The sequence below is a fragment of the Kosakonia sp. WA-90 genome (assembly GCF_039871955.1).
GTDB classification, from domain to species: Bacteria; Pseudomonadota; Gammaproteobacteria; order Enterobacterales; family Enterobacteriaceae; genus Kosakonia; species Kosakonia oryzendophytica.
The window spans coordinates 230,094-287,764 of the sequence record NZ_JBDPLJ010000005.1; the positions used below are offsets into that span (position 1 = coordinate 230,094).

Annotated in this window: 52 protein-coding genes and 1 riboswitch (1 of these 53 only partly in view); of the genes, 16 read left to right on the plus strand and 36 right to left on the minus strand. The window is 54.5% G+C overall.

Translation table 11 applies throughout. The features are described from left to right. From tssI to ABGA49_RS11480, 6 genes are all read right to left on the minus strand, one after another. On the minus strand, window positions 1-1,754 hold the 5' portion of the coding sequence (gene tssI, locus ABGA49_RS11455; RefSeq protein ID WP_347665573.1) for a type VI secretion system tip protein TssI/VgrG. The gene continues 463 nt to the left of window position 1, outside the view; 1,754 of the gene's 2,217 nt are visible here — the first part of the coding sequence; it begins with the start codon at window positions 1,752-1,754; its stop codon lies off the left edge, out of view. Between the two features lie 599 nt (window positions 1,755-2,353). Continuing rightward, a complete protein-coding gene (gene pepE, locus ABGA49_RS11460) occupies window positions 2,354-3,046 on the minus strand; it encodes a dipeptidase PepE (RefSeq protein WP_061498774.1) in 693 nt (230 codons plus the stop codon). An 18-nt stretch (window positions 3,047-3,064) separates the two neighbouring features. Beyond that, window positions 3,065-3,745, minus strand: a complete 681-nt coding sequence (locus tag ABGA49_RS11465; RefSeq protein ID WP_082794193.1) for an AroM family protein — start codon at window positions 3,743-3,745, stop codon at window positions 3,065-3,067. Between the two features lies 1 nt (window position 3,746). After that, the gene (locus ABGA49_RS11470; RefSeq protein WP_347665574.1) at window positions 3,747-4,685 is read right to left on the minus strand and encodes a DUF1177 domain-containing protein; all 939 of its coding nucleotides are present in this window, start codon (window positions 4,683-4,685) and stop codon (window positions 3,747-3,749) included. Between the two features lie 24 nt (window positions 4,686-4,709). Continuing rightward, window positions 4,710-6,302 (minus strand): OPT/YSL family transporter, encoded by a 1,593-nt coding sequence (locus ABGA49_RS11475; RefSeq protein WP_088237422.1) that lies wholly within the window; start codon window positions 6,300-6,302, stop codon window positions 4,710-4,712. A 61-nt stretch (window positions 6,303-6,363) separates the two neighbouring features. Beyond that, window positions 6,364-7,128, minus strand: a complete 765-nt coding sequence (locus ABGA49_RS11480) for an IclR family transcriptional regulator (protein ID WP_347665575.1) — start codon at window positions 7,126-7,128, stop codon at window positions 6,364-6,366. Window positions 7,129-7,518: 390 nt separating this feature from the next. On the opposite strand from ABGA49_RS11480, the gene ABGA49_RS11485 reads away from it, so the two are divergent. The 3 genes from ABGA49_RS11485 to ABGA49_RS11495 are packed head-to-tail and all read left to right on the plus strand — an operon-like array spanning window position 7,519 to window position 9,758. Further along, window positions 7,519-8,214 (plus strand): amino acid ABC transporter permease, encoded by a 696-nt coding sequence (locus ABGA49_RS11485; RefSeq protein ID WP_071890636.1) that lies wholly within the window; start codon window positions 7,519-7,521, stop codon window positions 8,212-8,214. Then, window positions 8,192-8,962 (plus strand): amino acid ABC transporter ATP-binding protein, encoded by a 771-nt coding sequence (locus ABGA49_RS11490; RefSeq protein WP_061498788.1) that lies wholly within the window; start codon window positions 8,192-8,194, stop codon window positions 8,960-8,962. The genes ABGA49_RS11485 and ABGA49_RS11490 overlap by 23 nt, the downstream gene beginning before the upstream one ends. Window positions 8,963-8,984: 22 nt before the next feature. Beyond that, the gene (locus ABGA49_RS11495; protein WP_061498791.1) at window positions 8,985-9,758 is read left to right on the plus strand and encodes an amino acid ABC transporter substrate-binding protein; all 774 of its coding nucleotides are present in this window, start codon (window positions 8,985-8,987) and stop codon (window positions 9,756-9,758) included. Between the two features lie 64 nt (window positions 9,759-9,822). Here ABGA49_RS11495 and ssb1 read toward each other — a convergent pair whose 3' ends face one another. Continuing rightward, entirely contained in the window at window positions 9,823-10,347 is a 525-nt protein-coding gene (ssb1, locus tag ABGA49_RS11500) for a single-stranded DNA-binding protein SSB1 (protein WP_061498794.1), read from the minus strand. Between the two features lie 257 nt (window positions 10,348-10,604). On the opposite strand from ssb1, the gene uvrA reads away from it, so the two are divergent. After that, entirely contained in the window at window positions 10,605-13,439 is a 2,835-nt protein-coding gene (uvrA, locus tag ABGA49_RS11505) for an excinuclease ABC subunit UvrA (RefSeq protein ID WP_061498797.1), read from the plus strand. Here the strand turns inward: uvrA and ABGA49_RS11510 are convergent. The 8 genes from ABGA49_RS11510 to dnaB form a co-directional block, all read right to left on the minus strand. Then, a complete protein-coding gene (locus tag ABGA49_RS11510; protein WP_088237231.1) occupies window positions 13,431-13,784 on the minus strand; it encodes an MmcQ/YjbR family DNA-binding protein in 354 nt (117 codons plus the stop codon). The genes uvrA and ABGA49_RS11510 overlap by 9 nt on opposite strands. A gap of 136 nt (window positions 13,785-13,920) precedes the next feature. Further along, on the minus strand, window positions 13,921-14,337 hold the full coding sequence (locus ABGA49_RS11515) for a secondary thiamine-phosphate synthase enzyme YjbQ (protein ID WP_061498803.1): 417 nt from the start codon (window positions 14,335-14,337) through the stop codon (window positions 13,921-13,923). Window positions 14,338-14,406: 69 nt separating this feature from the next. Continuing rightward, window positions 14,407-15,117, minus strand: a complete 711-nt coding sequence (gene aphA, locus ABGA49_RS11520; protein WP_347665576.1) for an acid phosphatase AphA — start codon at window positions 15,115-15,117, stop codon at window positions 14,407-14,409. A gap of 188 nt (window positions 15,118-15,305) precedes the next feature. Further along, entirely contained in the window at window positions 15,306-16,499 is a 1,194-nt protein-coding gene (gene tyrB, locus ABGA49_RS11525) for an aromatic amino acid transaminase (RefSeq protein WP_061498809.1), read from the minus strand. A 100-nt stretch (window positions 16,500-16,599) separates the two neighbouring features. Beyond that, window positions 16,600-17,604, minus strand: coding sequence for an AAA family ATPase (locus tag ABGA49_RS11530; protein WP_347665594.1), 1,005 nt, complete (start codon window positions 17,602-17,604; stop codon window positions 16,600-16,602). Beyond that, on the minus strand, window positions 17,601-18,158 hold the full coding sequence (gene pnuC, locus ABGA49_RS11535; RefSeq protein ID WP_170933831.1) for a nicotinamide riboside transporter PnuC: 558 nt from the start codon (window positions 18,156-18,158) through the stop codon (window positions 17,601-17,603). The genes ABGA49_RS11530 and pnuC overlap by 4 nt, the downstream gene beginning before the upstream one ends. 13 nt (window positions 18,159-18,171) lie before the next feature. Continuing rightward, window positions 18,172-19,251 (minus strand): alanine racemase, encoded by a 1,080-nt coding sequence (alr, locus tag ABGA49_RS11540; RefSeq protein ID WP_061498817.1) that lies wholly within the window; start codon window positions 19,249-19,251, stop codon window positions 18,172-18,174. 144 nt (window positions 19,252-19,395) lie between these two features. Then, entirely contained in the window at window positions 19,396-20,802 is a 1,407-nt protein-coding gene (gene dnaB, locus ABGA49_RS11545) for a replicative DNA helicase (protein WP_061498819.1), read from the minus strand. Window positions 20,803-20,865: 63 nt separating this feature from the next. On the opposite strand from dnaB, the gene ABGA49_RS11550 reads away from it, so the two are divergent. Then, on the plus strand, window positions 20,866-21,849 hold the full coding sequence (locus ABGA49_RS11550; RefSeq protein ID WP_088237228.1) for a quinone oxidoreductase: 984 nt from the start codon (window positions 20,866-20,868) through the stop codon (window positions 21,847-21,849). 189 nt (window positions 21,850-22,038) lie between these two features. Here ABGA49_RS11550 and pspG read toward each other — a convergent pair whose 3' ends face one another. Together pspG and dusA are read right to left on the minus strand one after the other, a co-directional pair. Continuing rightward, window positions 22,039-22,281 carry an envelope stress response protein PspG gene (pspG, locus tag ABGA49_RS11555; protein WP_061498824.1) on the minus strand — a complete coding sequence of 81 codons (243 nt, stop codon included), beginning with the start codon at window positions 22,279-22,281 and terminating at the stop codon, window positions 22,039-22,041. Between the two features lie 134 nt (window positions 22,282-22,415). Next, on the minus strand, window positions 22,416-23,435 hold the full coding sequence (dusA, locus tag ABGA49_RS11560; RefSeq protein ID WP_088237227.1) for a tRNA dihydrouridine(20/20a) synthase DusA: 1,020 nt from the start codon (window positions 23,433-23,435) through the stop codon (window positions 22,416-22,418). Between the two features lie 272 nt (window positions 23,436-23,707). Between dusA and ycaC the strand changes: the two genes are divergently transcribed. Then, a complete protein-coding gene (gene ycaC, locus ABGA49_RS11565; protein ID WP_061498830.1) occupies window positions 23,708-24,331 on the plus strand; it encodes an isochorismate family cysteine hydrolase YcaC in 624 nt (207 codons plus the stop codon). A 57-nt stretch (window positions 24,332-24,388) separates the two neighbouring features. Here the strand turns inward: ycaC and ABGA49_RS11570 are convergent, their stop codons facing one another. After that, a complete protein-coding gene (locus ABGA49_RS11570) occupies window positions 24,389-25,705 on the minus strand; it encodes a conjugal transfer protein TraF (RefSeq protein ID WP_347665577.1) in 1,317 nt (438 codons plus the stop codon). A gap of 288 nt (window positions 25,706-25,993) precedes the next feature. On the opposite strand from ABGA49_RS11570, the gene zur reads away from it, so the two are divergent. Beyond that, window positions 25,994-26,509 carry a zinc uptake transcriptional repressor Zur gene (gene zur / locus ABGA49_RS11575; protein ID WP_061498835.1) on the plus strand — a complete coding sequence of 172 codons (516 nt, stop codon included), beginning with the start codon at window positions 25,994-25,996 and terminating at the stop codon, window positions 26,507-26,509. A 279-nt stretch (window positions 26,510-26,788) separates the two neighbouring features. On the opposite strand, the gene ABGA49_RS11580 is transcribed toward zur, so the two are convergent. From ABGA49_RS11580 to ABGA49_RS11595, 4 genes are all read right to left on the minus strand, one after another. Further along, on the minus strand, window positions 26,789-26,998 hold the full coding sequence (locus ABGA49_RS11580) for a CsbD family protein (protein ID WP_061498838.1): 210 nt from the start codon (window positions 26,996-26,998) through the stop codon (window positions 26,789-26,791). A gap of 170 nt (window positions 26,999-27,168) precedes the next feature. Further along, window positions 27,169-28,503: an MATE family efflux transporter DinF gene (dinF, locus tag ABGA49_RS11585; protein WP_347665578.1), complete on the minus strand. Its 1,335-nt coding sequence runs from the start codon at window positions 28,501-28,503 to the stop codon at window positions 27,169-27,171. Window positions 28,504-28,580: 77 nt separating this feature from the next. Beyond that, a complete protein-coding gene (lexA, locus tag ABGA49_RS11590) occupies window positions 28,581-29,195 on the minus strand; it encodes a transcriptional repressor LexA (protein WP_061498844.1) in 615 nt (204 codons plus the stop codon). 108 nt (window positions 29,196-29,303) lie between these two features. Next, complete coding sequence (locus tag ABGA49_RS11595) at window positions 29,304-29,672, minus strand: diacylglycerol kinase (protein ID WP_061498849.1); 369 nt, start codon at window positions 29,670-29,672, stop codon at window positions 29,304-29,306. Window positions 29,673-29,802: 130 nt separating this feature from the next. Here ABGA49_RS11595 and plsB point away from each other — a divergent pair, with 130 nt between their 5' ends. Further along, window positions 29,803-32,226, plus strand: coding sequence for a glycerol-3-phosphate 1-O-acyltransferase PlsB (gene plsB, locus ABGA49_RS11600; protein WP_088237224.1), 2,424 nt, complete (start codon window positions 29,803-29,805; stop codon window positions 32,224-32,226). Between the two features lie 42 nt (window positions 32,227-32,268). Here plsB and ubiA read toward each other — a convergent pair whose 3' ends face one another. The 5 genes from ubiA to malK all read right to left on the minus strand — a co-directional run bounded on the left by ubiA (window position 32,269) and on the right by malK (window position 37,441). Next, on the minus strand, window positions 32,269-33,138 hold the full coding sequence (gene ubiA, locus ABGA49_RS11605) for a 4-hydroxybenzoate octaprenyltransferase (RefSeq protein ID WP_263098449.1): 870 nt from the start codon (window positions 33,136-33,138) through the stop codon (window positions 32,269-32,271). A 12-nt stretch (window positions 33,139-33,150) separates the two neighbouring features. After that, window positions 33,151-33,648, minus strand: a complete 498-nt coding sequence (gene ubiC / locus ABGA49_RS11610; RefSeq protein ID WP_061498857.1) for a chorismate lyase — start codon at window positions 33,646-33,648, stop codon at window positions 33,151-33,153. A gap of 180 nt (window positions 33,649-33,828) precedes the next feature. Continuing rightward, window positions 33,829-34,776 (minus strand): maltose operon protein MalM, encoded by a 948-nt coding sequence (gene malM / locus ABGA49_RS11615; protein ID WP_347665579.1) that lies wholly within the window; start codon window positions 34,774-34,776, stop codon window positions 33,829-33,831. Between the two features lie 105 nt (window positions 34,777-34,881). Beyond that, window positions 34,882-36,228: a maltoporin gene (locus ABGA49_RS11620; protein WP_061498864.1), complete on the minus strand. Its 1,347-nt coding sequence runs from the start codon at window positions 36,226-36,228 to the stop codon at window positions 34,882-34,884. 103 nt (window positions 36,229-36,331) lie between these two features. Next, the gene (gene malK, locus ABGA49_RS11625; RefSeq protein WP_061498867.1) at window positions 36,332-37,441 is read right to left on the minus strand and encodes a maltose/maltodextrin ABC transporter ATP-binding protein MalK; all 1,110 of its coding nucleotides are present in this window, start codon (window positions 37,439-37,441) and stop codon (window positions 36,332-36,334) included. Window positions 37,442-37,811: 370 nt separating this feature from the next. On the opposite strand from malK, the gene malE reads away from it, so the two are divergent. The 3 genes from malE to malG all read left to right on the plus strand — a co-directional run bounded on the left by malE (window position 37,812) and on the right by malG (window position 41,537). Beyond that, window positions 37,812-39,002, plus strand: a complete 1,191-nt coding sequence (gene malE / locus ABGA49_RS11630; RefSeq protein WP_347665580.1) for a maltose/maltodextrin ABC transporter substrate-binding protein MalE — start codon at window positions 37,812-37,814, stop codon at window positions 39,000-39,002. A gap of 85 nt (window positions 39,003-39,087) precedes the next feature. Further along, window positions 39,088-40,632, plus strand: coding sequence for a maltose ABC transporter permease MalF (malF, locus tag ABGA49_RS11635; protein ID WP_061498877.1), 1,545 nt, complete (start codon window positions 39,088-39,090; stop codon window positions 40,630-40,632). A 14-nt stretch (window positions 40,633-40,646) separates the two neighbouring features. Continuing rightward, a complete protein-coding gene (malG, locus tag ABGA49_RS11640) occupies window positions 40,647-41,537 on the plus strand; it encodes a maltose ABC transporter permease MalG (RefSeq protein ID WP_061498880.1) in 891 nt (296 codons plus the stop codon). Window positions 41,538-41,750: 213 nt separating this feature from the next. Here the strand turns inward: malG and psiE are convergent, their stop codons facing one another. Then, window positions 41,751-42,161 (minus strand): phosphate-starvation-inducible protein PsiE, encoded by a 411-nt coding sequence (gene psiE / locus ABGA49_RS11645; protein WP_061498883.1) that lies wholly within the window; start codon window positions 42,159-42,161, stop codon window positions 41,751-41,753. 137 nt (window positions 42,162-42,298) lie between these two features. Between psiE and ABGA49_RS11650 the strand changes: the two genes are divergently transcribed. Together ABGA49_RS11650 and ABGA49_RS11655 are read left to right on the plus strand one after the other, a co-directional pair. After that, window positions 42,299-42,808: a GNAT family N-acetyltransferase gene (locus tag ABGA49_RS11650; protein ID WP_061500243.1), complete on the plus strand. Its 510-nt coding sequence runs from the start codon at window positions 42,299-42,301 to the stop codon at window positions 42,806-42,808. A 9-nt stretch (window positions 42,809-42,817) separates the two neighbouring features. Continuing rightward, window positions 42,818-43,270 carry an acyltransferase gene (locus ABGA49_RS11655; protein ID WP_088237220.1) on the plus strand — a complete coding sequence of 151 codons (453 nt, stop codon included), beginning with the start codon at window positions 42,818-42,820 and terminating at the stop codon, window positions 43,268-43,270. Between the two features lie 50 nt (window positions 43,271-43,320). On the opposite strand, the gene ABGA49_RS11660 is transcribed toward ABGA49_RS11655, so the two are convergent. The 5 genes from ABGA49_RS11660 to pgi all read right to left on the minus strand — a co-directional run bounded on the left by ABGA49_RS11660 (window position 43,321) and on the right by pgi (window position 49,207). Continuing rightward, window positions 43,321-45,417 (minus strand): YjbH domain-containing protein, encoded by a 2,097-nt coding sequence (locus ABGA49_RS11660; protein ID WP_061498889.1) that lies wholly within the window; start codon window positions 45,415-45,417, stop codon window positions 43,321-43,323. 2 nt (window positions 45,418-45,419) lie between these two features. Continuing rightward, a complete protein-coding gene (locus tag ABGA49_RS11665; protein ID WP_088237219.1) occupies window positions 45,420-46,157 on the minus strand; it encodes a capsule biosynthesis GfcC D2 domain-containing protein in 738 nt (245 codons plus the stop codon). Further along, on the minus strand, window positions 46,154-46,807 hold the full coding sequence (locus tag ABGA49_RS11670) for a YjbF family lipoprotein (protein WP_061498895.1): 654 nt from the start codon (window positions 46,805-46,807) through the stop codon (window positions 46,154-46,156). Before ABGA49_RS11670 ends, ABGA49_RS11665 begins: the two co-directional genes overlap by 4 nt. Before the next feature lie 64 nt (window positions 46,808-46,871). Beyond that, window positions 46,872-47,114 carry an exopolysaccharide production protein YjbE gene (yjbE, locus tag ABGA49_RS11675; RefSeq protein WP_061498897.1) on the minus strand — a complete coding sequence of 81 codons (243 nt, stop codon included), beginning with the start codon at window positions 47,112-47,114 and terminating at the stop codon, window positions 46,872-46,874. A 443-nt stretch (window positions 47,115-47,557) separates the two neighbouring features. Continuing rightward, complete coding sequence (gene pgi, locus ABGA49_RS11680; RefSeq protein WP_061498901.1) at window positions 47,558-49,207, minus strand: glucose-6-phosphate isomerase; 1,650 nt, start codon at window positions 49,205-49,207, stop codon at window positions 47,558-47,560. A gap of 416 nt (window positions 49,208-49,623) precedes the next feature. Next, a riboswitch (Lysine riboswitch) is annotated at window positions 49,624-49,819 on the plus strand. Window positions 49,820-49,911: 92 nt separating this feature from the next. On the opposite strand from pgi, the gene lysC reads away from it, so the two are divergent. Continuing rightward, on the plus strand, window positions 49,912-51,261 hold the full coding sequence (lysC, locus tag ABGA49_RS11685; RefSeq protein WP_347665581.1) for a lysine-sensitive aspartokinase 3: 1,350 nt from the start codon (window positions 49,912-49,914) through the stop codon (window positions 51,259-51,261). Window positions 51,262-51,347: 86 nt separating this feature from the next. Here the strand turns inward: lysC and ABGA49_RS11690 are convergent, their stop codons facing one another. Genes ABGA49_RS11690 through ABGA49_RS11700 form a run of 3 tightly spaced genes read right to left on the minus strand, consistent with a single transcriptional unit; the run spans window position 51,348 to window position 54,515 of the window. Continuing rightward, window positions 51,348-52,139: a nucleotidyltransferase domain-containing protein gene (locus ABGA49_RS11690; RefSeq protein WP_347665582.1), complete on the minus strand. Its 792-nt coding sequence runs from the start codon at window positions 52,137-52,139 to the stop codon at window positions 51,348-51,350. Window positions 52,140-52,156: 17 nt separating this feature from the next. Beyond that, window positions 52,157-53,383: an RtcB family protein gene (locus tag ABGA49_RS11695; RefSeq protein ID WP_347665595.1), complete on the minus strand. Its 1,227-nt coding sequence runs from the start codon at window positions 53,381-53,383 to the stop codon at window positions 52,157-52,159. Further along, the gene (locus ABGA49_RS11700) at window positions 53,373-54,515 is read right to left on the minus strand and encodes a slipin family protein (protein WP_347665583.1); all 1,143 of its coding nucleotides are present in this window, start codon (window positions 54,513-54,515) and stop codon (window positions 53,373-53,375) included. Before ABGA49_RS11700 ends, ABGA49_RS11695 begins: the two co-directional genes overlap by 11 nt. Before the next feature lie 476 nt (window positions 54,516-54,991). Between ABGA49_RS11700 and rtcR the strand changes: the two genes are divergently transcribed. Together rtcR and panS are read left to right on the plus strand one after the other, a co-directional pair. Next, complete coding sequence (gene rtcR, locus ABGA49_RS11705) at window positions 54,992-56,578, plus strand: RNA repair transcriptional activator RtcR (RefSeq protein ID WP_088237215.1); 1,587 nt, start codon at window positions 54,992-54,994, stop codon at window positions 56,576-56,578. Window positions 56,579-56,710: 132 nt separating this feature from the next. After that, the gene (gene panS, locus ABGA49_RS11710) at window positions 56,711-57,655 is read left to right on the plus strand and encodes a ketopantoate/pantoate/pantothenate transporter PanS (RefSeq protein WP_088237214.1); all 945 of its coding nucleotides are present in this window, start codon (window positions 56,711-56,713) and stop codon (window positions 57,653-57,655) included. Window positions 57,656-57,671 lie beyond the last annotated feature (16 nt).

Genomic DNA, 57,671 nt, shown 5'->3' on the forward strand with positions numbered 1-57,671 from the left:
TCATCGCGGTTTTGATCCACGCTGAGGGTTTCATTGCCCTTCACGCTTTCGGTGCGGTTTTGCTGCACCGTGGTGGTCTCATTGCCGTTAATGGTTTTACTGCGATCCTGACCAATCGTGACCGTTTCATTGCCGTCGACGGTGCGGGTGCGGTTTTGCTTGATATGGCTGGTCTCGTCTTTGCCGACGGTTTTCGTCCGGTTACTGCCCACATCATGGGTTTCGTCGTTCTCGACTTCGGTATCCATGTTGCGCTCGGCATGCAGCCAAAATTGCTCTTCACCGGGTTTATCCTCAAAACGGAGGGCGTTGGCATTATCCGGCGAGCCATCCTTCGAACGGCTCATAAAGCCCATCTGCGTTGCCGCAGCAGGCAACTCCCACGGCGGCATGCTGGCTTCGTTATAGACCCGGCCAATGATGATCGGCCTGTCCGGCTCGCCGTTGATAAAATCCACCACCACTTCATCGCCCACACGCGGGATCTGCACGCCACCGTAACCCTGACCTGCCCAGGCACTGGAGACACGCACCCAGCAGGAGCTGTTTTCATCCCCCTGACTTTCGCGATCCCAGTGGAATTTCACCTTTACGCGCCCGTATTTATCTGTCCAGATGGACTCTCCTTTCGGCCCTACCACACGGGCGGTCTGCGGCCCGTACGTGCGAGGCCAGTCGGTCGTCACCGGCGGGCGAAACGGTGTCGCTGCGGGGATCACAGTAAAGTCAATGCGGTGTTTTGCCTCGCCCGTATCACCAGATGCATACTGGTTTTCTTCGAATGCGTAATGTGCGCCGACCACCAGCCATTTCGCGTTGTCGGCATAATGGGGCGCATTGATCAGCGTAAAAGTGTGCCCCGGCGCAATGCCGGTTGCGGTAGCCGTTCCCTGGGTTTGCTGCTGCTCCGCCTGCCATGACTGCTGGCGAATACGGGCATACGATTCACCATCGCCATGTTCAACGAAACGCCCCGGCCAGTCATAAACGTCAATGCGCCCTGGTGTTGGCGAGACCGGGTTTTGCAGCGTTTGTAGCATCCATGCGTGCGGTTTTCGAAAATCATAGTCGTCCGTGCTGTACAGGCCAGGCGTGACCACATGCCGCGCCAGTAACTGGCTGATACCCTCCTCGCTCACCGCCCCGCCGCTCGCCTGCGCATGCCAGGGAAGGGTCTCATAGCCAGGGAACGCTTCCGCCTGAGAGTAATCATCCATCAGCACCAGCGTGTGACCGTCTTTATGGTGACGGAAAAAATAGCTGATACCTTCAAGCTCCAGCAGACGGCTCAGAAAATGGAAACTGCTCTCTGCGTATTGCACGCAATAATCCCATTGCCGATAGCTGCGGGTAAGCTTGTCTTCGATGTTAACGTTGTATTCTGTAAACAGCGTTTTGGCGATGTCCGGTACGCGCTGCTGTTGGAAGATGCGAAAGTTGCGGTCGCGCATCATGGGCCAGAAATCCGGTTCCAGCGTGGTTTGATAAACAGCGTAGCGCGTACCGTCCAACTCTTCGGAACGAACGGCAACAGCGGTCACTTTGCCAGAAAGGTAACGCTCAGCACCTGATTGACCCGGAATGACCACCGTCATGTTCTGACCGAGCAATTTTTGCCGATCAAGGGTGAAATCTTTACTTAACAGATCCACCTGAAAACGAAATGGCGCTGAGAGTTTCTCCTCTCCTGTTAACATCCAGAATAAGAGCGAATCACTCCCGGCGGACAACAGGACGGTTATCCGGTTAACCATACGAGTTCCTTACTGACAGAGGCGAATATTCCGGGAACAAACCTGTCTTCAGGCGACTTCAATACCGGAAATGACAATAGACAACAATGTATACGCGGCTGTGAGTCCACTAACACTGGCAATGTAATTAATATTATCTGGATATAGTTGAAACTGAGATGTAATGAAAGATAAGAATAGTCCCATTTTTCATTATGAGAAATAATATATTTGAAATCAGTAAAATACTTATTTCCCTATTATTTTCGCGGTTGTCTGGTTATTCGATTCAGCCAACAGAACACCAACGCATGATATATTTTTTCGGCCTTCAATCCATATCGGGAAAAATAAATTTATTGCTGGGATTATTTTTGATGGGGTAAAAAGAAGGCTGTTAAATGCAAAGAATAAACGCATTACAGCACAGCAGGCCCGTTTCCGGGCCAGCTGTATTAACCCCGTTGGCTGGCAAACAGGCTCGCCGCACTGCTCATCAATGTTGCGGCTGATCGATGCAATACCCTACATACTCCAGCGGAATCAGACGTCCATGCTCCTCAATGAAATGCGCATCGCCATGGGTTAATACCCGAATGATCCCCACCAGGGTGTATCCCTCAGAAAAAGCGGTAACCCGCAGCCAGTGTAATCGCCTCTTCATTGGCCTTAAACAATAACGCTGGCCTGTCGCCACCCAACTGTGCATGGCCGTTCTGCACGGTGATCCATCCCCCTTCCGGTAGACCGATCACGTTCAGTTCCGGCGCAACCACCAGCAGTTCGCGGATACGCTGCTCACGCGTCTCTCCCTGATGCCCGGCAGGCAACGCATTTGTAAAATGCGGGTTGATCTGCAATGGCACCAGGTTCAGCGCATCCAGTCCGCCCGGGTCGATAATCGGCATATCGTTAGTGGTGCGTATCGTCGGACAGGCCAGATTTGCCCCGGCGCTCCAGCCAACATACAACGCCCCGTTCTTCACCGCCTGGCGGATCGGGTCGAGTAGCCCGCGTTCACGGCACTGTTTCAGCAAATGAAACGTATTGCCGCCACCGACCATCACAACGTCTGCTGCGGCAATGGCCGCAGGCGCGTCATCAACGGTATGCACACCCGTGATCGACAGATCCAGTTCCGCCAGCGCAAGCCGCACCTTATCGGTATAGGCATCCCAGCTTTGTGTTACGCCAGCAAAGGGGATAAACACCACCTTACGACGCCCGCCAAACTGCGTTTTCAGCAGTGGGAGGGCATATTCCAGATATCCGGAACCCGGCAGCACCGAGTTACTCAACAACAGTAAATCCATCACAGTCTCCTTTTACCGCTACAGCAGGTTACGCAGCAGATCGGCCAACAATTTATTGGACAACACCACCGGCAGCGCCGTATGGCGCGCACAAATCGCCTGATGCCAACCGGTATAGCCCATACAATCAGTCAGGATCACTTCCGCGCCCTGCGCTTCAAGCGAACGGGCGGCCTTTGCCACCTCTTCTTCGCTGGCAGTATAGGGCGAAGCGATAGCAAATACGGGGGGCTGGTGCACACCGCGCCATTTCTCCAGCTCACTGGTGATTTGTGATTCGAGCGGCACGAGGATCCCGGCCCGGCGATCCCCGACCAGCGCGTTCAACGCTGGCGGCAGGATCCGATCCGGCTCGATCAACCAGGCTTTTTGGCTGTGCAGGCCGTGAAACTCACCGGTACAGAGAATAGCGATCATCTCGCAGCCTTGTGCTTCCAGATCGACGATCTTTTGCTGCAACGCGGCACCAACAGCGGGTTTGCCCATCACCACGGCGCGCCCGTCCAGCAGGCGTGACGTCAGGAGGGCGTCGCCCGCTTGCGGCGAAAAACGCGCCGCGATGGTAGCGTCATCAAGCCCATCAAGCACACCGGCATGCAGACACCTCACATGGGAAGGCAAGGCGGCATCAAGTATCGGTGTGATATCGCTGCGCGGCGCCTGACCAATGGTCAAGGTGCCCATTGTGCGAATAGCCATCTCACACCCCAGGCTGACGTTTTTGCAAATGCGCCAGCGAACCATACAGGTCGAGCAGGCGCTGGTACTCTGCGCTATCGAAGAACTGGCAGGTGCCGCGGGTAAACTCTTTGGCCACTTCAACCGCAAATTTGCACGCCAGCGCAATATCCGTTTCATGGCTCGCGCCGGTGCCGCAGCCCGGCACTGCGCTCACCGCCGTGATCGCCACACCGACCACAGGCGCATCGGTAGCAATCGACGGTTGCAGAATGCTGTTGAGATGGTAAACACCGTTGCCATAGGGGGTAATGTCCTGGGTGGTGATCGGGAAAGTGACAGGCAATTGCCCGGTGGTCATCTCCATCACCCGCAGCAGATCGTCTGACACACGCAGGATATAGCCCTGTTTTACCGTTGGCGAAATGGCAAAACCTTTATGGTTGATGATGCGGTTGCCTTTGGTGGTGTCGATAGAGAGCACGGCATCCATTTCATCCGAGACTTCCTGCTCGTTCATGTCTTCGGTTTCCACCGGCGAGTCCATAAAATCGACCGGCTCATGCGGGCGCGTCGGTGCATCCGGGCAGATATGCGTCGTGACAATGACATCGCCCGGCAGGCTATCGCCCTGACGCTGCATTTCCGCCAGCTTCAACGCACTGGCGACGGCAGCCACTGCGCCGTCAGCATCGGACACCAGACCTATGCGCCCCGGACGTGCGCCAATGCCGCCAAGACGACCAACGATCCCTAGCGTCGGCGCACTGCCGCCGCTGCGTTTCCCTTGTGTACCCGGAATCACGATTTTAACGAAGTCGGTGCTGCCTTTCGGGCCACTGACCGCTTTCACACTCACCGCGATATTGCGGTATTCGGCCAGTAGGGCTTTCACCTTATCGCCGCTGGCGTATGCGCTGTCGAGTAACGCAAAGACCTGTAATGTTTGTTGTAAGCTCATACTATTTTCTCTGATGTTGCGTGATTACTTTTTGCCACCCGGCAGGACGGAATTAAAGAAACTGAACAAGGCATCACCGGCGATCAATCCCGCCGCCAACACCTCGATTTTGTTACGCATCGCTTCGCCACCCGCACGCAAAACGATGGCGCGAATAGCAATCCCGATCAGTACCGCCCAGCCCGCCAGTGGGTTGTTGATTAACAGACCCGTAGCCAGCAGCACTCCCATCTGACGACCAGGACCGCCTATCAGCTGAATAATGGCCCCAGGGATCGCCCAGATCAGCAGTGATTTCGCAATATCCAGTGACACCCCGGCGTTGATCGCCGCGACATAGACTTTCGCCACCGGCGGCACCAGTCCCTGCGCGAAATAGTCGCGGAAAATAAACAACACCACGGGCATTGCCACCACAAAGGCCAGCATTGCGGCAAGCAACTGCTGGCGACGTCCTTCCAGTTCAAAACGGGTGTGCTCGCCTTTACCGCGCAGGATCCAACCCGCTTTCAGGTCATACCCCATATCAGCAAACGCCGGGCCGGTGGCGGCGGAAAAACCGCACAGCATCGCCAGCGCTTCCGGTGGGAAGCCCATCAAAATACCGATAAGCAGAGTGATTAATGCGACGGCAAACGCCGGGAACCAGCCGGAGTGCATCGCGGCGAGACCGACGATCATTTCATGCAGAAAAGCAGCAAACGCGGCATAGACCATAAACGCCACCAGCCACGGCAAAGAAAGATGGGCATATAAACCACTGCCCAGCGCAATGAGCACGGAAATGGCCATAAAACCGAGTGCGCCAAAACGAATGGTTTGGCCAATTTGTGCATTCTGCGCCGACGACAGCGCTTCATCATCCTGATGTCGCTCCGCTTTGTCGCGGTTGCTCTGGCGGATCAAGCGGATAATCTGGAACAACGCCACAACGCCTGCGCCCGCCATAACGCCATGGGGAATATAGAGTTTATTGATATCAATGCCGAACAGCGGTGCGGAGTAACCACGCAATAAGAAACCGACACCCAGCATGCCAAGCGCCCAAATATTGCCGATAAACGCCGTACCCAACGCCGCCATTGGAAACTTGAACCACGAGCCAATCGCACCAATCACAATACCTGTACCGAGCAATGCCGCCTGTTTACCGCCCTGATCACCGGCTTTAATGGATTCCGCCGCCGCAATACCCGGTGGCCATGCCCCTTCTGCCGGAAAGATACGGGTATTAAACAAACGGTACAGCAGCCAACCGTCCAGCAGCATGGCCAGCGCCACACCGATAAACATCGGCATCACCATTTCGTTATGGCCAAACAGCCAGGGAATAGAGATAGGCAGAAGCAAGGAGTTCGCGGCGCCAAATGTGGCGGCGGAGGTCGCGCTTTGCGCCAGGTTTTGAATATGGATGGAGCGGAAACGGGCAAAGCACTGTAATGGAATACGGGCAATGATCATGGCCGCCATCGCGCCGATGATGGCGGTATTCGGCGTCACACCAAGGGTCGTCAGTAACTGCACGCCAATCACGGCGCCGAAGATACTTAATACCAATAACAGCAACAACGTGGCAGGCGCAAAAGCACGCGGATGGCTCTCGCTGTGCGCTGGCAACGTTTCGGAAGGGGCGATTTGACTCACGGTTATTCTCCTGGCATTGGCAAAAGGAAAAAAATCAAAGCGGACCGATCACCTGCGTGTCGCCGGTTTTTCCGGCAATGGTGAGGGCAGTCTCTTTCAGTAATGTCGCTATCCGTTGCAACTCTTCAGGGGTGGCAAGCTGTTGGGGAAAAGAGAGGCAGAACGCCACGGCTTCGTGGGTGGCCGGGTCGCCAACGGCACAACTGACGGAAGCCGTATCGGCGACCGATTCGTTCACTGCCGTTGCGTAACCTGCATCCCGGGCGCGGGCAACCGCCGCCACCAGCATGCTGACATCGTGCGGCGTACCGCTGAGCTGCGAGACCACCAGCGGGCTGGCAAAAAAGTCGTGCAGTTGCGTGTCCGTGAAGCGCGCCAGCAGCGCCCGGCCGGTCGATGTTCCCCATGCAGGGGAACGAGAACCCGGCCAGGTCACCACCGGTAGCGCCTGGCGACCATGAATCACTCGCAATACGAGGATTTCCTGGTTATCCAGCATGGAGATATAGCCGGTGTAACCGGTGCGTTCACACAGGCTGCGCAGCGCAGCGTCAACATGGTCACTGAGGGTGATGTGGCGACTCACCAGATGGGATGCCGACATCAGCAACGGACCGGGCAGAAAAGTGCCCTGCCCGCCGTCTTTTTCGAGATAGCCATAGGACTCAAGCTGGCTCATCACACGGGAAGCCGTGCTTTTTGGCATCCCAAGATGGGTAATTACATCGCTGATGCGGATGCCGCGTTGCAGATCCACCATCAATTTAAGAATGCTGGCTGTCGTTTCTAAAATGGACATGGCAAGGTCTCATAAAATGGGACTTCAGTTTCACTAAATGGAACTGCAAGAAAAATGCCAGCCTGTAACTCACTGAAAAAATGGGGATAGAGATGGGTTGATCAAAAATCACGCACTGTGCATGGGCGTCATTTTGGTGCAGATAAAGGGGAAAAAAGAGGTAAAAGGTGCAACGAAAGCGAGAGTGGAAGCAGCGTAAAAGCGCCTATGTATCAAAAAAGCATTGCTTAGCTCATTTCTGCATAACGTTATTCGGATATATTTGTTTTCGCGTTCGGTTCAAGGCATATAATCCGCTCTAATACGGTGCCAGAATTATTAACTGGGCTAATATATATTCACATTCTGCCAGCATTTTTCTGGCAACACGCTCTGTCCGGAAGGTGCGCAGTGCCAACATGGTTACCCTTAGCAATTGATTCATTCTGGCCCATGCTTTCCGCAGGTCTGAAATTCACTATTCCCCTCACCCTCAGCTCGTTTGTTCTCGGCCTGACCCTGGGGTTTGTGATTGCATTATTGCGCCTGTACGGGCCGGGATTTTTGAAACCGGTGGTCCGGTTTTATGTCTGGTTGATCCGCGGTACGCCTTTGCTGGTGCAGCTGTTTTTGATCTTCTACGCACTGCCCAGCGCGGGCATTACGATCGATGCCTTCCCGGCCGCGGTGATTGGTTTCACCGTTAACATCGGGGCTTATACCTCCGAAGTGATCCGCGCTACGCTGTTGGCCGTACCGAAGTCGCAGTGGGAAGCCGCCCACGCCATCAGCATGACCTGGGCGCAGTCATTACGCCGTATTATCCTGCCGCAGGCCGCACGCATTGCGGTGCCGCCGCTTTCCAATACCTTTATTTCGCTGGTGAAAGATACTTCGCTGGCGTCGGTGATCACGGTGCCGGAAATGTTCCTGTCCGCGCAGCAAATTGCGGCTGTGACTTATGAACCGCTGATTCTGTATAGCGAAGCGGCCGTCATTTATTTGTTCTTCAGTTCCGTGTTATCGCATTTGCAGAACAAACTTGAACAGAAATTAGCGGGCACGACACCTAAAGGAGCCGTCAATGATAACGCTCTCCAACCTTGATAAGAGTTTTGATGGTCATCGTGTCCTGAAAAATATCAATTTAACCATTGAAGAAGGCACGGTAACCACGCTGATTGGCCCGTCCGGCAGCGGCAAAAGTACGTTATTGCGTTGTATTAACTTACTGGAGATCCCTCAGGCCGGGGCGCTAACCATTGGCAAAGAGAGCATCACCTTTTCGCCGGACGCGCGCATTAAAGGCCAGGATATTCGCCGCATCAGCCGTCAGACGGGGATGGTGTTCCAGAACTTCGCACTGTTTCCGCATATGACGGTTCTGGAAAATATCACCGAAGGGCTGATCACCGTGCACAAATGGGATCGCGACCGTGCGCGTCAGCGTGGTGAAGCGTTGCTGACGAAAGTAGGCATGCTGCACAAACGTGACGCTCTGCCGAATACGTTATCCGGCGGGCAGCAGCAGCGTGTGGCCATTGCCCGTGCGCTTGCGCCGTCACCGGCGGTGTTGCTCTGTGATGAACCCACGTCTGCGCTCGACCCGGAACTTTCCGGCGAGGTGGTGGCGGTTCTGCGCCAGCTGGCGCAGGAAGGCACAACAATGATTATGGCGACGCACGACCTGCGCCTGGCGGCCAATATCGCCAGTCAGGTGGTGTTTCTTGAAGCTGGGGAAATTGTGGAATCCGGTACCGCCAACGACCTCTTTTCACACGCGAAAAAACCGCGTACTGCGGAATTTATCGCCTCTTTAAGCACTGCGCTCCCGGAGATCGGGGCGAACCAATAACAATCACTTGGGGTAGATTTAGATGAAAGCACTCGCAACACTCGTTATTGCAGGGGTTATGCAGCTTGGTTTCGCCCACGCGGCGCTGGCGCAGGACGACCTGGCAAAAATCCAGTCCGCCGGGGTTCTGAAAATTGGTACCGAAGGCACCTATCCTCCGTTCACGTTCCATAACGCGTCCGGCACGCTGGAAGGCTTTGACGTTGAAATCGGCCAGGAAGTGGCCAAGCGCCTGAAAGTGAAAGCGCAGTTTGTTGAAGGTAAATGGGATGGTCTGATCGCCGGTATCGATGCAAATCGCTACGACGCGGTCATTAACCAGGTCGGCATTACTGAAGCGCGCCAGAAAAAATATGACTTCTCTGAGCCGTACATCGCCTCTAAAGCGGTGCTGATCGTGAATGACAAAAACAGCAGCATCAAGAGCTTTGACGATCTGAAAGGCAAGAAATCCGCCCATTCACTGACCAGTAACTACGCACAGATCGCCCGTAAATATGGCGCGGAAATTGTGCCGACCGATGGCTTTAACCAGTCTATCGATCTGGTGGTGCAGGGCCGTGCCGATGCGACCATCAACGATAACCTCTCTTACCTGGACTTCAAAAAACACAAACCGTCTGCGCCGGTGAAAATCGTGGCCACCGAAGACAATGCTGAAAAATCTGGCGTGTTGATCCGTAAAAACAATCCGGAACTGAAAGCCGCGATTGATAAAGCGCTGGAAGAGATCAAGGCCGACGGCACCTACGAACGTATTTCTCAGAAATATTTCGGTGCGGATGTGTCGAAGTAATGTTCAGCCGCTGAACAATAAAAACCCCGCATTGCGGGGTTTTTTGTTTTCTGATGAAGAAAAATCAGAACGGGATATCGTCGTCGAAGTCCATCGGCGGTTCGTTAGACGGCGCCGGAGCAGACTGCTGTTGCGGGCGGGACTGCGCGCCGCCGCTGAACTGGTTGCCGCCCTGCGGTTGCTGAGGCTGGCCCCAACCGCCCTGCTGCTGGCCGCCGCCTGCCGGTGCGCCGCCACCCTGACGTCCGCCCAGCATTTGCATGGTGCCGCCAACGTTCACAACGACTTCAGTCGTGTATTTTTCCTGACCGGATTGATCGGTCCATTTGCGGGTACGCAGTTGGCCTTCGATATAAACCTGAGAGCCTTTACGCAGGTATTCACCAGCGACTTCTGCCAGTTTGCCAAACAGCACAACGCGGTGCCATTCGGTCTGCTCTTTCATTTCGCCGGTCTGCTTATCACGCCAGGATTCGGAAGTAGCCAGCGTAATGTTGGCCACTGCGCCACCACTCGGCATATAGCGTACTTCCGGGTCCTGGCCCAGATTACCGACGAGAATCACCTTGTTTACGCCTCTGCTGGCCATGATCGTGTCTCCTGAAAACGTTTCTTAGTAGTGTAAACGCGCGAGTGTACCATTTCCATATGGCTTATTGATAGCTGCGAAGCAGGTTCCAGAGATCTCTCGCGGCAGCGCATTTTTACATATTCGCTGCCAGGATGCATGCAAATACTGTATATTCATTCAGGTTAAATTGTGTCATAATTAGCCGTTTCTGACCGCCGGTTGTCCTTCAAACATACCAGGCAAAATAGCGTTCCTCCGGGTAAAAGGTGAATGGATTGGATAAGATAGAAGTTCGGGGCGCCCGCACCCACAATCTCAAAAACATCAACCTCGTCATCCCTCGCGACAAACTGATCGTTGTCACCGGGCTGTCGGGGTCTGGCAAGTCCTCACTGGCTTTCGACACGCTTTACGCGGAGGGGCAGCGCCGCTATGTTGAATCGCTTTCCGCCTACGCCCGCCAGTTTCTGTCGTTGATGGAAAAACCGGACGTCGACCATATTGAAGGGCTGTCGCCGGCTATTTCCATCGAACAAAAATCGACCTCGCATAACCCGCGCTCCACCGTCGGGACCATCACTGAAATTCACGATTATCTGCGTCTGCTCTTCGCGCGTGTAGGCGAACCGCGCTGCCCGGATCACGATGTGCCGCTGGCGGCGCAAACCGTCAGCCAGATGGTCGATAACGTGCTGTCGCAACCGGAAGGCAAACGCCTGATGCTGCTGGCTCCGGTGATAAAAGAGCGTAAAGGCGAACACACCAAAACGCTGGAAAACCTCGCCAGCCAGGGCTATATCCGGGCGCGTATTGATGGCGAAGTCTGCGACCTCTCCGATCCGCCGAAACTGGAGCTGCAAAAGAAACACACCATTGAAGTGGTGATTGACCGTTTTAAAGTCCGCAGCGATCTGGCCCAGCGCCTGGCGGAATCGTTTGAAACCGCACTGGAGCTTTCCGGTGGCACGGCGGTGGTTGCCGATATGGACGATGCCAACGCCGAGGAGCTGTTGTTCTCCGCCAACTTCGCTTGCCCCATTTGCGGCTACAGCATGCGCGAGCTGGAACCGCGCCTGTTTTCCTTCAACAACCCGGCCGGGGCTTGCCCGACCTGTGACGGTCTGGGCGTGCAGCAATATTTCGACCCGGACCGCGTGATTCAGAACCCGGAACTGTCGCTGGCTGGCGGTGCAATCCGCGGCTGGGATCGCCGCAATTTTTACTATTTCCAGATGCTGAAGTCACTGGCGGAACACTATAAATTCGACGTTGAAGCGCCATGGGAAAGCCTGAGCGCCAGCGTGCAGAAAGTGATCCTCTCCGGTTCGGGTAAAGAATCGATTGAGTTCAAATACATGAACGATCGCGGTGACACCTCGGTGCGCCGTCATCCGTTTGAAGGCGTGCTGCATAATATGGAGCGCCGCTATAAAGAGACGGAATCCAGCGCGGTGCGCGAGGAACTGGCGAAGTTTATCAGCAACCGTCCATGCGCCGCCTGCGAGGGCACCCGTCTGCGCCGCGAAGCGCGCCATGTCTTCGTTGAAAACACGCCGCTGCCGACCATCTCGGATATGAGCATCGGTCATGCGATGGACTTCTTCAACAACCTGAAACTCTCTGGTCAGCGGGCAAAAATTGCCGAAAAAGTGCTGAAAGAGATCGGCGACCGCCTGAAATTCCTTGTTAACGTCGGACTGAACTACCTGACGCTGTCACGCTCTGCTGAAACACTCTCCGGCGGCGAAGCACAGCGTATCCGTCTCGCAAGCCAGATTGGCGCAGGTCTGGTAGGTGTGATGTATGTGCTGGATGAACCCTCAATCGGTCTGCACCAGCGCGATAACGAGCGCCTGCTTGGCACATTAATCCATCTGCGTAATCTGGGTAACACGGTGATTGTCGTCGAACATGACGAAGACGCCATTCGCGCAGCGGATCATGTGATCGATATTGGGCCGGGCGCGGGTGTACATGGCGGTCAGGTTGTGGCGGAAGGCACGCTGGACGCGATTATGGCAGTGCCGGAGTCGCTGACCGGGCAATACATGAGCGGCAAACGCAAAATTGATATCCCGAAACGGCGTGTTCCGGCCGATCCGAGCAAAGTACTGAAACTCACCGGCGCACGCGGCAACAACCTGAAAGACGTGACGCTGACGCTGCCGGTCGGTCTCTTTACCTGTATTACCGGCGTGTCCGGTTCGGGTAAATCCACACTGATCAACGATACACTGTTCCCCATCGCGCAGCGCCAGCTAAACGGTGCGACGATTGCCGAGCCAGCGCCATACCGCGATATCCACGGGCTGGAGCATTTCGATAAAGTGATCGATATTGACCAAAGTCCGATAGGCCGTACGCCGCGTTCCAACCCGGCGACCTATACCGGCGTATTCACGCCGGTGCGTGAACTGTTTGCCGGCGTGCCAGAATCCCGCTCGCGCGGCTATACGCCAGGGCGCTTCAGTTTTAACGTGCGCGGCGGCCGCTGTGAAGCCTGTCAGGGTGACGGGGTGATCAAAGTAGAGATGCACTTCCTGCCGGATATTTACGTGCCGTGCGACCAGTGCAAAGGCAAACGCTACAACCGCGAAACGCTGGAGATCAAATACAAGGGCAAAACTATCCATGAAGTGTTGGATATGACCATCGAAGAAGCACGTGAGTTCTTTGATGCCGTGCCCGCGCTGGCGCGTAAGCTGCAAACGCTGATGGATGTTGGGCTGACCTATATCCGTCTTGGTCAGTCAGCGACCACGCTCTCCGGCGGCGAAGCCCAGCGTGTGAAACTGGCGCGTGAGCTGTCAAAACGCGGAACCGGGCAGACGCTCTATATTCTCGACGAACCCACTACCGGCCTGCATTTCGCCGATATCCAGCAGTTACTGGACGTGCTGCACCAATTGCGCGATCAGGGCAATACCATTGTGGTCATTGAGCATAACCTGGACGTGATTAAAACTGCGGACTGGATAGTCGATCTCGGCCCGGAAGGCGGCAGCGGTGGCGGCGAAATCCTCGTCTCCGGCACACCGGAAACCGTTGCCGAATGCGAAGCCTCACACACGGCGCGGTTTCTTAAGCCGATGCTGAAATCGTCACACTGACAGCTGGTGCCGGACCTGTTCCGGCACCCGTTCCATCGCCTGTTGGTAGGACGCATCCACCAGATAGTAAATCTGCGAGTCCGGTAACGAACCATCCAGATACACCGTGCTCCAGTGCGCTTTATTCAGGTGGCGGCTGGGGCGTACATCCTGATGCTGTTCACGCAACAGTTCCGCCAGTTCCGGACTGGTTTTTAGCGACGCCGCAGGGCGACCCTCAACTTCCTTCACCATCGCAAACAGCACATCGGCGACCTTGATTTGCGTCGCCTTCCAGTCGCTATGTACGCTCTGTTCAGCGCCCGCCTTCGCCATGCAATATTGCAGTAACTCCGAAATTGTCACGTTGATTCTCCTCGTCGTGTTGCGATGGATCGTCCGATCGGCCCGGTTGACTTATTTAAGCGTAGTGTATTGATGAAAAAAACGGCGATCGTTACAAATCCTGACGATAGAAGCAGTAATTACCGGGAGAACGGCGCTACTCCCCTTGTAGCGTGGCGATAATGTTCCGCGCGCCGCCGTGAATGCGGTGCTCCCCCAGCCAGATCCCCTGCCAGGTACCTAACTGTACCCGCCCGTTTTGCACAGGCAGTAATAGTGATACGCCAAGCAGAGAAGACTTGATATGCGATGGCATATCATCCGGCCCTTCATAATCATGCTTATAGGGGGCGTTATCCGGCACACTGTCCAGAAAGTGCTGTTCCATGTCGTAACGCACAGTCGGGTCGCAGTTTTCATTCAGCGTGAGAGAGGCCGAAGTATGCTGAAGCAATAGATGCAACAAACCGATCCGCACACGGGAAAGATCGCGGATTTGCCCGAGCACTTCCTCCGTGACCAGGTGAAACCCGCGCGCCTTTGCGCCAAGCGTAATAGTTTGTTGATACCACATTCACTGCTCCTTAGCCGAAAAGATGATGTTGCTTAAGTGTGCAGCATAGCGCCGAAAGGTAAACCCCGGCTAATATTCGGAATCGACGATCACCTCTTCACCCATTGCTCCCGCCTGCGGTAGCGGGCGATACGTTGAGTTGGAGGCACGTAATACGCGGATCGGCCGTGCTTCGCTTTCGCGAGCGGCCGTGATGTCGCTATCTGAGTCACCATAGAAGATGCGGATCTGCTTCGCCTTCAGCCACTGCGTTTTGCTATTTTGCCCGGGCTGGTCACCGGCGAAAATCACCGGATTCATATTCGCCGCCGGGATCAGAAAATCGTCCTGCAGGATTTTGCTGACGGTTTCGGTTTTTGTCTGGCTGCGTCCGGTGATGAACCAGATGCTGTCGCCGCGCTTCACATGCATGGCGATAAGCTGCCGCGCCACCTCTTTGGGAATACTGAACTCATCCCATCCGTTATTCATCTTTTCCCAGAATGCCGGGTTATGCAGATACGCTTCGCTGTCTGGCGACCAGGTTTTCTTCCCGCGCCAGAAACCAGGGCTGGAAAACAGCACGGTATCATCAATATCAAACCCTACCGCCATTGGTGGGCGTTCAACCAGCGAACGTTCAATTTGTGCGACGGAAACCCAGTGAATGGGTGCCTGTTCCGCCAGTTTGGCCACATTGGTGCCATCAGAAGAGGGTGTGGGGGCGGAGGCATAAACCGCAGCGCCTCCCAGCGTAAACCACAGACAGGCAGCGCCAAGGGCAAGTGTGAACTTTCGCATATTTATCCCTAAATTATCAGCTCGTTATGTTTTATAAATGGTGCGAACGGTCAAAAATCTACCCGACCATAACCCCAGCGGCAGGTGAAACAAAGGATTTTCTGCGGATTAGCCATAGAATAAGAGAATACGGGGGAATAACCCCCTGCTGAAAAGCAGGGGATCAGGATGAAAATGTGAGCAAGTACTTACATCACTGATGCAAAAGCCTGCGCGACACGATGCACATTGCGACTATTCAGACCGGCAACACAAATACGCCCGCTGGCCACCAGGTAAATACCGAACTCTTCACGCAATCTTTCTACCTGCTGTGCGCTCAGACCGGTATAGCTGAACATGCCGCGTTGCTTGATCAGATAATCAAAATTACCGCCCGGTACCGCCTCTTTCAGAACCTTTACCAGTTCCTGGCGCATTGCCAGAATGCGGGTGCGCATCGTTTCCACTTCCGCCAGCCATGAGGCTTTCAACCCCGCATCGCCCAGCACGGTCGCTACCAACTGCGCACCAAAATTCGGCGGGCTGGAGTAGTTACGGCGAACGGTGGCTTTTAACTGACCGAGTACGCGATCGGCGGCAGCTGCGTCTTCACACACAATGGAGAGGCCACCGACACGCTCGCCATACAGGGAGAAAATCTTGGAGAAGGAGTTGCTGACCAACACTGGCAACCCGGCACGGGCCATTGCGCGAATCGCGTAGGCATCTTCTTCCATGCCTGCGCCAAAGCCCTGATACGCGATATCAAGGAAGGGGATCAGATTGCGTGCTTTCACAACCTCAACCACATCATCCCATTGCGCGTTGGTTAAATCCGCGCCGGTCGGGTTATGGCAGCAAGGATGGAGCAGAACGATACTTTGTGCCGGCAGCGTATTCAGTTTTTCCAGGAAAGCAGAGAAACGCACGCCATTGGTTTCATTGTCGTACCAGGGGTAAGTACTTACTACAAAACCGGCACCTTCAAAAATGGCAACGTGGTTTTCCCAGGTCGGATCGCTCACCCATACGCCCGAGTCGGGGAAGTAACGTTTCAGAAAATCTGCACCCACTTTCAGCGCACCGGAACCGCCCAACGTCTGTACTGTCGCAACACGTTTTTGTTCCAGCACGGGATGGTCCGCGCCAAACAGCAGCGGCGCAATCGCCATACGGTAACTGTTCAACCCTTCCATCGGCAGGTACAGAGACGCGCCGTGCGGCTGCGCATTGAGGCGCGCTTCTGCTTCGGCGACAGCCTGCAAGCGTGGAATGATGCCGTCTTCGTTGTAATAGAGCCCGATACTGAGGTTAACTTTGTCGCTACGCGGATCGTCTTTAAACCGCTCCATAAGAGAGAGGATCGGGTCGCCAGCGTAGGCGTCAACTTTCTGAAACACGCGTGTATTCTCCAGGTTTACAGTAGGCATGAACTCACACAATAAACCGGAAGTCAGGGAAGGTCGAGAGCAGCAATGATAGTGGCGAAAAATAAGCGTGTTAGCCGCGAAGAGCCGTAAGGATTTGTGCCACGCGCTGGTTTACCGAACCCCGCACGCGAAGAAAAGGGATGCCGCGCTGTGTCAATTGGTCAACGTACCATGCCTGCTGCCGCTGGCGGAACGTTTCATCCTGCCGCGTGCCGTCCTGCACAAAAGGAAAATCATCTTCACACAGCACCACCCAGTGATAGTGCCGCTCTGCCAGTGTGTATAGCTCATCCGGCGCCTTGCCGAACATCTCCAGCGTATAGAACAACGTCGTGAGTGGCGAGGTATCGCATACCAGCCAACGGGCCGCTAGCGCCGCGTCTTCACGCCTTACCTGTGTCTGCGCAATAATCAGCAAATCATCGTACGCCAGTTCACCGCCCTTTCCTTCCCAGCGCTCCCGGCCATATTCCGCCACGTAAACCGTCTCCAGCGCCTGCGCCAGGGCTGCGCTCAGAGTGCTTTTACCGGTGGATTCACCTCCCAGCAGGCAAATGCGTTGAACAAAATCCCGATAGACACTGGGCGAGAGCATCTGCCGCCAACGGTGGACATCGCTCCGGATCAGCGTGCCGGAAGGTGCCTGTGCGCCCTGCTCACGCTGTAAGCGTACATGCACCACAGGCTGAGCAAAACGTTCACTGAGCACACGGGCAAAACCGTCGCCGTAATCTTCAGCGGTGAAGACCGCTTGTGGGCAGCAGTTCAGAACCTGCAAACAGAGGTCGGCCATATAATGCCGATGCTGGTCACCGGGAGCATCGTTATGCGGCAACGCACCGAGCCCCCAGCTTGCAACGCGCTCCGGGGTCAGAACAACGATTTCACATTGCGGAAACCGCTCCCGCAGCCAGCGTTCGCGTTTTTCTGGCTCACAACCCGGCATTTCCGGTTGCGAATAGCTAATCAGCCAGACGCGGTCACACTGGGCCAGCGCGGCATTGATCAGCCGCTCATGACCACAATGCAGCGGGGCGAACTTCCCCACCACCAGTCCACTGGCGAAACGTGTCATCGCGCGACCAGCGCCTTGCGCCACTGGTACAGACCGTGCCATGCGTTACACCAAAAAACGAGATACAACCCGGCGGTCAGCCAGAGATCGCGCGCCGCATAAAGCGGTACGGCAATGGTGTTGACCAGTAGCCAGAAATACCAGCTCTCGAGCCTGCGCCCCATCAGCATGAACTGCGCAAGCACGCTGAACACCATGATGGCGGAATCCAGCCACGGCGACCACGCGTTGGTAAAACGGTGCAGCAACCACGCATAACCGCCCGCCACCAGCAACGCGCCAGCCAGCATGGGCAACAGCCGACCGATCGGCGTTTTGCGCACCGCCAGTTCACTGCCATGATTCCCTTTCAGCCAATTGACCCACCCGGCAATACTGCTGGCAATAAAGAACACTTGCAGGGTGACGTCCGCGTACAGTTGCACCGAGTAAAACACCCAGCCATACAGCACACAGCCGATAATCCCCGTCCACCAGGTGTGCATGTTATTGCGCGCGGCAAGCCATACAGAGAGGGCATAGGCCAGGCAGGCGGCGATTTCCATTGGAGACAAAGGGCAATCCTTTTTAGTCGATGTATTTCAGTGTCGCCCTGGCGGTCAGGCGCGTAATAAGTTCGTAAGCACTTACCTTCGTTATTTTAGCGATGCGTTCAACGGGTAACCCTTCGCCCCATAACACGACCCTATCACCGGCGCGATCTTCTGCTTCCGGCCCCAGGTCGACGCAAATCATATCCATCGCTACCCGCCCCACAATCGGCACTTCACGCCCGTTAACCAGCACCGGCGTACCGGAAGGCGCAGCACGAGGATAGCCATCGCCGTAACCCATCGCGACCACGCCCAGGCGGGTGTCGCGTTCGCTCTGCCAGGTGCCACCATACCCTACAGCATCACCTGCTTTATGTTCGCGCACAGCAATAAGCTGTGAAGTCAGGGTCATAGCGGGCTGAAAACCGAAATCTGCACCCCAGGGTTTGTCTTCCAGCGGCGATACGCCATACAGAATAATGCCCGGACGTACCCAGTCGAAGTGCGATTGCGGCCAAAGCAACGTGCCGCCGGAGGCAGCAATCGTGCGCAGGCCTGGCTTACCGTCGGTAAAGGTGGTGAAAATATCGAGCTGGCGTTCCGTCGCGCCGCACTCCGGCTCATCGGCACGGGCAAAATGGCTGGCGACGTTCACTGGCTGGCGGACGTTTTTACACTGCGACAAGCGGGCATAAAAGGCCTCCGCTTCATTGGGGTGCACCCCAAGACGGTGCATGCCGGTATCGAGTTTCATCCACACGGTGACTGGCGCGTTCAGAGGGGTCGTTTCCAGCGCCTTAAGCTGTTCCTCGCTGTGGACGACGGTCTGTAGCTGATGTTCAGCGACCAGCGGCAACGCTTCGGCATTGAAAAAACCTTCCAGCAGCAGGATCGGTTGCGTTATGCCGCCTGCACGCAGGAGCAGGGCTTCTTCGAGACGGGCGACGCCAAAAGCGTCGGCATCAGGGAGCGTTCGCGCGGTCTCAAGAAGACCGTGTCCATAGGCGTTCGCTTTCACGACTGCAACCAGTCGACTGGCGGGGGCCAGTTCGCGCAGGCGTTGCAGATTGTGTCGCAGAGCGCGGCGGTTCACTACTACGGTTGCCGCTTGCATTTCAATTCCTTACTAAAAGAATTTCCTGAATCATTCGTGTCGCAGGAGGGAGATAAACCCGGGGATCGCCGGGAGCTTAGTAAACTAAGTGACCGGGTGAGCGGGCTCCGTCAACGCACCTGCGGCACGAAGGATGACGGAAATTTATTCGTCATCATATTGAGGCCCCGCATAGTTATCAAAGCGCGACCACTGCCCGTTAAATGTCAGGCGCACCGTCCCGATAGGGCCGTTACGCTGTTTACCAATAATGATTTCCGCAATGCCTTTTAAGTCACTGTTTTCGTGATAAACCTCATCACGATAGATAAACATGATCAAGTCCGCATCCTGCTCAATGGAGCCGGACTCACGCAGGTCGGAGTTAACCGGACGTTTATCGGCACGTTGTTCCAGAGAGCGGTTAAGCTGCGACAGCGCCACCACCGGTACCTGCAACTCTTTGGCCAGCGCTTTCAGTGAGCGGGAGATTTCGGCGATTTCCAGCGTACGGTTGTCGGACAACGACGGCACGCGCATCAACTGAAGGTAGTCAATCATGATAAGCCCGATGCCGCCATGTTCGCGGGCGATACGTCGGGCACGGGAACGGACTTCCGTCGGGGTCAGACCGGAGGAGTCATCAATATAGATATTGCGTTTTTCCAGCAGGATACCCATGGTGCCGGAGATACGCGCCCAGTCCTCATCGTCGAGCTGACCGGTACGAATGCGTGTCTGATCAACCCGCGACAATGACGCCAGGGAACGCATCATAATCTGCTCAGATGGCATCTCCAGGCTGAAAATAAGCACTGGTTTATCCTGCAACATCGCCGCATTTTCGACGAGGTTCATTGCAAATGTCGTTTTACCCATCGACGGACGCGCCGCGACGATAATCAAATCTGACGGCTGCAAACCCGCCGTTTTCTTATTGAGGTCGTCATAGCCGGTATTGACCCCGGTTACGCCATCATGGGGTTGCTGGAAAAGCTGCTCGATACGCGAGACGGTCGCTTCAAGAACATCGGCGATATTCTTCGGGCCTTCGTCTTTATTCGCGCGGCTTTCTGCAATTTTGAAGACCCGCGACTCCGCCAGATCGAGCAAATCTTCACTGGTGCGCCCCTGCGGATCGAAACCGGCATTGGCGATTTCATTCGCCACCGAGATCATCTCACGGACCACGGCCCGTTCACGCACGATATCCGCATAGGCGCTGATGTTCGCCGCACTTGGCGTATTTTTGGACAGTTCCGCCAGGTAAGCGAAACCACCAACGATCTCCAGTTGCCCCTGACGCTCCAGCGATTCCGCCAACGTAATCAGGTCAATGGGTTTGCCCATCTCCTGCAGGCGGTGCATTTCGGTGAAAATATGGCGGTGCGGACGCGTGTAAAAATCATCCGCGACAACACGCTCGGCGACGTCATCCCAGCGTTCGTTATCCAGCATTAAACCGCCCAACACTGACTGCTCCGCTTCAATGGAATGCGGAGGCACTTTCATCCCCTCAAGCTGTACGTCGCGGGATTCAGTCTGTTTGTTGAAGGGTTTATTTCCTGCCATAGTGAATGGAGCTACCAAGGTAATGAATGGTTCGAAAGATTATCACAGAGTTCAGGAGGAAGCATGGCGACACGAATAGAATTTCACAAGCATGGCGGCCCTGACGTGCTGAAAGCCGTGGAGTTTACCCCCACAGCACCAGCGGAAAACGAAATCCAGGTGGAAAACAAAGCCATAGGCATCAATTACATTGATACCTATATCCGCAGCGGACTTTACCCGCCGCCGTCTTTGCCGAGCGGGCTGGGCACCGAAGCAGCCGGCGTCGTCAGCAAAGTGGGCAGCGGCGTGACGCACATTAAGGTGGGCGATCGCGTGGTCTACGCGCAATCAGGGCTGGGCGCTTACAGCTCGGTACACAATGTCCCTGCCGATAAAGCGGCGATCCTGCCGAATGCCATCTCTTTCGAACAAGCCGCAGCCGCTTACCTGAAGGGATTGACGGTCTTCTACCTACTGCGCAAAACCTGGGAGATCAAACCCGACGAGGTATTCCTGTTTCACGCGGCGGCGGGCGGCGTTGGGCTTATTGCCTGCCAATGGGCGAAAGCGCTCGGCGCGAAACTGATTGGCACCGTGGGGTCAGCGCAAAAGGCGCAGCGTGCATTGCAGGCCGGTGCCTGGCAGGTGATCAACTACAGCGAAGAGAATGTGGTCGAACGCGTGAAAGAACTTACCGGCGGCAAAAAGGTGGGCGTGGTGTATGACTCGGTCGGGAAAGATACCTGGGAGATCTCGCTCGATTGCCTGCGTCGCCGTGGCCTGATGGTCAGCTTTGGTAACTCCTCCGGTCCGGTTACCGGCGTGAACCTCGGTATTCTCAACCAGAAAGGTTCGCTCTATGCCACGCGCCCTTCCCTTAATGGCTACATCACCACGCGGGAAGAGTTGCAGGAAGCCAGCAATGAGTTGTTCTCATTGATTGCCAGCGGCGTCATTAAAGTGGATGTGGCAGAGAGCCAGAAATTTGCGTTAAAGGATGCACAGCGCGCACATGCGGTGCTGGAAAGCCGTGCAACCCAGGGCTCAAGCTTATTGATCCCTTGAGTTCATCGCCGGAAAGAATTAGGGCTTCCCGCAGGAAGCCCTTTCTTTTTTTAGTTCGGCTGCATTGTAGGGTACAGCGCGATGAATTCGTTAACGTCGCGATAGTGACAGATTTGATAAGCAAATCCTATGCGGTTCTAAGCAATGCGCCACTAAATGTTTCAGGGTTGTGACGCACCACTCAATACTTTAGTAACGCCAACGGTTATTGCGTTGATAACGTGGGAGCTTCGGTTCTTTGATAGCGCGAATGATCCAGACCACGGCAACAGCCAACAATAGCCAGGGCAACAGTTTGATCATCAAAGCAAAAAGCCCGCCTAAAAACATCACTGCGGTTGCCACAACCAGCGCCGCCACAATACCCAGCAGCGACACGCCGGTCACCAACAACATAATAAAGAAGCCGATAATAAACAGTAGTTCCAACATAGCGCTCTCCACAAACCAGGTAACTCATTCTTCTATTACAAGAAATATGCCAACCTTAACTTACTGATTCAGCAATAAAAAAACCTGCACTGGTGTGCAGGTTTTAGTGAATTTGACCAGGTTTTAGTGAACTTTTAACGCGCCTGAGCAACAAGACTGAGCGCTTTCTCAACAACCTCAACATCTGCGCCGGCCTTGTGAGCATTCTCACTCAGGTAGCGGCGCCACTGGCGCGCCCCAGGGATCCCCTGGAACAGGCCCAGCATGTGGCGGGTGATGTGCCCCAGGTAAGCCCCCTGGCTGAGTTCACGCTCTATGTAGGGATACATCGCGCGAACAACCGCCACCGGATCGGCATCGCCGACCTCCGCGCCAAAAATTTCCCGATCAACCGACGCCAGAATCCCCGGGTTCTGGTAGGCTTCGCGGCCCACCATCACGCCATCCATATGTTCCAGATGAGCTTTGGCCTCCGCCAGCGACTTAATCCCGCCATTAATCGACATCGTCAACTGCGGGAAATCGCGCTTCAGCTGATAGACACGCGGGTAATCCAGCGGTGGGATCTCACGGTTTTCTTTCGGGCTTAAACCGGAGAGCCAGGCTTTACGGGCATGAATAATAAAGGACTCGCACTCACCTTTACCGGCAACCGTACCGATAAAGTCGCAGAGAAATTCGTAACTGTCCTGATCGTCGATACCAATACGCGTTTTCACCGTCACCGGAACAGAGACCACATCGCGCATCGCTTTGACGCAATCGGCAACCAGTTGCGCTTCTCCCATCAGGCAAGCACCAAAGCGACCGTTCTGCACGCGATCGGACGGGCAGCCGACATTGAGATTAATTTCATCATAGCCGCGCGCTTCAGCCAGCTTCGCACAATGGGCAAGCTGCGCCGGATCGCTGCCGCCAAGCTGCAATGCGACCGGGTGCTCTTCTTCACTGTACGCCAGGTAATCGCCTTTACCATGAATAATCGCACCGGTGGTCACCATCTCGGTGTACAGCAGCGTCTGACGCGACAACAGTCGCAGAAAGTAACGACAGTGCCTGTCCGTCCAGTCGAGCATCGGCGCCACGCTAAACCTGCCAGGCCAGTGATAAGCAGAATCGGTGGGCATCAGGCGGGTTTGCTGGTTTTTTGTCATGTAGGATTACCGTGCAATTTTGGCAGTTAAAAAATAGAGGTATCAGGCCCGCCCAGGTCAGGCAAATACCGGCTCCTGAAATAGCGGGGCGTCATTCTAGCATAGTGGAACGCCTTAAACCCGATGGCATTCAGTACAACCCGATAGCGCAATAACCGGCATGAACTTGTACAAAACACGATCGACACCTATCATTTTTGGTAGGCATAGGAAATGTTCGTCAATAGCCTGACGCTATTAACCACCGTAACGGGTAAAAGGAGTTAAAGAAGATGACTACACCGTATGTTCGCCTCGATAAAAATAACGCTGCTGTTCTCCTCGTTGACCACCAGACGGGTTTACTGTCATTAGTGAGAGATATCGATCCAGACAAATTTAAAAATAACGTTCTGGCATTAGGCGATCTCGCTAAATATTTTAAGCTTCCCACCATTCTCACCACCAGCTTCGAAACTGGCCCTAATGGTCCTCTCGTTCCTGAGCTAAGAGCGCAATTTCCTGATGCGCCGTATATTGCTCGTCCTGGCAATATCAACGCCTGGGATAATGAAGACTTTGTTAAAGCGGTAAAAGCGACCGGTAAAAAACAGTTGATCATTGCCGGTGTTGTAACGGAAGTGTGTGTGGCCTTTCCTGCACTATCGGCGCTGGAAGAAGGTTTTGAGGTATTTGTCGTCACCGACGCATCCGGGACATTCAACGATATTACGCGACATTCGGCCTGGGATCGCATGTCAAAAGCCGGCGCACAGTTGATGACCTGGTTTGGCATCGCCTGCGAGTTACACCGTGACTGGCGTAATGATATTGAAGGCCTGGGTAACCTGTTTTCGAACCATATTCCGGATTACCGTAACCTGATGACCAGTTTTAATACGTTGAGCAACAAATAACCGTGTAAAAAAACCGGAGGCCACGCGCCCCCGGTTTTGTCTTCGTCTGGTTGTACCTTAGAATGTCACGCTAAGTTGCGCACCAGCACCCCATGTTTTGTCTTCGCCTACCAGCCCCATTAAATCGACGTGAACCCGGTTAAACGGCGCGAAACCGACACCACCCGTAAAGACGTTTTTGTCATCGCCTTTCACATCAGCGCGATAACCGGCCCGAACCGCCAGCCAACTCAGCGGACGAATTTCACCGCCGACGCCCACATACTGGGAGTCCTTCTCGCTCTTAAAGCCTTTGGTTTCGGTTAAATCACCGTCGGCACTTAACGTCACCAGATCGTTATGCCATGACACCCCGGCCGTCACCACCGGGCTAATCTGGTAAGTGTCTTTATAATTGACCGTCTGCCCGGTTCTGCCGTTGCGGATCAGGACATCTTTGGTGTCGATATCACGGGAAATCAGGTTTGTACCGGTCAGACCAACAGTGATGTTTTCCCCCAAATCCGCCGCCGCACCCACATCCACGTTAAAGCCGGTGTCATCGGTACGATAGCGGCTATTGCTCCACTCACTGCTGTGATAGTCATAAATAGAGGTAGTGTAGTTCCAGACCCAGGTTTTCTGGAGCTTTGGCGTCACGCCCAGAGATAAAGGGATGCCGCCCACCTCGAACTGCCGGGCAACCGCAACGCCGTAATCCGATACAACAGCCGCACGACCGGATGCCGTGGAGTTGAGATTTTTGGTGATCTCATTGCTGCCATTTGGCGACACAACGGCATTTAGCGCTTCAGTTGCTGCAACCGTTGTACTGTTCTGAATACTGCGTAAATAGGTAATATCCTGCTGATCAACCGACGAGCTAACAATGGCATGCGCATAGGCTTTGGTGACAAAAGCCACCGAGAGCACATCGTTTGGAATGCTGACAGCAATACCCGCCGCCGCTTTGGCCCGCGCGGTTTTCCCGTTCAGGAAAGTCAGTTCATCCGCCAGGTCTTTGGCAGCACTCTGGAATTGACCGATGGTACCCAGAGGGTTAGCGAGAAATTGCGCGGCGGTGAGGTTATCAACGACATCGCGATAGCTGTCGATTTTGTCACTGATATTGTCGATTTCGTCGCGCAGATTGTCCTTATCGGTAATTTGCGCCTGCACACTAGGCAGAATAACGGTGATATCGTCTTCCGGTTTGGCTTTTGCCAGCAATGCCGGGTTAATAAGGGCGCCGCTGCCATAGTTTGCGGAGGCAACACCGGTTCCCCCCATTGCATCATTACGTGCTTCCGCCCAGGTATTGGCTGCTCCCGCCTGATTTGCCACAACGAAGGAGACAGCTATCGCGACCACCGAAAATTTGAGATTTTTTTTCACAGTATGCGTCTCGTAGTCAGAATGAGTTTTTTTTAAACCTGATTAGTATTTGCTAAACAGGAAGGCTCTATTGCTGCGAATAACATAGGAAAAAGTAGCTAAATCTTCTGAACGAAAAATAATCGACAGAAGTGATTTTTGTGATTAATGACACTCATTATTTATAGAAGACGCTGATGAGTTCGTGGATATATCGGCGAAAAACGGATCCCAGGACGCGATCTCGGCGTTTCGCGCCGGACATGGTAAAGTACGGGTTTATTGCTTCCCCCGAAACAGAGAGCGCCCATGGATAAGACCACTTCGCAAGAGATGTTAGTGCAGGCTGAAAAGCTGTGCGCGCAGCGCAATGTGCGCCTGACTCCCCAGCGTCTTGAAGTGCTGCGATTACTGAGCCTGCAGCAAGGGGCAATCAGCGCTTACGATCTGCTCGACTTATTACGCGTCAGCGAGCCGCAGGCTAAGCCGCCAACCGTCTACCGCGCGCTGGATTTCCTGCTGGAGCAAGGGTTTGTTCATAAGGTAGAGTCGACTAACAGCTATGTGCTGTGCCATTTGTTTGATCAACCGACGCACACGTCCGCCATGTTTATTTGCGATCGCTGCGGGTCGGTGAAAGAAGAGCAGGCGGAAGGCGTGGAAGATATTATGCACGCGCTGGCGGCGAAGATGGGTTTTGCCCTGCGCCATAACGTGATTGAAGCACACGGTTTATGCGCCGCCTGTGTGGAAGTGGAGGCCTGCCGTCATCATGAGCACTGCCATCACGATCACAGCATTCTTGTAAAGAAAAAACCGCGTTAATAGCGCTGATAGTTCGTTCCGGGGAATAAGTATGTGACCCGGGCGAGAAAGCGCAGCCAACACCGGTAACACATCAAAGATAAAGGGACATCCCGAAAGATTTCGCGTTTTACCCAGGCGGCAAGCGTACGCGTTCCGGGGAGCATACATCAGTATGTGACCCGGGCGAGAAAGCGCAGCCAACACCGGTAAAACGTGAAAGATAAAGGGAGGGTACATCCGTGTACCACTTGGGCAGGGTAACGCTCACAAAATCAACACATTGAGGGTCAATGTCCGTTACCAGCGGTAATCATTACGGCTTTCCCAATCCGTAACTTCCTTTTCTGCCTCATCTTTTGCGTAACCGTAACGCTCCTGGATTTTACCCACCAGTTGGTCACGTTTGCCTTCGATGACGGTCATATCGTCATCGGTCAACTTGCCCCATTTCTCTTTCACAGTACCTTTAAACTGCTTCCAGTTACCGCCGATTTCGTCTTTGTTCATCGTTGACTCCTTATCGTTCGGTTAAAAGTTACGTTCCTGTTACGCTGAACGTACTGATCATTGTAGTCAGGAATACTGCCAGTTGGTTTACATTCGGAATCTTTAACCATTTACGACAAAGAAAGCAGTATTAACGAGGCGGGAGAAAGAAGTATAAGAAAAGAGAGGGGTCAGGGGTGGCCAATACCGGAAAACCAGGTGCCATTGCGCCAGTGACGACGCCACACCCATGCTAAAGTCAGCCCTCGCAGCGCCAGAAACACCGTCAGCGACAGCCACAGGCCATGGTTGCCCAGCGTCGGCACCGTCAACAACGTCAGGGCAAATCCTCCAGCGGCAACCGCCATGCTGTTGCGCATTTCTGCACCGCGCGTCGCGCCTACAAACATGCCATCCAGCAAATAACACCACACGCCCACCACCGGCAGGATCACCTGCCAGATAAGGTAGTGCCCGGCCATGTTTTGCAAGGCTGGCAGTGAGGTGAGTAACGCGATAATTGACTCCCCGGCCAGCGCATACACCGCTGAGAACACCAGCGCCACCAGACCAGCCTGCCGGCATGCCGCGTGCCAGAGGAGCTTAAGCTGCGTGTCGTCACGCGCGCCATAAGCGTGCCCGGAATGGGCTTCCACTGCGTAAGCGAACCCGTCCAGCGCATAAGCAGTAAACGTCAGAAACATCATCAGCACCGCATTCGCCGCCACGGTTTCGCCGCCAAGACGCGCGCCGAACACGGTTATCGAACCAAAGCAGAGTTGTAGCAATAACGAGCGCAGCATGATGTCCCGATTAAGCGCCAGCAAGCGCCCAAGTCCACCGCGCCAGGCTGTCTTCAGCACCGGGAAGGTGATACCCCGCATAACCAGCACGCGTCGCGCCATCATCAGACCGAGCACAAAGGTCGCGTACTCCGCCACCACCGTTGCCAGTGCCGCCCCCTGGACGTTCATGCCCAGCCCCATCACCAGCCAGACATCAAGCACAATATTGAGAACGTTACCCACCACCAGCAGGATCACCGGTGCGCGGGCATACTGCACGCCCAGCAGCCAACCCAGCAGTACCAGGTTGCCGAGCGATGCGGGAGCGCTTAGCCAGCGGATATCAAGAAAGCGCCGCGCCTGCTCCAGCACCGCAGCGCTGCCGCCAGTAATGTGCAACGCCAGATCGATAAGCGGCGCGCGCAACAGTGTAATCAGCACACCCGCGCCCAGCGCCAACAGCAGTGGCTGTACCAACGCCCGGGCCAGCGCGTGCGCATTTTTCGCGCCGTATGCCTGGGCCGTCAGGCCGGTGGTGCTCATCCGCAGGAACAGCAGCAGCATAAACAGGAAGCTGGTCGCTGTCGCGCCGATGGCCACACCGCCCAGATAGACCGCACTATCCAGATGCCCGACCACAGCCGTATCCACCAGCCCCAGCAACGGGACAGTGATATTGGAGAAGATCATTGGCAGGGCAAGTCGCCACAGCGCTTTGTCGGATGCAGTCAGCAGCGGCATAGCAGTGTCAGAATCGATCGGGGAAAGGCATTAACGCTGCGGAGCGTAAAACAGCACCGCAGCGAATAAGGGAGGCGTTACAGCCACTCGCCATTGCGAATGACGCCTACCGCCAGTCCTTCAATGGTGAAGTTTTGATCGCGCAGATCAACAACAATCGGGGAAAACTCATTGTTTTCCGGTAACAGTTCAACTGTGTTGCCCTGTTTTTTCAGACGTTTAACGGTCACTTCGTCTTCAATACGCGCCACAACGACCTGGCCGTTGCGTACATCCTGCGTTTTATGCACCGCGAGCAGGTCGCCGTCCATAATGCCGATGTCTTTCATTGACATTCCGCTCACGCGCAACAGGAAATCCGCATGCGGTTTGAAGAGCGCAGGATCGACCTGGTAATGCCCTTCGATATGCTGCTGCGCCAGCAGCGGCTCACCAGCGGCCACGCGGCCGATCAGCGGCAGTCCGAGATCGTCTTCTTCTTCAAGCAGCAAGCGAAGACCGCGTGATGCGCCGGATACGATTTCGATAACCCCTTTGCGCGCCAGCGCTTTGAGGTGTTCTTCAGCCGCATTTGGGGAACGGAACCCCAATTGTTGCGCGATTTCCGCACGTGTCGGCGGCATACCTGTTTGGGAGATGCGATCGCGGATAAGATCGAACACCTCTTGTTGCCTGGCCGTTAATGCTTTCATTCCGCCCCCTGGGTGTATATACAGTTATGCTGTGAGTATATACAGTCAAAGGTGATTTTGGAACCAAATTTAAGCAAATAACCAGAGTGTTATCGAATTCTGGAAGCGTTATCGAAAATGCGACCAGAGCAGTGAGATCCAGGTAAACAGCGCCAGCAGGATAGACATCAGCACCGCTGCCGACCCCATATCCTTCGCTCGCCCGGAAAGTTCATGAAATTCCGCGCCAATCCGATCCACCACCGCTTCAATTGCACTGTTGAGGATTTCAACGATCATTACCAGCGATACCGAACCAATCAGCAGTACGCGCGTGATGGGATCCACATCGAGCCAGCAGGCAATAATAATGGCCAGCACGACCGCGACGGCCTCCTGGCGAAACGCCGCTTCATTTATCCATGCGGCACGAACGCCTTTCCAGGAATAGCCCGCCGCTTTAATGATCCGGGTTAATCCAGTGGTATTATTGGCCATGAAAAGAACCTTTTTATCTAATGAGCATCAATGTCTATGTAAGCACGAAGAGGTACAACAGAAATTATGCGCGCTTTCTGATATTCTTGCGGCGCAATGGCACTATTAACCCAGAGGCTTTACATCCTTTATGTCCGGCTGGCCACGAATTTACTACAAATTACTGAATTTACCATTAAGCGTGCTGGTAAAAAGTAAATCGATCCCCGCAGAACCTGCACAGGAACTGGGTCTCGATACCTCACGTCCCATCATGTATGTGCTGCCTTACAATTCCAAGGCAGACTTGATGACGCTGCGCGCTCAGTGTCTGGCGCATGAGTTGCCAGACCCACTGGAACCGCTGGAAATCGACGGCGCACTGCTACCGCGTTACGTGTTTATCCACGGCGGGCCGCGTGTATTTACCTATTACACGCCAAAAGAAGAATCCATCAAACTGTTCCATGATTACCTGGATCTCCACCGCAGTCATCCGGATTTGGATGTGCAAATGGTACCGGTATCGGTGATGTTTGGTCGCTCCCCCGGGCGTGAGAAGGGCGAAGTCAACCCGCCTTTGCGCATGCTCAACGGCATCCAGAAATTCTTCGCTGTGTCCTGGCTTGGTCGCGACAGCTTTGTGCGTTTTTCACCGCCTGTTTCATTGCGTCGCATGGCGACAGAACACGGCACAGACAAAATTATCGCGCAGAAACTGGCACGCGTCGCGCGTATGCACTTCGCCCGTCAACGCCTTGCCGCAGTTGGCCCGCGCCTGCCTGCGCGTCAGGATCTGTTTAATAAGCTGCTCTCATCCAAAGCAATTGCCCGAGCAGTCGAAGATGAGGCGCGCAGCAAGAAAATCTCCCACGATAAGGCGCAGCAAAATGCTATCGCATTGATGGAAGAGATCGCGGCGAACTTCTCATACGAGATGATCCGCCTGACTGACCGCATCCTCGGCTTCACCTGGAACCGTCTCTATCAGGGCATTAATGTGCACAACGCCGAGCGCGTGCGCCAGTTGGCCCATGATGGTCACGAGATTGTCTATGTGCCCTGCCACCGCAGCCATATGGACTACCTGCTGCTGTCGTACGTGCTCTATCACCAGGGGCTGGTGCCGCCGCATATCGCCGCAGGCATTAACCTGAATTTCTGGCCCGCCGGGCCGATTTTCCGCCGCCTGGGCGCGTTCTTTATTCGCCGTACCTTTAAGGGCAATAAGCTCTATTCCACCGTGTTTCGTGAATACCTGGGTGAGCTGTTTAGCCGCGGTTATTCCGTCGAATATTTTGTCGAGGGCGGCCGTTCCCGCACCGGGCGTTTGTTGGACCCAAAAACCGGTACGCTGTCGATGACCATTCAGGCAATGCTGCGCGGCGGTACGCGTCCTATCACGCTGGTGCCGATTTACATCGGGTATGAGCACGTGATGGAAGTGGGCACCTACGCTAAAGAGCTGCGCGGGGCGACGAAAGAGAAAGAGAGTCTGTTGCAGATGGTGCGAGGCCTGAGCAAGCTGCGCAATCTGGGCCAGGGGTATGTGAATTTCGGTGAGCCTATCTCGCTGATGAACTACCTGAACCATCATGTGCCGGAGTGGCGCGAGTCGATCGATCCGATTGAAGCTATCCGTCCGGCATGGTTAACGCCGACGGTGAACGGCATTGCCGCCGATCTGATGGTGCGAATTAACAACGCGGGTGCGGCTAACGCCATGAACTTGTGCTGTACAGCACTGTTGGCATCGCGTCAGCGCTCTCTGACGCGGGAGCAGTTAACCGAGCAGTTGAGTTGCTACCTTGAGCTCATGCGTAATGTGCCCTATTCGCCGGATTCAACCACGCCGTCCGCCAGCGCCAGTGAGCTTATCGATCACGCGTTGCAGATGAACAAGTTTGAAGTCGAGAAAGATACTATCGGCGATATCATCATTCTGCCGCGCGAACAGGCCGTGTTGATGACCTATTACCGCAACAACATTGCGCATATGCTGATGCTGCCGTCGTTGCTGGCGGCTATCGTGACCCAGCATCGCGCCATTTCCCAACAGGAAATTCTGCGTCATGTAGAGCTACTCTACCCGATGCTGAAAGCGGAGTTGTTCCTGCGTTGGGAGAAAGCAGAGCTGGCGCAGGTGCTGGAAAACCTGACCCAGGAGCTGCTGCGCCAGGGGCTACTAACGGTGAAAGACGATCGTGTGAGCATTAACCCGGCGCACTCGCGCACGCTGCAATTGCTCGCCGCAGGCGCGCGCGAAACGCTGCAACGTTACGCCATTACTTTCTGGCTGCTGAGTGCGAACCCGTCGATGAACCGCAGTACGCTGGAAAAAGAGAGCCGTACGCTGGCGCAACGTCTGTCGGTGCTGCACGGTATCAACGCACCGGAGTTCTTCGATAAGGCGGTCTTCAGTACGCTGGTGCTGACACTGCGTGACGAAGGCTATATTAGCGATACTGGCGATGCGGAACCCGCGCAGACATTAAGCGTGTACCAGATGCTGGCGGAGCTGATTACGTCGGATGTGCGTTTAACGATTGAGAGCGCAACGCAAGCAGAAGCGTGAAGGTAAGACACCCCTCTCCCGAAAGGAGAGGGGTGAGAAATATTAATGCAGGTAACTGAACGCCAGCCCTAAAAACAGCACCAGGCCCACGTAGTTGTTGTTCATAAAGGCTTTAAAACAGGCGTCGCGTTCACGGCCTGCAATCAGCACCTGCTGGTAGACAAACAGCCCCCCCGCTATCAGCACCGTCGCGTAATAGACCCAACTTAACCCGTTCAACCAGCCAATGGATGCCATCAGCGCCATCACCGCAACCTGCAAAATACCAATAATCAGCGTGTCGAAACGGCCAAACAGGATCGCTGTCGATTTGATACCAATTTTGACATCATCGTCCCTGTCGACCATTGCGTATTGCGTGTCGTAAGCCACAGCCCACAAAATATTGGCAAGGAACATGATCCAGCAACTCAGCGGTACTGACTCGCTGACCGCGGCAAACGCCATCGGAATCGACCAGCCAAACGCCGCGCCCAACACCACCTGCGGTAGATGCGTGTAGCGCTTCATAAACGGATAGACCCATGCCAGCGCCAGTGCAGCCACCGACAGCAGAATGGTCATCATGTTGAGCGTCAGCACCAGCGCAAACGCTAACAATACCAGCACCACAAACAGGGTTCGCGCTTCATTCTCCGTCACGGCACCGCTGGGCAACGGACGGTTCGCGGTGCGCTTAACATGGCCATCAAACTTACGATCCGCGTAATCGTTCACCACGCATCCGGCGGCGCGCATCAGCCAGACGCCCGCCACAAAGACCAGTAAAATCCACAGCGGCGGCACTCCCGGCGTCGCCACCCATAACGCCCACAGCGTCGGCCACAGCAGTAGCAACGCACCAATCGGCTTGTCCGTACGCATCAGCCGGTGAAAGGCCAACAGCTTATTCTGCGTGAGACTCCACTCCATTTTCGATTCCTCTTAATACAACGGCGACGCAGGCAAAAACAGTTCGGTCAGCATCAACGGTTTCCCGCCCAGACGCAGGCGGGAACGGCGTCCCCAGAGCTGCTCATGACGACCAATTTCAATAAAGTCACGCGTAAGCGTAGAAGAGGTAAAGAGATAACGCCCAAGCGGCGTTGTTCCCAACTGTTGCAGCGCCAGCTCCGGACCACTTAGAGTGGACTCCGGCACCACGGTGCGCCCGGCAAGCCAGGGTTCACCATCCGCACAAAGAATGATTTCGCGCAACCAATAACGCGACTCCTCCGGCAACAGGCCGTGCTCCTGCGTTATCTCGTCTGCGGTGACAAAATCTTCCCGAATCAGCATCACGCTGACCGTTTTGCCCTGCTGCTCAAAACGTTTCGTCATGGAATCTTCCAGCAACAGCCAGTCCAGCAGTTGCGGTTCAAGCGCAGGAATCGCGTCTAAATAGCGCAGCGCACGCAATTGCGTAAGCGCGGGGTGAGACATGCCTTACTCTCCGGTACATAACGTAGGATTATTGTATCGCAGAACAGGCTTTACGGGCGGGGAAAGTTCATTCGGTTTTCATCAGCGCAACAGGTGTGCAACAGCGCACCGCTGCGCCGGAAAAAGGGTGCGTCAGGCGACGCACCAGTTGCTGCAAATATCAGCATTGTGGGGAGACTGTTACCCCTTGCCTTTTACACTGCCGATAAAAGTGGAACGGGCGGTTTTCGACCCGAGGCGCTCTGCTTCATCCAATAATTTCAACGCTTTATCAACATCACCTTTCGCAACAGCTTGTTTGATGGCCTGGTTAAAATAGCTCTCCGTATCGTTAAGCATCGGTTCGCTTTTCGCTACTGGAGCAGGAGCCGTAGCGGGCGCGGCAGCCGGAGCTGGTTGCGTGCTATAAGCCGGCGCGGCGGTATTGCCCACGGTGACCGGGCCAGGGCCCGAGGAACCAAACAGCGGGCCTACCAGAATGCTGGAGTTGCTACTGTTTTTCACTTTCAGGTTCACCACACCCTCCGCAACATGACGCGCTATCGGATCGGGAATATCAGGGATCGCATTACCCACGCCTTTAGCATAGGCTTTAGCCGGATCAAGCAGTGTGGTGGTTTTCTGCAAATCGCTTGCGGTGGTGAATACAAGGATATAGAGCTTCTGCTGACCCAGCGCAGGCGTCAGGCGCATAACCCCTTCGAGTCGATCTGCGCTTAACACTCCCGGTTCCTGGTAGGTAAAATAGTTGCTGGGGAAATAGGCCGCAGGCGACATATTCTGATCAAATACCAGCACGTTCGGCGCAAATACCCCAGTGTTTTTATTGACATCGCTTGACAGCGTCAGCGAAAGCTCACCAATATTAGCTGGTACGCTAAATGCCGCAACTGGCCCGGTAATACCCGGCACATTCAGATGCTGTCCGCCGGTAGCAAGCCGAACCGTCTGGCTTTTGGACGTGTCGACCGGCGTCCAGGTGAGTTGCTGGAGTGCAGATGCCGGGATCGACGGCGCTGCTGTTGTGTTCTGTGGCACGATATTCACATCAGCCAGTGCAAAACCCGGTACACCCGCCAACATACCCGCGGAGAGGCACAGGGCAATGAGGTTTTTTTTCATTTTCATTTTAATCACCTTCAGGATGCAAAACAGCGTTGGCCAGGCAATAGCGCGCTGTTTGTAAGAATCAGAGGGGCTTGCGCCCCTCTTCTGTTTACGCGAGTAAAGCCCTTACCACCAGATTTCCATCTGGGCACCAAAGCTCCATTCGTCGCTGTCGCCACGGCCGAAGCTTGAGCCACCCGTACCATTGCGGGTTGCCAGACCATAGTTGGCGTTAGTGCCCGGGTTACCACTGGTGTTGTAGCCCCATTTTTCGTCCCATTTCGCATAGGTTGCGAATACGCGGATTGCCGGGCGAGACCAGATGCTGTCGCCTGCCTGCCACTGTTGCGCGAGGGTGATTTTGTACTGGTTGTTAGTGTCGTTGGTACGCTGAGATTTCACATTGTCGTAGCCTACTTCCAACAGGGTGCTCATGATCGGTGTCCATTTGAACATCGGGCGCACACCAACAGTCCACCATTTGGTGCCGTTGTTGTTATCCCAGTCGATGTCCTGATACATACCGACATACATCAAATCCCAACGATCGCCGAGAGAGATAGCACCGTGGTCGAGGATACGCAGCAGGCTGCCGTTGTTATTAGCGCTATAAGGCAACTTACTGTTGCTCTCAATACCGATACCAGAGCCTTGCGATAACCCTTTGCCCTGCGATGTCAGCGCATCAGTTGCGTACTGCACGACAAACTTGTTATAGCCTTTCAGCATGCTTTGAACGTGCTCAGCTGTGAACATCCAGCCGTCTTTCGTTTCAGTATTATCATATAAATGGTAGCCGTCACGGGTATTGGCGCGGCCATAGTCAACACCAAACTCTAACGTACCACCCGGGTTAACGGCCATCTGCGCTAAACGCATGTCAAAAACATCGTTGGCGGTTTTTTCCGTGTAATCGTAAATACTGTTGCTGGCGAAGGTAGCGGAACCCCCCGCTTCAGTCGAACGGGTTGCAGCTAAAGAGAGTTTACCGAAGCCAAGATCGACGTTTTCAAGACCCGCACCCGGACCGGAGATGTCCCAGTAGTAGAAGTCAATCATGTGTACGTCATGACGCTGGTAGAAACGTTTACCAGCCCAAATGTTGGCGCCTGGCAGAGCATCGATCAGGTTTTTACCCTGCACGTTGGCTTCACGAAATGCCGGGTCCGTTGCTTCCCAGTCATTTTGCTGTGCGACGGAATAAGCAACGTTAGTGTCGAAGTAGAAGCTTTTATCGCCCTCTTTCCACACTTCCTGACCAAGTTTTAATTCCGCGTAGGTTTCGCATTCATTACCGAGACGGTATTTAGAGCCTGCACCTGTCGCCTGGAAGCATTGCTGCTCGCCGCCGCTGCCTGTCCAGCCAATGCCGGAACGGGCATAACCTTTAAAGTCGACGGCGCCCGCCTGTGCAGACAGGATGCCTGCGGCAATGGCGAGTGCCAGTGGAAGTTTGCGCAGAGTAATCATCATTCTATCTCCTGAGATCATTGCTTTTCTTTTTACACATCGCCTTTCGCGCACACGCTTTATCAACGGGTGGCGCGAATGGCTCTGTGTAAGTTTTTTGGAATGCTTAAACGCCAGGCTCTTTATGTAACCGGCGGCAGGCGGTGCCATCTTCACGGAACAGATGGCAACGCTCCGGCGGTAAGCCGATGGCGAATGTGGCACCCTCTTCTACCAGCACCACGTCGGTCTGGCGGTAAACCAGGTTCTGACGTATTGCGGGGATCTGGATATGAATTTGTGTTTCGTGACCAAGCTGTTCTACGACCTGAACTTCGCCTTCCAGCGTGACATCGGCGATGTCGCTTGGAAGCAGATGCTCCGGGCGAATGCCCAGAGACATATTCGCGCCGACCCGCACATTGGCACTGTCTACCGGCAGCCACACTTGCTGGCGGTTAGGCAGCTCAACCTGCACCTGTTCAATGGCGGTGGCAGTGACTTTTACCGGCAGGAAGTTCATCTTCGGCGAGCCGATAAAGCCGGCGACAAAACGGTCAGCCGGGTAGTGATAAAGCTCCAGCGGTTTACCCACCTGCGCCACGCGACCGGCGTCCAGCACCACAATCTTGTCGGCCAGCGTCATCGCTTCGACCTGATCGTGGGTGACGTAAATCATCGTGCGGCCAAGGCGTTTATGCAGACGGGAGATCTCAATACGCATCTGCACACGCAAGGCGGCATCAAGGTTGGAGAGGGGTTCATCAAGCAAGAAGACGCGGGGTTCGGCGACCAGCGTGCGCCCAATCGCTACGCGCTGACGCTGACCACCGGAAAGGGCTTTCGGTTTACGCTCCAGCAAATGGGCCAGTTGTAATATTTCGGCCACTTGCGTTACACGCGCTTTGATCGTCTCTTTTTTCGCACCCGCTAACTTCAGGCCAAAAGACATGTTTTCCGCCACCGAAAGGTGCGGATAGAGCGCATAGGACTGAAATACCATGCCGACGCCGCGTTCGGCGGGAGGAACATCATTCATACGGGTATCGCCGATCAGCAAATCCCCGCTGGTAATGGTTTCCAACCCGGCAATCATGCGCAGCAGCGTCGATTTACCACAGCCTGACGGGCCAACAAACACCACGAATTCACCTTCGTGAATATCGAGATTGATATCTTTCGACACCACCACGTCGCCCCAGGCTTTCGTTACATTACGCAGCTGTACGCTCGCCATGCCCTTCTCCCTTCGTTACAACCTGTCACCAACAGAAACATTCAACGTGGGCTGACTATGGCGCATCAATATCGCGTGTGAATCCTCCACCCCCCTGGTTTTTGATGGGGGAGGAGGCGGGAGGATGAGAGAAGCAGCTCTGCCCCCCAGGCTGAGGGACTGCGGGCAATTTCGTGATGGAGGCTGCAAAAACCGGCGTATTTTTATGTGCGCTGCCACACATAATAAAAATTTGTGTAACAGGGATCACACAAATCCCCCCAGGGGCGTAGGTTTAAGGAGGATGAGAAGCGCTTGTCAAAAAAGGAGACTAATCCCTGTCGAACCACCTGAACGTATCCACGAGCACAACACCTAAAGGACGGGATATATGAAAATCAAAACAGGCGCACGCATCCTCGCATTGTCCGCAGTGGCGACGATGATGTTTTCCGCCTCTGCCCTCGCCAAGATCGAAGAAGGTAAGCTGGTCATCTGGATTAATGGCGATAAAGGCTATAACGGTCTTGCCGAAGTGGGTAAGAAATTTGAGAAAGACACCGGTATCAAAGTCACCGTAGAACACCCGGACAAGCTGGAAGAGAAGTTCCCGCAGGTTGCCGCGACCGGGGATGGCCCGGACATTATCTTCTGGGCGCACGACCGTTTTGGCGGCTATGCGCAGTCCGGTCTGCTGGCGGAAGTTACGCCGGATAAGACCTTCCAGGATAAGTTGTATCCCTTCACCTGGGATGCGGTGCGCTACAACGGCAAGCTGATTGCTTACCCGGTAGCCGTGGAATCCCTGTCGCTGATTTATAACAAAGATTTGCTGCCAAACCCGCCAAAAACCTGGGAAGAGATCCCGGCGCTGGACAAAGAATTGAAAGCGAAGGGAAAGAGCGCGCTGATGTTTAACCTGCAAGAACCGTACTTCACCTGGCCGCTGATTGCCGCCGATGGGGGTTACGCGTTCAAATTTGAAAACGGCAAATACGACGTGAAAGATGTCGGCGTCGACAATGCTGGCGCGAAGGCCGGTCTTGGCTTCCTTGTGAAGCTGATTAAAGACAAGCACATGAACGCCGACACAGATTACTCCATCGCCGAAGCCGCCTTTAACAAAGGGGAAACCGCGCTGACCATCAACGGTCCGTGGGCGTGGGCCAACATTGATAAAAGCAAAATCAATTACGGTGTCGCCACGCTGCCGACCTTCAAAGGCAAACCGTCCAAACCGTTTGTTGGCGTGCTGAGTGCCGGTATTAACGCCGCCAGCCCGAACAAAGAACTCGCAAAAGAGTTCCTCGAAAACTACTTGCTGACCGATCAGGGTCTGGAAGAAGTGAACAAAGATAAACCGTTGGGCGCGGTGGCGTTGAAAACCTATCAGGATCAGTTAGCGAAAGATCCGCGCATTGCCGCCACCATGGATAACGCGAAAAACGGCGAAATCATGCCGAATATCCCGCAGATGGCTGCCTTCTGGTACGCCACCCGTACTGCCGTTATCAATGCGGTCAGCGGTCGTCAGACCGTCGATGCTGCCCTGAAAGACGCACAGGGTCGTATTACCAAGTAAGCAATATGTCGGGTGGCGCTACGCACAAATCAGGTAAACGCAGCGCCACCTGACATTCGTTTTCAACGTTGTAAAAGGACTTCCCATGGATGTTGTAAGAAAACGCCACTGGTGGCAAAGCCCGCAGCTCGCATGGGCGGCCATTGCCCTTATGGGATTACTGGTGGGATACCTTGTTGTTTTGATGTATGCCCAAGGGGAATACCTTTTTGCCATAACGACGCTGATCCTGAGTTCAGCGGGTCTCTATATTTTCGCCAACCGTAAAGCCTATGCCTGGCGTTATGTCTATCCGGGTCTGGCGGGGATGGGGCTGTTTGTGCTGTTTCCCCTGATCTGCACTATCGCCATTGCCTTTACTAACTACAGCAGCACCAACCAGCTTACCCAGGAGCGCGCACAACAAGTCCTGCTTGACCGCTCTTACCAGGCAGGAAAAGCCTACAATTTTGGTCTGTACCCGGTGGGTGACAAATGGCAACTGGCGCTGACTGATGGCGACACCGGAAAAAATTACCTCTCCGACGCGTTTAAACCCGGCGGAGAACAGAAAATTACCTTAAAAGAGGTCACGGCTCTGCCCGCTGGCGAGCGCGCCAACCTGCGCGTGATCACCCAACAGCGCCAGGCCCTGAACCAGCTCACCGCCATATTGCCGGATGAGAGCAAAGTTGCCATGAGCTCGCTGCGCCAGTTTTCTGGCACCCGCCCGCTCTATCAGCTGGCGCAGGATGGCACATTAACCAATAACCAGAACGGCGTGAAATACCGGGCCAATAACAACATTGGCTTCTTCCAGTCTGTGAATGCCGATGGCAGTTGGGGCAATGAAAAGTTGAGCCCCGGTTATACCGTCACCATTGGCTGGGATAACTTCACACGGGTGTTCACCGATGAGGGCATCCAGAAACCGTTTGTCGCCATTTTCATCTGGACGGTGGTGTTCTCTGTCCTCACCGTGGTGCTGACGGTGGCGGTAGGGATGGTGCTGGCCTGCCTGGTGCAATGGGAATCGCTGAAAGGCAAAGCGATTTATCGCGTGCTGCTGATCCTGCCCTATGCCGTACCGTCGTTTATCTCGATCCTGATTTTCAAGGGTCTGTTTAACCAGAGCTTCGGCGAAATTAACATGATGCTCAGTACGCTGTTCGGCATCAAACCGGCCTGGTTCAGCGATCCAACAACGGCCCGGACGATGATCGTGATCGTCAATACCTGGCTCGGTTACCCCTACATGATGATCCTCTGCATGGGGCTGTTAAAAGCGATCCCGGACGATCTGTACGAAGCCTCGGCAATGGATGGTGCCGGGCCGTTGCAGAACTTTTTCCGCATCACTTTTCCCCTGCTGATCAAACCGCTCACACCGCTGATGATCGCCAGTTTTGCTTTTAATTTTAATAATTTCGTATTGATCCAGTTGCTGACCAACGGTGGGCCGGACCGCATCGGCACCACCACGCCTGCGGGGTATACCGACCTGCTGGTGAGCTATACCTACCGCATCGCCTTTGAAGGCGGCGGCGGTCAGGACTTTGGCCTTGCTGCCGCCATCGCCACGCTGATTTTCCTGCTGGTCGGTCTGCTGGCTATCGTCAACCTGAAAGCCACACGCATGAAATTCGATTAAGGAGGACGAAAAGTATGGCTATGGTGCAAGCGAAATCACAAAAGCTGAGATTGTTGGTCACTCACCTGTTATTGCTGGTGTTTATTGCCGCCATTATGTTCCCGCTGCTGATGGTGATCACCATTTCGCTGCGTGAAGGCAACTTTGCCACCGGCAGCTTGATCCCGGAGACCATCTCCTGGGAGCACTGGCGACTGGCGCTGGGCTTTAGTGTTGAACACGCGGACGGTCGCGTGACACCGCCGCCCTTCCCGGTGCTGCTCTGGCTGTGGAACTCGGTGAAGATCGCCGGGATCACCGCCGTCGGGATTGTCGCGCTCTCCACGACCTGTGCGTACGCTTTTGCCCGTATGCGTTTTCGTGGCAAAGCGACGTTGTTGAAAGGCATGCTGATTTTCCAGATGTTCCCGGCTGTGCTGTCACTGGTGGCGCTCTATGCCTTGTTTGATCGGTTGGGCCAGTACATTCCGTTTATTGGTCTGAACACGCATGGTGGGGTGATCTTCGCCTATATGGGCGGCATTGCACTGCATGTATGGACGATTAAAGGGTATTTCGAAACCATCGACAGTTCGCTGGAAGAGGCCGCCGCGCTGGATGGTGCCACCCCGTGGCAGGCGTTCCGTCTGGTGTTGTTGCCGCTGTCGGTGCCGATCCTGGCGGTGGTGTTTATTCTGTCCTTTATTGCTGCCATCACCGAAGTGCCGGTCGCTTCGCTGTTGCTGCGTGATGTAAACAGCTACACGCTGGCGGTGGGTATGCAGCAGTATCTCAACCCGCAAAACTACCTGTGGGGGGATTTTGCCGCAGCGGCGGTATTGTCCGCCATTCCGATTACGGTTGTCTTCCTGCTTGCGCAGCGCTGGCTGGTTAACGGCCTGACCGCAGGCGGTGTAAAAGGTTAAGTTTCATCGTTGTTATTGCCACTGCACCCTCAACTTGTATGACCCGACACTCTCAATAATTCAGGTTGCAGCAAGGCGGCAAGCGAGAACATCCCAGAACTTACCCGAGTAAGTGACTGTGATGAGTAAGCGCAGTCAACGCCCCTGCAGCAGACTGAAGTATGACGAGTAACTTGTGACTGTTGTTTGGCGGCTTAATCAGCCGCCCTTTTTTTATTCTCGCTTCAGCCGTTTGGAGTTACACAACCACAGCGTGATAACCAGCAGCAGGATCGCCGCCGAGTAGATCAGAACATCCATAGGCGACTGATGATCGACGATAATCAGGCGCACAATCGCAGTAATGCCAATGTAGATGAAATAGCGTAGCGGGAAGTGAAAACCGGACTGAAAGTACTTTACAATCAGCGCGATGAATTCGAAGTAGAGGAAGTAAACCACCAGCCCTTCCACCAGCTCATATTTGCTGGTTTGCACAGGGGCGAACAGCACATCCGCCAGATGCAGCGTCTCCTTCCCCAGAAAGACAATCAGAATCAGGCCGAGGCTCAGCAGGCCGAGGTTAAGCACGGTCTGCAAAATGGTCGAAATATACTCAGCGCGCGGACGCGTTAGCGACGTCATATCAGCACCTCATGCTTAGTGGCGAGCCTCCTGTATAACGCAGAAATGTGATCTGGATCTACATTATTTACTTATATTTTGTGACACCGCGTGATGACATGTTGCATCGTCAACGTTCACGCATGGAGGTCCAAAGAGTGCTGACAATACGTAAAGCAGGCCCGGATGACGCCGCATTATTGAGCGAGATGGGTTATGCCAGTTATTCCCACCACTTTGCTCATCTGTGGCATCAGCAGCATGAGTTGCAGGCTTTTTTGCAGCAAGAGTATTCCCTAAACACATTACAGCAGAGCCTGCAAAGTGATGTCAGTGACTGGTTTATCGCGCAGGATCACGCGCCGGTAGGATTCGCCAAAGTCTCCTGGCACTATACCGGAGAGGGCGATAGCCTTGCGGGTACGCTGCTGCATAAGCTCTATCTGCTTCCCGGCAAAACCGGTAAAGGTTATGGAGAACAGATGATTGCGGAAATAGAACGGAGGGCGAAAAGCCGGGGCGAAACCTTTTTCTGGCTGGAAGTGCTGGATGCCAACCCACAGGCATACCGTTTTTATCTCCGCCAGGGGTTCACGCATCTCAAGGATACCGTGTTCAGTACCCCCTCTCAGCAGAGCCTATTGCATATTCTGGGCAAATCGATTTAAGGAGTGAGAATGGAAGTCCGCCAGACCGGGGTACGTAACGTCACCTGCGGTGAGAATGTGGTGATTTACGAACCCGCCAATTTGTATGGCTGTACGCTGGGTGAGGGCGTTTTCGTCGGGCCATTTGTGGAAATTCAGGGGAATACGCAGATTGGTAACGGCAGCAAAATTCAGTCACACACCTTTATCTGTGAATACGTGACCGTGGGCGAGCGCTGCTTTATCGGCCATGGGGTGATGTTTGCGAACGACATGTTCCGCGAAGGCAAACCCAATCCGGACCGCGAAAGCTGGGGACGCATTGTGATTGGCAATGATGTGTCGATTGGCAGCGGCGCAACGATTCTGGCGGTGACCATTTGCGACGGTGCAGTTATCGGCGCAGGCAGCGTAGTGACCAAATCGATTACCACGAAAGGGGTTTATGCGGGAAACCCGGCGCGGTTGCTGCGCCAGCTATAACCCCCTCTCCTGAGAGAGGGGTGTCCGGTAACGTTCAGCGAAAGAAATGCTTACTGGAAGTTCAGCGTTTTATCGTTGGTCATATTGTACAGCTCAAATTTACGCCCCAGTTTCTGGCCACCGTCACGCGTCAGCGGCGTCCAGCCGATGCCAGCACGACTGCGAGTGGCACCGATACTGAAGAGATCCAGCGGTACTGAAATATAAACCCCTTTGGTGAAGTCCCCTTCCCCGTACTGTGCTGCCGACACGTTGGTGATCGTGGCGTAGGCACCAACCACAACGCCGCTGTCGAAGTGTTTGGAGATGTCCAGCGTGCCGCCTTTATCCCCCGCCAGATACTGCCCGACGCTGGCTTTCACCAATACATCCTGTGCAAACCACGGCGTCCAGTAGGCGGTGAAATGCCCTGTCTTCACGCTGTAATCGGTAAATTTCATCATGTCCTGCGCGCTGCGCCAGTCACGCTGTTTCACGTAGTTGGCATCTACGCCAAACGCCCAGTTACTGTCTACGGGACGCCACATCAGTTCTGCACCGGCCCCGCCGTACATGGTTTCCAGATACCCGGCATACACCTGGCCATAAATGTTATTGCCCAGATACTGGAAGTAGTTCGCCTGCATGTTGTTCACGTAGACATCGTTCTGCACATATTCACGCACGCGAGTACGAACGCGCGGCAGCGCTGAGTCCCTTGGCGGGTTGGTATAGTTAAATTTGTCGTAGTTATTGGCCAGGTTACCAAACAGGCTTCCTGTGGTCAGCAGATGATCCGTCCACCACCAATCCGCTGTCGCCATCACGCCGATCTGGTACATGTAGAACCCTTCCGGGCCGCCAAGCGACTGGTTAAGTACCGGATCGATATGGAAGTCAAACGTCGGTCGGTCGATATACCATCCCTGCTCGGTACTTTCCGGCACGATTGGCGTCACGCGTTTTTGCACCAGTTCCGTATCTTGCCCCAGCGGTTCGCCTTCAAGATGGCGCTTCAGACTGGCGACATCCGTTTCGGTGGTCACCTGTGGCAAGTGCAGCCGGTTTTCGTTAATGCGAATGGTACGAATACCGTCAGGCAGGTCATTCATAATAATGCGGTTAGCCCGCTCGATCCCCTCCTGGGTATTGCGGTACTTCACCTGCTCGCCGGTAACATACAGCGTATCGCCTTTTACCTGAATTTGCGGGTCTGCGAAACCGGCATTGTATTTCAGCAGAGTAAGCTGATTCGCCACCACGGAGTGCTGCAAAATGGCGTCCTGCGGCTCTGGCTGATATCTCGGGCGTGAGTTATCGATATAAGCAGGGCGCAGATCGTTGAAGTTATTGCGCAAGGTAAAGCCGAACATCCAGGTGTTACCGCGCTCATAACTCAGGTTAATGTCGGCCCAATCGGCAACGCGGTAAATAGCACCGACGTTAACGCTGCTGCGCTGCGGCAGTTTACCGGCATAATCCTGCTGATAGTTGTTGCCTTCGTATTCCAGCTTCAGACGCAGCGGGTGCCAGGGCGTTTGGTACTCCACCCCGCCAAACAGCGCGGCCGGACCGCGAAACATTTGTGACGTATCCGTTGAGCCTGCGGCTTTATAACGGGTATCACGGGTACAGAACTTCGTGTCGTAGGTACAGAGCGGGTTTTTGATATTGCCGCTGGTACCCAGATAGCCCCAGCCGATACCGAGTGAGAAATCGAACGGTCCCCAGGCTTTGTTCGCCACCAGATATTCACCATCGAACAAACCGGTACCGCCCACGTCACGTGCACCCACGGCCACTTGCGGTAACCAGTAGCCCTCTTCCCACAACCGCACTTTCAAATCAAACGCTTTATCTTTGTAAGATTGATCGCCGGAGAACGCCTCCACGGAACTGTATTTGCGCGTACGCACATCGGTATAACGCAGCGTCGTTTCCAGCCACGGCAACAGTTGCACTGAAGCGGAGTAGAAGCGGTATTGCTTGTTGTCGCGGTAGTTAAGGCTTAGCTCGCCTTCTGGTGCTACACGTGCCGTTGGGGTTTGCAGCAGACCCACACCGCCAAAATCAGACTGGGACGGGCCAACCGGGTCCGGAAACGTTTCTGCGTGACAGGCCGCGCTTACTCCAAGCGCCAACAGGCTTATTACAAACGATTTTTTCATTATTATTCCGGTATCCGATGCGTCAGGGACTCAAGAATGTCGGCATTGAGCTCGTCATAAACGTTGCTCCACAGACCCGGCGCAAAACCCACGAAAATCACGCTACCGGGCATCGGCTCGACGTGGCGTCTGTTCCAGTACGCCACCGGCACTTTCTGTGTTTGACCGGTGGGATAAATCACCCAGGCATAACTGCGTTCCGCCCCGCTTAGCAGGTCCATATCATCCAGATAGCTCACCACATCCCGCCCGGGTGTGAACGGCTTCTTGCCAGGGCTACTGATCAATCCCACCACACTAATCGTGTCAGGCTGCGGCCCAACCCACAGGGTGTATTCCCCTTGCAAAGGGCGGTTAGAAAGGCGGTGTAGACGGATATAGTCCGGGTCGAGCGGCACGATTTGCCGACCGGTTACTTTTATCGCCTGCAATTGCCGACGCAGAGCGTTAATGGCCGCGGCAGCATCACCGTCTTCGTCAGCGGCAAGACGACTCAGGCGCTCCAGCAGTGCCTGATGCCGCGCCTGCTGTGCAATGGTAGCCTGTCGTTCGCTGACGACCGCGCCAGGCCACCAGCTGTTCGCCAGTCGGGGTTGCCCAACCAGGTCGACTAAATGCTCAGCATTGGTGAGCTTTTTCGGTGTCGCATCGCCTGCGACATACACATCGACGGTCCCTGTCGCCAGCACCAGCGGGGAAAAGAGTGTGAGTAATAGCGGAAGCAACGCGTACGTTTTCATTCTTTCGCCGCCTTAATCAGGGTCATTTTCACCGGGAAGAATCCCGCGCCGAGAGACTGTACCGACTGGCGGATAAGCCCTTCATCATCTACCCAGTAACGGTTACGCCAGTTTTTCTCTTCGGTGGTGACCTCTTCATCCAGCACGCGAACAACCGTTTCATCACCGGCCAGTTTTATCGTGTCCGTTCCGTTCCAATGGAACTCTGACTGCGCGACGGCATAGCGCACCTGCTTATGCTGTGACCAGCCCATAACGCGCGTCCAACGGGTGCCATCAATAATCTGATTCGGTTTGGCCAACGGATCGGCGCTTAAGTTATTCACTTCAATGAGGTTATCGCCGCCGAGCTTGTCGCCGCCAAGCTGGGTTTTCACAATGCGGGCATTCTGTGTGACGATGACAGCCTGATCCTGGGTCACCCATTTCTGCTGCCCGTTTTCCGCGAAAGCGAGCACCACAAACAGTTGTGGGCCGTCATTAAGCTGCACGTACTGACTGGCATAAGGCATATTGAGCAGTTCGTCATCTGTCAGATGCGCACCAGGGGTACCAAACACACTATTCCAAAGCGACGTTCCCAGGCCTTTGATCGGGCCAGAACATGCCTGAAGGAGCAGGCAAAGCAAAATGATTCCAGGTCGCTTCACGACTCTTCTCCGAAAGGGGCGAAATAACCACACCGAAGTGTGGTTATAGTTAATGCACCCGCTATTACCGGGTACTTGTTGTTGTGGTGGTCGTGGTTCCAGTGTTGGAGCCATCACCGCCACCGACTGCCGCCAGAGCGACACCCGCCGCAGAGCCTACGGTGCTAACGCCCGTCGCTGCAGAACTGCCCGCAGAGACAGAGGTCGCTGCTGACCCTGCTGCTTCACCGACTAATACCGGTGCTGCAAAGGCAGAGGTCGCCGCAAGTGCGGATATGGCAAAAATGCCATATAGGACTTTTTTCATATCAATATCCCTTCATTGAATGAATGGAGATTTACCTGAAAAAACTCAGGCGAGATCGAGTATACACAACTAAAGCAGATGAATTACGCCCCGGGAAATAGGCGAGTGAGTTTTAGGAAAACGGGTATTTAGCGGTTGGGAAGAAAATGAATAAAAAATAAATGTGATATTTATCAAACAATTAAATAATTGCAAAAAGGTGACGCAATGAGGCTAGTCCTAAAATTTATAGCAAGGGTCGACGGCGTTGACGACATTTTCGGATAAACCTGATCGTTCATTACGACATTACCGAATCAGATTATTCTTTATAATCTTTCCATAATGAAAATATCAATATTGCCATTACTTATATATCGGCAAGTTCGGGGTACCAATATATAAAACCCGGACGTAATAAATGCAGAGGAAAAAAAAGCGTCGCCGAAGCGACGCTTTCCGGATTAAGCGCGCCAGGACTTATAGCGGTTAATCAGGCCGTTGGTGGAGCTATCGTGGCTCGACACTGCGCTGGCATCGCCCAGCTCCGGCAGAATGCGGTTCGCCAATTGTTTACCCAACTCAACGCCCCACTGGTCAAAAGTGAAGATGTTGAGAATGGCACCCTGGGTGAAGATTTTGTGCTCATAGAGCGCAATCAACGCACCGAGGCTAAATGGCGTGATTTCACGCAGCAGAATGGAGTTGGTCGGACGGTTGCCTTCGAACACTTTGAACGGCACAACGTTTTCCAGCGTCGCCGGATCTTTACCCTGATCGCGATACTCCTGTTCAACCACGTCACGGGATTTACCGAACGCCAGCGCTTCGGTCTGGGCAAAGAAGTTAGACAGCAGTTTCTGATGGTGATCGGAGAGCGCATTGTGGGTTTTAGCCGGTGCGATAAAGTCACACGGCACCATTTTTGTCCCCTGATGGATCAGTTGGTAGAACGCGTGCTGACCGTTGGTGCCCGGCTCACCCCAGATGATAGGGCCTGTCTGGTAATCCACCGCGTTGCCATTACGATCAACATATTTGCCGTTGGATTCCATGTTGCCCTGCTGGAAGTAAGCGGCAAAACGATGCATGTACTGGTCATACGGCAGGATCGCTTCGGTTTCAGCACCGAAGAAGTTGTTGTACCAGATGCCGATCAACGCCAGCAATACCGGCAGGTTTTTCGAAAGCTCAGTGGTGGAGAAGTGCTTGTCCATCGCATGGGCGCCGGAGAGCAGTTCCACAAAGTTGTCGTAGCCTACAGAGAGAATGATCGACAGACCAATAGCGGACCACAAAGAGTAACGACCACCTACCCAATCCCAGAATTCGAACATATTCGCGGTGTCGATACCGAACTCGCCAACTGCTTTGGCGTTGGTGGAAAGCGCCGCAAAGTGTTTCGCTACGTGTTTATTATCACCGGCAGTTTTCAGGAACCAGTCGCGCGCGCTGTGGGCGTTGGTCATGGTTTCCTGGGTGGTGAAGGTTTTGGAAGCCACGAGGAACAGCGTGGTTTCCGGGTTCACTTTTTTCAGCACTTCAGCGATGTGGGTACCATCGACGTTAGAAACAAAGTGCATGTTGAGGTGATTTTTGTACGGGCGCAGTGCTTCGGTGACCATGAACGGGCCAAGGTCGGAACCACCGATACCAATGTTCACCACGTCGGTGATAGGTTTGCCGGTGTAACCTTTCCAGGCACCAGAAATGATCGCTTCCGAGAAAGCTTTCATTTTCTCCAGAACTGCGTTCACTTCCGGCATGACATCTTTGCCATCAACCACAATCGGCGTATTGCTACGGTTACGCAGCGCGACGTGCAGAACCGCGCGATCTTCCGTACGGTTAATTTTCTCGCCAGAGAACATGGATTTAATGGCGCCAGCCAGTTCCGTCTCTTTCGCCAGCGACAACAGGATGTTCAGGGTTTCTTCGGTGATGCGGTTTTTAGAAAAATCCACCAGCATCAAATCGTCGAACGTTGCGGAAAACTTGCCAAAACGGTCGCCATCTTTCGCGAACAACTCCGCGAGAGTAACGTCCTTCATGTCAGCGTAATGTTTCTGTAATGCCTGCCAGGCAGAGGTCTGCGTTGGATTGATGTTTTTCATAGCAATACTCTTCTGATTTGAGAATTGTGACTGCGGTCGATTGTAGCGCCTGCCAGGGAAAATTGTGATGGTTTTTGTTTCGCACCCGGTGCGCAATGCGCAAAACGCCAGCAAAAAACGGTACATTTGCGCACAACATAAGGCATTTTACTGATCACCAAAGCAGCATGAAAAATCCGCATAATCCCGTCGTTGACAGCGCACCCGCTGACGCTTTATTTATAACGACACGCTCCGCGTGCGCGTGGAGTCGATTGTGTTGTACTACCGAGCCGTGAAAGGCGAAGGTATTTATTACCAACGCATTTCGCGTTGCAGCAAGGCGGCAACTGAGCGCATCCCCGGGAGCTTACACAGGTAAGTGACCGGGGTAAGTGAAGGCAGCCAACACCGCTGCGGCGCGAAAGGCGAAGGTAATAGCCAGAAGAGGCGCGTTGCCCAGGTACACGGTGTTGGAAGAGCCAAACTGAAGAAAACACCTGAGGGGGAGCAACGCCGAGATAGCAAAACGCCTGGCAGCGTTTGTTATCGGCTACAGAGGCTGAATCCTCTGGGTTGTCACCAGAAACGTTCCCAGTCGGGCGTTTCGCAAGGTGGAGCACTTCTGGGGAAATCGTAGTTGTTTTGTTATCTGCGCCCACCCCGTTTTTCGCTCTTCCCTTGTGCCATGGCTGAAATAGTGGATCCCCTGACACGAGGTTGTTATGTCTAATTTAGTTGTCGCCAAATTCGGCGGCACCAGCGTTGCCGATTATGATGCCATGAACCGTAGTGCGGACGTGGTGCTTTCCGATTCCGATGTTCGCCTGGTGGTGCTCTCCGCCTCTGCGGGCGTGACCAATCTGCTGGTCGCGCTGGCAGAAGGACTGGAGGCCAGTGAACGGTTCGTCAAACTCGATGCTATTCGTAAAATTCAGTTCGATATTCTGGAGCGGATGTCCAACCCGGACGTGATCCGCGAAGAGATTGAACGCCTGCTGGAAAACATCAGCACGCTTGCAGAAGCTGCCTCGCTTGCTACCTCCACCGCCCTGACCGATGAACTGGTTAGCCACGGCGAGTTGATGTCGACCCTGCTGTTTGTTGAAGTGCTGCGTGAACGCAGTGTACAGGCGCTGTGGTTTGATGTGCGTAAAGTCATGCGTACCAGCGATCGTTTTGGCCGCGCCGAGCCGGATGTCCCTGCGCTGGCGGAACTGACTGCGCAGCAGCTTGCACCTCGCCTTACCGACGGTCTGGTGATCACTCAGGGCTTTATCGGAAGCGAAGCCAAAGGTCGCACCACTACGCTGGGCCGTGGCGGCAGCGACTACACCGCCGCGCTTCTCGGTGAAGCGTTGCACGCAACGCGTGTCGACATCTGGACCGACGTCCCCGGTATTTACACCACCGATCCGCGTGTCGTGCCAGCGGCAAAACGTATTGATGAAATCGCCTTTGAAGAAGCGGCAGAAATGGCGACCTTTGGTGCGAAAGTGCTGCATCCTGCCACACTGCTGCCTGCGGTACGCAGTGATATCCCGGTATTTGTGGGGTCCAGCAAAGAGCCTAAAGCCGGTGGCACGCTGGTGTGCAATAAAACCAACAACCCGCCGCTGTTCCGTGCATTGGCGCTGCGCCGCAAACAAACGCTGCTGACATTGCACAGCCTGAATATGCTGCACTCCCGCGGTTTCCTTGCGGAAGTATTCGGCATTCTGGCGCGGCATAACATCTCCGTCGATTTGATCACCACTTCCGAAGTGAGCGTGGCGCTGACGCTGGATACCACTGGCTCAACGTCTACGGGCGATACATTACTCACGCAGGGGTTGCTGACAGAACTCTCATCACTGTGCCGCGTGGAAGTGGAAGAGAACCTGGCGCTGATCGCGCTGATTGGCAACGATTTGTCGAAAGCGTGCGGCGTGGGTAAAGAGGTGTTTGGCGTGTTGGATCCGTTCAACATCCGCATGATTTGTTACGGTGCATCCAGCCATAACCTCTGCTTCCTGGTGCCGGGCGCAGAAGCCGAGCAAGTGGTGCAGAAACTGCACCATAATCTCTTTGAGTGACAGGCGATGCTGCCGGAGGGTGACTTCGCGTTACCCAGCCTGCGGGAGTAAGCAGGCTGGGTAAGTGCAGCACTCTCCGGCAACGTTCACGAAGAAGACAACACGGTCTGGTACAACAACTGATCGAGATCGCTCACCTTACCGCTACGGCTCTCCGGCAGCACGTCCGGTACTTCACCGCGCGCCAGTTCCGTTTTGATAAAGTCGTGCAATACAGGGCGTCGCGGGCCGTATTGCGCTTCTCCCGCCCGCTGTTTTAACACCAGCAATTCATCGATTTCCGCACGCAGGGGAGCGCCCAGGTTGCTGCCCTCCAGCAGAGTGGCAAAACGCATCGGCGGCATTCCTTTGCCGGCTTCTATCCAGCGCACTGCCAGCAACGGGCGCAGCACATAGAAATATTTCTTCAGCCGCACCGTTTCTCCTTGCAAATAACCATGAAAGTTTTTCTTCGCCATCGAATAGTAATGCCAGCGTGCTCTGACCGGTGAAAACCAGTGCGGCACCTGCGTACGCAGCGCCGCCAGCGTGGCATCCTCCTGCTGATAAACCACCGGTGAATCCAGCCATTCGATTAAGGTCGGGTTAGCGCTTTTCAGCAACCCCAGCGCTTTGCGCCACTCCCAACCACACACATCCAGCTCATCGTCTATGGGCAGTTCTATGACATCGCGCTGCGGTTCAACCCGCAGATACCACTGGGGTTCATGAACATACAAAAACCGCACATCGTAGTCACTGTCTGGCGACGCAAACCCCCAGCCACGACTCCCGGACTCGCAGGCATACAGCACTTTTATGCGGTATTTCCGCTCCACCTCGCATAACGTTTGCCGCACGCGTTCTCGCATGGCGGTGTCAACCCCTTGATATTCCATGCTGGTTATCCTTCTTTTTATCCTTTTACACACACCACCTGACGCAAGGTATGCACCACTTCCACCAGCGAGGCCTGCGCCGCCATCACGGCATCAATATCTTTGTAAGCCATCGGGATCTCATCGATCACATCGCTGTCTTTACGGCACTCCACATGCGCAGTGGCGCGGATCTGATCATCCACCGTAAAACGTTTTTTCGCCGCCGTACGGCTCATGGTCCGTCCGGCGCCGTGGCTACAGGAACAGAAACTCTCTTCATTACCCAGCCCGCGGACAATAAAGCTTTTCGCCCCCATCGAACCAGGAATGATCCCCATCTGCCCTTTTTGCGCCGAAACCGCACCTTTACGCGTGACCCATACCGCTTCACCAAAGTGCGTCTCTTTTTGCACATAGTTGTGGTGACAATTTACGGCTTCCTGCTGCGTCATAAAGGGTTTGGTGACGGTCTTCGACAGTACAGCCAGTACCCGCGCCATCATCACTTCACGGTTATGGCGGGCAAAATCCTGCGCCCACTCCACCGCTTCCAGATAGTCATCATAGTGTTTGCTACCTTCCTGAAAGTAAGCCAGGTTTCTATCCGGCAGGTTCGCAATATGCTGCTGCATATCTTGCTGCGCCAGAGTAATAAACACATTACCAATGGCGTTCCCGACACCACGCGACCCGCTGTGCAACATCACCCATACACGCTGCTGTTCATCCAGACATATTTCAATAAAGTGGTTACCGGTTCCCAATGTACCCAGATGCTGATGATTATTGGTTTTCAACAATTGGGGGTATTTCTCCGTTAAACGCTGAAAACGCGGTGCCAGCAAAGCCCAGTGGTTATTCACTTCCTGGGGCGGATTTTCCCAGGCGCCTTTATCACGCTTCGCACGGTTCACCGAACGGCCATGCGGTACGGCCTGCTCGATGGCGCTCCGCAATCCGCTCAGGTTGTCCGGTAGATCCCCCGCCAACAGCGAGGTGCGTACCGCAATCATGCCGCAGCCAATATCCACGCCAACCGCCGCCGGGATAATCGCCCCTTTGGTCGGGATCACACTGCCGATGGTCGAGCCTTTTCCCAGATGTACATCTGGCATCACCGCCAGATGTTTGAAGATAAATGGCATTTTTGCCGTCTTCAGCAGTTGCTCACGCGCTTCCGGTTCTACCGGTACGCCGTGGGTCCACATTTTCACCGGCGCGGTGTTCTCCTGCGCCAGCAACTGATAATCGTTATTTTGCATCATGGCTTCCTTTGATGTTCACAAGGCCGTGTAATACCTGATCCAGACCACCGAAGACCGAGATCTTATCGATGCGTTCCGCTACACGTTCCAGGGTTTCCAGCTCTTTCAGGCGCAATGCTACCGGGTTGCTTTCCATCACTTTTGCTGTGTTCAGTAACGAACGGGTCGCGGCAGTTTCTTCCCGGCGGCGGATCACGTTGGCCTGCGCCGATTTTTCCGCTTCCACTAAACGCGACAGAATGGTTTTCATCTCACCGGGTAAAATGATGTCCTTAACACCCAGCGATGCCACCTCAATCCCAAACGCCGCCATACGACCCGCCACCTGCGCGCTAACGGCTTCATCAATGATTTGCTTATCTTCCAGCAGCTCATCAAGGGTGCGCGTTCCCACCGCTTCACGCAGGGCAAACTGCAACTCACGATAGAGGTGCTCCAGCGGTTTGCTTAACTGCGCAAACGCGCTCAGGACATCGGTATAACGCCAGTTCGCCGCCAGGTTCAGGCGCAGCGTTACTTTGTCTTTGGTGAGGATCTCCTGGCCGCTCACCTCAAGCTCCTGCAAGCGCAGATCCACCACGTCCGCTTCGACCAGGTGGTTCACTTTCCAGTAACCGCTTAAACCTGCCGGTAAGAGTCCCTGTGTTGCGCCATCCACTTTTAAAACACCCACATGCCATGCCGGCACCTGTACCGCCAGAATGTTGTCGCGACCTTTTACCGTAGTACCGCGCTTCGGCTGTAACACCGCGTTGAGGATCTCTGTCGGCACGCTCACGTCACGCGTATCCATGCGCACCAGTTTCAGCGTTTCATCCGCTTTCCAGTACAGGCGGCGCGTAGAGGGCGGCAGGATCTCCTGCAATACGCCATCCCGGTACAGCGCACCCGCTTCATGCGTATCCATATCGGCCACCAGGCAGTAACGCTCAACCCATTGCGGCTGAAAACGACGCAGGTACTCCGCCAGACCTTCCGCCACGTCGCTGCCGTCAATATTCACCACCAGCAGCTCGGGCTTGTTGAACCATGGCTGGCGGTGCTCACCGGCTTCCAGCACCTGATAATAGTCGCCCTCTTTCGCCAGCAGACCTAACTGACCTTTACGTATTGTGATTTTGTTGGTCATGATTCTCTCCTAAATCGTGTTTTGCCTTAACGACCGCGGATGCAGGGGCGAAACCGCAGGGGAAACGGTGTTTTGCCTGCCGCCCGGCGCCGTTACCGGCGGTCGTTGGGGGTAGCCATGTACAGCTGGCTACCGGGTACTGCATCATGGTTATCTCAAAGGATAATGGGCTGCGAATTCGGGATTCGAACCCGATTGAAAACCGACTTTTCGCACATGTCTTTCTGCTGACGGAACGCCCCCTGGATAACGACTTACGCCGTTCCCGGTGCGCCGGCGGGGAGTGTTACCCCCTGCGGACCCAGCATGCTGACAGGGTAGTTACTGCCAGATACGTGCCAACATAAAAAATCCGCCAGATAAATTTTTAATTTATTGATAAATAAATATTTTATTTTTAACAACGTGCAGAGCGGTTGCGCATCAGGAAGGTATTTTTTATCCTTTAATATCTATTTTTATCTTTTAGGATAAACATGAAACGTCGGGTGGTGATTGGTGTCCTGGGTACGGTGCTGGATAAACGGGGAAAGCGGCAAAACCGCTTTCGCAAATGGCGGCCAACGGTAGGGCTATGTCAGCAGCCAGATTTTCCTGTCGATCGTCTCGAACTGCTGCATCAACCGCGGGATAAAGGGCTGGCGCAACAGGCTGCGGACGATATTGCGCAACTCTCCCCCCATACCCGCGTTCGCATGCATGCGGTGACGATTAAAGATCCCTGGGATTTTGAAGAGGTGTATGCCGCCTTTCTCGATTTCGCCACGCACTATCCGTTCGATACGGATAACGAAGAGTATCTGGTGCATATCACCACCGGGACGCACGTCGCACAAATCTGTTGGTTTTTGCTGACGGAAGCGCGTTATCTGCCCGCCAGCCTGTTGCAAACCGGCCCGGCGGCAAAAGGTTCGTCTGATGAGGCGATCGCCGCTGGCGTCTGTTCGGTGATCGATCTCGATTTAAGCCGTTACGCCACGTTAACCAGCCGTTTCCAGCGTGAACAACAGCAATCGGTGTCGTTTCTCAAATCCGGCATTGATACCCGCAACACCACCTTTAACCGGCTTATCGATCAGATTGAACGCGTCGCGCTGCGTTCAACGGCACCCATTCTGCTCACAGGCCCCACCGGTGCGGGCAAATCGTTTCTGGCAAAGCGTATTTTCCAGCTACGCCAGTCACGCCATCTGGTGCCGGGGCGACTGGTGGCGGTGAACTGCGCGACGCTGCGCGGCGATAACGCCATGTCGACGCTGTTCGGTCATGTGAAAGGTGCCTTTACGGGCGCACAACAGGCACGTACTGGCCTGCTGCGTGAAGCAGATGGCGGCGTACTGTTTCTCGACGAAATCGCCGAATTAGGGCTGGATGAGCAGGCCATGCTGCTAAAAGCGATTGAAGAGAAAACCTTTTTTCCCTTCGGTGCCGATAAAGAAGTACACAGCGACTTCCAGTTGATTGCCGGAACCCACCGGAATATGCAGCAGTGGGTGGATGAAGGGCGCTTTCGTGAAGATCTCTATGCGCGTATCAATATGTGGACGTTCGCGCTGCCGGGGCTGGCGGATCGCCGGGAGGATATCGCCCCCAATATTGAGTATGAGCTGCAACGCTTTGCGCTGGAGCAACAGACACAAATCCGTTTCGATAAAGATGCCCGTGAGCGCTACCTGGCTTTCGCCTGTTCACCACATGCGGCATGGCGGGGAAATTTCCGCGAACTCAGTACGTCGATTGCGCGCATGGCCACGCTGGCCGAGCAAGGGCGCATTACGCTCGCGCTGGTCGATGAAGAACTACAGCGCTTGGAGCATCACTGGCGCGGCACACCGGTCTCTTCCACGCTGCCGCTGGATCTCAGCACGCTTGATCTCTTTGATCAACGCCAGTTGGAAACCGTGATCGACATTTGCCGCCGCAGTCAGACGCTGTCGGAAGCCGGGCGCGAACTGTTTGCGGTTTCCCGGCAGAAAAAGGCGAACCCAAATGATGCGGATCGCCTGCGCAAATACCTTGCCCGCTTCGGGTTAAGCTGGGAAAGCGTGCGCAGCGCAACATAAAACATCTTCATCATAATTCGTTTGAATAATATTCCTTAGCACGATAAACAATAACTATGGTCGGGCCCGATCCCGACCCTTATTACAAAAAAGACAACACGACACGACATAACAATCGCAAGGAATAGATACATGCTCGCAACTCTCACGCGGCTGTTCCCGTTATGGGCACTGCTGCTCTCTGTTCTCGCCTATTACTTCCCACCGACCTTTATCGCCATCGGCCCGTGGGTAACCACGCTGCTAATGCTGATCATGCTGGGTATGGGCGTGCACCTGAAAATCGATGACTTCAAACGCGTTCTGGCACGCCCGGCACCGGTCGCAGCAGGGATTTTCCTGCACTATCTGGTGATGCCACTGGCGGCATGGCTATTAGCGTTACTCTTTAAAATGCCGCCGGATCTCTCCGCCGGAATGGTACTGGTCGGTAGCGTCGCCAGCGGAACAGCGTCAAACGTGATGATTTATCTGGCAAAAGGCGACGTGGCGCTATCCGTGACTATCTCGTCGGTTTCCACCCTGGTTGGCGTGATTGCGACGCCGCTACTGACGCGGTTGTATGTGGATGCGCATATTCAGGTGGATGTGATGGGAATGCTGCTAAGCATCCTGCAAATTGTAGTGATCCCGATTGGCCTTGGGCTGGCAATCCACCACCTGTTCCCACGCCTGGTCAAGGCCGTGGAACCCTGGCTGCCTGCGTTCTCGATGGTCTGCATTCTGGCGATTATCAGCGCAGTGGTTGCTGGTTCCGCCGCGTATATTGCATCGGTAGGTCTGGTGGTTATCGCCGCGGTGATCCTGCATAACAGCATCGGTCTGCTCGGGGGTTACTGGGGCGGGCGTCTGTTCGGGTTTGACGAGTCTACCTGCCGCACGCTGGCCATTGAAGTGGGGATGCAGAACTCCGGCCTTGCGGCCGCACTCGGGAAAATTTACTTCTCGCCGCTCGCGGCACTGCCTGGCGCACTGTTCTCCGTCTGGCACAATCTTTCCGGCTCGCTGCTGGCGGGTTACTGGTCTGGTAAACCGGTGGAAGGGCGGAAAACAGAAGTGGTGACAGAGCACGAATAACCGATCTGCCAGGCTT

What these genes read in the sequence shown, in the direction of transcription:
- pepE (WP_061498774.1), bottom strand. Translation starts at nt 3,046, where the DNA reads ATGGATTTACTGTTGTTGAGTAACTCGGTGCTGCCGGGTTCCGGATAT.
- ABGA49_RS11465 (WP_082794193.1), bottom strand. Translation starts at nt 3,745, where the DNA reads ATGGCTATTCGCACAATGGGCACCTTGACCATTGGTCAGGCGCCGCGC.
- ABGA49_RS11470 (WP_347665574.1), bottom strand. Translation starts at nt 4,685, where the DNA reads ATGAGCTTACAACAAACATTACAGGTCTTTGCGTTACTCGACAGCGCA.
- ABGA49_RS11480 (WP_347665575.1), bottom strand. Translation starts at nt 7,128, where the DNA reads ATGTCCATTTTAGAAACGACAGCCAGCATTCTTAAATTGATGGTGGAT.
- ABGA49_RS11490 (WP_061498788.1), top strand. Translation starts at nt 8,192, where the DNA reads ATGATAACGCTCTCCAACCTTGATAAGAGTTTTGATGGTCATCGTGTC.
- ABGA49_RS11495 (WP_061498791.1), top strand. Translation starts at nt 8,985, where the DNA reads ATGAAAGCACTCGCAACACTCGTTATTGCAGGGGTTATGCAGCTTGGT.
- ssb1 (WP_061498794.1), bottom strand. Translation starts at nt 10,347, where the DNA reads ATGGCCAGCAGAGGCGTAAACAAGGTGATTCTCGTCGGTAATCTGGGC.
- ABGA49_RS11515 (WP_061498803.1), bottom strand. Translation starts at nt 14,337, where the DNA reads ATGTGGTATCAACAAACTATTACGCTTGGCGCAAAGGCGCGCGGGTTT.
- aphA (WP_347665576.1), bottom strand. Translation starts at nt 15,117, where the DNA reads ATGCGAAAGTTCACACTTGCCCTTGGCGCTGCCTGTCTGTGGTTTACG.
- ABGA49_RS11530 (WP_347665594.1), bottom strand. Translation starts at nt 17,604, where the DNA reads ATGACACGTTTCGCCAGTGGACTGGTGGTGGGGAAGTTCGCCCCGCTG.
- alr (WP_061498817.1), bottom strand. Translation starts at nt 19,251, where the DNA reads ATGCAAGCGGCAACCGTAGTAGTGAACCGCCGCGCTCTGCGACACAAT.
- dnaB (WP_061498819.1), bottom strand. Translation starts at nt 20,802, where the DNA reads ATGGCAGGAAATAAACCCTTCAACAAACAGACTGAATCCCGCGACGTA.
- ABGA49_RS11550 (WP_088237228.1), top strand. Translation starts at nt 20,866, where the DNA reads ATGGCGACACGAATAGAATTTCACAAGCATGGCGGCCCTGACGTGCTG.
- pspG (WP_061498824.1), bottom strand. Translation starts at nt 22,281, where the DNA reads ATGTTGGAACTACTGTTTATTATCGGCTTCTTTATTATGTTGTTGGTG.
- dusA (WP_088237227.1), bottom strand. Translation starts at nt 23,435, where the DNA reads ATGACAAAAAACCAGCAAACCCGCCTGATGCCCACCGATTCTGCTTAT.
- ycaC (WP_061498830.1), top strand. Translation starts at nt 23,708, where the DNA reads ATGACTACACCGTATGTTCGCCTCGATAAAAATAACGCTGCTGTTCTC.
- zur (WP_061498835.1), top strand. Translation starts at nt 25,994, where the DNA reads ATGGATAAGACCACTTCGCAAGAGATGTTAGTGCAGGCTGAAAAGCTG.
- ABGA49_RS11580 (WP_061498838.1), bottom strand. Translation starts at nt 26,998, where the DNA reads ATGAACAAAGACGAAATCGGCGGTAACTGGAAGCAGTTTAAAGGTACT.
- dinF (WP_347665578.1), bottom strand. Translation starts at nt 28,503, where the DNA reads ATGCCGCTGCTGACTGCATCCGACAAAGCGCTGTGGCGACTTGCCCTG.
- lexA (WP_061498844.1), bottom strand. Translation starts at nt 29,195, where the DNA reads ATGAAAGCATTAACGGCCAGGCAACAAGAGGTGTTCGATCTTATCCGC.
- ABGA49_RS11595 (WP_061498849.1), bottom strand. Translation starts at nt 29,672, where the DNA reads ATGGCCAATAATACCACTGGATTAACCCGGATCATTAAAGCGGCGGGC.
- plsB (WP_088237224.1), top strand. Translation starts at nt 29,803, where the DNA reads ATGTCCGGCTGGCCACGAATTTACTACAAATTACTGAATTTACCATTA.
- ubiA (WP_263098449.1), bottom strand. Translation starts at nt 33,138, where the DNA reads ATGGAGTGGAGTCTCACGCAGAATAAGCTGTTGGCCTTTCACCGGCTG.
- ubiC (WP_061498857.1), bottom strand. Translation starts at nt 33,648, where the DNA reads ATGTCTCACCCCGCGCTTACGCAATTGCGTGCGCTGCGCTATTTAGAC.
- malM (WP_347665579.1), bottom strand. Translation starts at nt 34,776, where the DNA reads ATGAAAATGAAAAAAAACCTCATTGCCCTGTGCCTCTCCGCGGGTATG.
- ABGA49_RS11620 (WP_061498864.1), bottom strand. Translation starts at nt 36,228, where the DNA reads ATGATGATTACTCTGCGCAAACTTCCACTGGCACTCGCCATTGCCGCA.
- malK (WP_061498867.1), bottom strand. Translation starts at nt 37,441, where the DNA reads ATGGCGAGCGTACAGCTGCGTAATGTAACGAAAGCCTGGGGCGACGTG.
- malE (WP_347665580.1), top strand. Translation starts at nt 37,812, where the DNA reads ATGAAAATCAAAACAGGCGCACGCATCCTCGCATTGTCCGCAGTGGCG.
- malF (WP_061498877.1), top strand. Translation starts at nt 39,088, where the DNA reads ATGGATGTTGTAAGAAAACGCCACTGGTGGCAAAGCCCGCAGCTCGCA.
- malG (WP_061498880.1), top strand. Translation starts at nt 40,647, where the DNA reads ATGGCTATGGTGCAAGCGAAATCACAAAAGCTGAGATTGTTGGTCACT.
- psiE (WP_061498883.1), bottom strand. Translation starts at nt 42,161, where the DNA reads ATGACGTCGCTAACGCGTCCGCGCGCTGAGTATATTTCGACCATTTTG.
- ABGA49_RS11655 (WP_088237220.1), top strand. Translation starts at nt 42,818, where the DNA reads ATGGAAGTCCGCCAGACCGGGGTACGTAACGTCACCTGCGGTGAGAAT.
- ABGA49_RS11660 (WP_061498889.1), bottom strand. Translation starts at nt 45,417, where the DNA reads ATGAAAAAATCGTTTGTAATAAGCCTGTTGGCGCTTGGAGTAAGCGCG.
- ABGA49_RS11665 (WP_088237219.1), bottom strand. Translation starts at nt 46,157, where the DNA reads ATGAAAACGTACGCGTTGCTTCCGCTATTACTCACACTCTTTTCCCCG.
- yjbE (WP_061498897.1), bottom strand. Translation starts at nt 47,114, where the DNA reads ATGAAAAAAGTCCTATATGGCATTTTTGCCATATCCGCACTTGCGGCG.
- pgi (WP_061498901.1), bottom strand. Translation starts at nt 49,207, where the DNA reads ATGAAAAACATCAATCCAACGCAGACCTCTGCCTGGCAGGCATTACAG.
- lysC (WP_347665581.1), top strand. Translation starts at nt 49,912, where the DNA reads ATGTCTAATTTAGTTGTCGCCAAATTCGGCGGCACCAGCGTTGCCGAT.
- ABGA49_RS11690 (WP_347665582.1), bottom strand. Translation starts at nt 52,139, where the DNA reads ATGGAATATCAAGGGGTTGACACCGCCATGCGAGAACGCGTGCGGCAA.
- ABGA49_RS11695 (WP_347665595.1), bottom strand. Translation starts at nt 53,383, where the DNA reads ATGCAAAATAACGATTATCAGTTGCTGGCGCAGGAGAACACCGCGCCG.
- ABGA49_RS11700 (WP_347665583.1), bottom strand. Translation starts at nt 54,515, where the DNA reads ATGACCAACAAAATCACAATACGTAAAGGTCAGTTAGGTCTGCTGGCG.
- rtcR (WP_088237215.1), top strand. Translation starts at nt 54,992, where the DNA reads ATGAAACGTCGGGTGGTGATTGGTGTCCTGGGTACGGTGCTGGATAAA.
- panS (WP_088237214.1), top strand. Translation starts at nt 56,711, where the DNA reads ATGCTCGCAACTCTCACGCGGCTGTTCCCGTTATGGGCACTGCTGCTC.